This is a genomic window from Streptomyces sp. NPDC041940 (assembly GCF_055589465.1).
Genome location: NZ_JBVJBP010000002.1, coordinates 427,791 through 473,272, shown reverse-complemented (window position 1 = coordinate 473,272; position 45,482 = coordinate 427,791). Strand labels below are relative to the sequence as shown.

35 protein-coding genes and 2 pseudogenes (1 of these 37 only partly in view) are annotated in these 45,482 nt (G+C 71.7%); 20 read left to right on the top strand and 17 right to left on the bottom strand.

The genetic code is table 11. The features are described 5' to 3' along the window. Positions 1 to 136: 136 nt before the first annotated feature. On the top strand, positions 137 to 1,165 hold the full coding sequence (locus tag ACZ6I3_RS06730; RefSeq protein WP_469412494.1) for an alpha/beta hydrolase family protein: 1,029 nt from the start codon (positions 137 to 139) through the stop codon (positions 1,163 to 1,165). A 6-nt stretch (positions 1,166 to 1,171) separates the two neighbouring features. Here the strand turns inward: ACZ6I3_RS06730 and ACZ6I3_RS06725 are convergent, their stop codons facing one another. Together ACZ6I3_RS06725 and ACZ6I3_RS06720 are read right to left on the bottom strand one after the other, a co-directional pair. Then, positions 1,172 to 2,710: an alpha-L-fucosidase gene (locus ACZ6I3_RS06725; protein ID WP_469412310.1), complete on the bottom strand. Its 1,539-nt coding sequence runs from the start codon at positions 2,708 to 2,710 to the stop codon at positions 1,172 to 1,174. Between the two features lie 12 nt (positions 2,711 to 2,722). Then, positions 2,723 to 4,573, bottom strand: coding sequence for a family 20 glycosylhydrolase (locus ACZ6I3_RS06720; RefSeq protein WP_469412309.1), 1,851 nt, complete (start codon positions 4,571 to 4,573; stop codon positions 2,723 to 2,725). Between the two features lie 226 nt (positions 4,574 to 4,799). Between ACZ6I3_RS06720 and ACZ6I3_RS06715 the strand changes: the two genes are divergently transcribed. Next, the gene (locus ACZ6I3_RS06715) at positions 4,800 to 6,143 is read left to right on the top strand and encodes an amidase (protein ID WP_469412307.1); all 1,344 of its coding nucleotides are present in this window, start codon (positions 4,800 to 4,802) and stop codon (positions 6,141 to 6,143) included. Positions 6,144 to 6,351: 208 nt separating this feature from the next. Continuing rightward, the gene (locus ACZ6I3_RS06710; RefSeq protein WP_469412305.1) at positions 6,352 to 6,774 is read left to right on the top strand and encodes a VOC family protein; all 423 of its coding nucleotides are present in this window, start codon (positions 6,352 to 6,354) and stop codon (positions 6,772 to 6,774) included. 134 nt (positions 6,775 to 6,908) lie between these two features. On the opposite strand, the gene ACZ6I3_RS06705 is transcribed toward ACZ6I3_RS06710, so the two are convergent. Beyond that, positions 6,909 to 7,082, bottom strand: a complete 174-nt coding sequence (locus tag ACZ6I3_RS06705; RefSeq protein WP_189722517.1) for a hypothetical protein — start codon at positions 7,080 to 7,082, stop codon at positions 6,909 to 6,911. Between the two features lie 456 nt (positions 7,083 to 7,538). Between ACZ6I3_RS06705 and ACZ6I3_RS06700 the strand changes: the two genes are divergently transcribed. Together ACZ6I3_RS06700 and ACZ6I3_RS06695 are read left to right on the top strand one after the other, a co-directional pair. Next, the gene (locus ACZ6I3_RS06700; RefSeq protein ID WP_469412303.1) at positions 7,539 to 7,988 is read left to right on the top strand and encodes a hypothetical protein; all 450 of its coding nucleotides are present in this window, start codon (positions 7,539 to 7,541) and stop codon (positions 7,986 to 7,988) included. Positions 7,989 to 8,016: 28 nt separating this feature from the next. After that, positions 8,017 to 8,796 (top strand): SDR family oxidoreductase, encoded by a 780-nt coding sequence (locus ACZ6I3_RS06695; protein WP_469412491.1) that lies wholly within the window; start codon positions 8,017 to 8,019, stop codon positions 8,794 to 8,796. Between the two features lie 57 nt (positions 8,797 to 8,853). On the opposite strand, the gene ACZ6I3_RS06690 is transcribed toward ACZ6I3_RS06695, so the two are convergent. From ACZ6I3_RS06690 to ACZ6I3_RS06665, 6 genes are all read right to left on the bottom strand, one after another. After that, entirely contained in the window at positions 8,854 to 10,356 is a 1,503-nt protein-coding gene (locus ACZ6I3_RS06690) for an SDR family NAD(P)-dependent oxidoreductase (RefSeq protein ID WP_469412302.1), read from the bottom strand. A 105-nt stretch (positions 10,357 to 10,461) separates the two neighbouring features. After that, the gene (locus tag ACZ6I3_RS06685; RefSeq protein ID WP_469412300.1) at positions 10,462 to 11,805 is read right to left on the bottom strand and encodes a wax ester/triacylglycerol synthase family O-acyltransferase; all 1,344 of its coding nucleotides are present in this window, start codon (positions 11,803 to 11,805) and stop codon (positions 10,462 to 10,464) included. 145 nt (positions 11,806 to 11,950) lie between these two features. Further along, entirely contained in the window at positions 11,951 to 14,569 is a 2,619-nt protein-coding gene (locus tag ACZ6I3_RS06680) for a PA14 domain-containing protein (protein WP_469412298.1), read from the bottom strand. A gap of 102 nt (positions 14,570 to 14,671) precedes the next feature. Next, the gene (gene glgC, locus ACZ6I3_RS06675; protein ID WP_469412296.1) at positions 14,672 to 15,892 is read right to left on the bottom strand and encodes a glucose-1-phosphate adenylyltransferase; all 1,221 of its coding nucleotides are present in this window, start codon (positions 15,890 to 15,892) and stop codon (positions 14,672 to 14,674) included. A gap of 51 nt (positions 15,893 to 15,943) precedes the next feature. Continuing rightward, positions 15,944 to 17,095: a glycogen synthase gene (gene glgA / locus ACZ6I3_RS06670; protein WP_469412294.1), complete on the bottom strand. Its 1,152-nt coding sequence runs from the start codon at positions 17,093 to 17,095 to the stop codon at positions 15,944 to 15,946. A 39-nt stretch (positions 17,096 to 17,134) separates the two neighbouring features. Then, the gene (locus ACZ6I3_RS06665; RefSeq protein ID WP_469412293.1) at positions 17,135 to 17,893 is read right to left on the bottom strand and encodes a (2Fe-2S)-binding protein; all 759 of its coding nucleotides are present in this window, start codon (positions 17,891 to 17,893) and stop codon (positions 17,135 to 17,137) included. 210 nt (positions 17,894 to 18,103) lie between these two features. Here ACZ6I3_RS06665 and ACZ6I3_RS06660 point away from each other — a divergent pair, with 210 nt between their 5' ends. Further along, complete coding sequence (locus ACZ6I3_RS06660) at positions 18,104 to 19,750, top strand: DMT family transporter (protein ID WP_469412291.1); 1,647 nt, start codon at positions 18,104 to 18,106, stop codon at positions 19,748 to 19,750. Here ACZ6I3_RS06660 and ACZ6I3_RS06655 read toward each other — a convergent pair. Further along, positions 19,740 to 20,963, bottom strand: a complete 1,224-nt coding sequence (locus ACZ6I3_RS06655) for a transglycosylase family protein (protein WP_469412289.1) — start codon at positions 20,961 to 20,963, stop codon at positions 19,740 to 19,742. The genes ACZ6I3_RS06660 and ACZ6I3_RS06655 overlap by 11 nt on opposite strands. 349 nt (positions 20,964 to 21,312) lie before the next feature. Between ACZ6I3_RS06655 and gndA the strand changes: the two genes are divergently transcribed. Next, a complete protein-coding gene (gene gndA / locus ACZ6I3_RS06650) occupies positions 21,313 to 22,752 on the top strand; it encodes an NADP-dependent phosphogluconate dehydrogenase (protein WP_469412287.1) in 1,440 nt (479 codons plus the stop codon). A 457-nt stretch (positions 22,753 to 23,209) separates the two neighbouring features. On the opposite strand, the gene ACZ6I3_RS06645 is transcribed toward gndA, so the two are convergent. The 4 genes from ACZ6I3_RS06645 to ACZ6I3_RS06630 form a co-directional block, all read right to left on the bottom strand. Next, positions 23,210 to 23,554 (bottom strand): GNAT family N-acetyltransferase, encoded by a 345-nt coding sequence (locus ACZ6I3_RS06645; protein WP_469412286.1) that lies wholly within the window; start codon positions 23,552 to 23,554, stop codon positions 23,210 to 23,212. A gap of 31 nt (positions 23,555 to 23,585) precedes the next feature. Next, on the bottom strand, positions 23,586 to 24,005 hold the full coding sequence (gene panD / locus ACZ6I3_RS06640) for an aspartate 1-decarboxylase (protein ID WP_469412284.1): 420 nt from the start codon (positions 24,003 to 24,005) through the stop codon (positions 23,586 to 23,588). Positions 24,006 to 24,376: 371 nt separating this feature from the next. Then, a complete protein-coding gene (locus tag ACZ6I3_RS06635; RefSeq protein WP_469412282.1) occupies positions 24,377 to 25,378 on the bottom strand; it encodes a helix-turn-helix transcriptional regulator in 1,002 nt (333 codons plus the stop codon). A gap of 97 nt (positions 25,379 to 25,475) precedes the next feature. Further along, the gene (locus ACZ6I3_RS06630; protein ID WP_469412280.1) at positions 25,476 to 29,153 is read right to left on the bottom strand and encodes a S8 family serine peptidase; all 3,678 of its coding nucleotides are present in this window, start codon (positions 29,151 to 29,153) and stop codon (positions 25,476 to 25,478) included. 645 nt (positions 29,154 to 29,798) lie between these two features. Between ACZ6I3_RS06630 and ACZ6I3_RS06625 the strand changes: the two genes are divergently transcribed. The 10 genes and pseudogenes from ACZ6I3_RS06625 to ACZ6I3_RS06580 all read left to right on the top strand — a co-directional run bounded on the left by ACZ6I3_RS06625 (position 29,799) and on the right by ACZ6I3_RS06580 (position 39,962). Continuing rightward, positions 29,799 to 30,980 carry an ATP-grasp domain-containing protein gene (locus ACZ6I3_RS06625; protein WP_469412278.1) on the top strand — a complete coding sequence of 394 codons (1,182 nt, stop codon included), beginning with the start codon at positions 29,799 to 29,801 and terminating at the stop codon, positions 30,978 to 30,980. Between the two features lie 16 nt (positions 30,981 to 30,996). Further along, positions 30,997 to 32,229 carry a lysine N(6)-hydroxylase/L-ornithine N(5)-oxygenase family protein gene (locus ACZ6I3_RS06620; RefSeq protein ID WP_469412277.1) on the top strand — a complete coding sequence of 411 codons (1,233 nt, stop codon included), beginning with the start codon at positions 30,997 to 30,999 and terminating at the stop codon, positions 32,227 to 32,229. Beyond that, the gene (locus ACZ6I3_RS06615; RefSeq protein WP_469412275.1) at positions 32,226 to 32,603 is read left to right on the top strand and encodes a cupin domain-containing protein; all 378 of its coding nucleotides are present in this window, start codon (positions 32,226 to 32,228) and stop codon (positions 32,601 to 32,603) included. Before ACZ6I3_RS06620 ends, ACZ6I3_RS06615 begins: the two co-directional genes overlap by 4 nt. Then, positions 32,596 to 33,699 (top strand): NAD(P)/FAD-dependent oxidoreductase, encoded by a 1,104-nt coding sequence (locus ACZ6I3_RS06610; protein ID WP_469412273.1) that lies wholly within the window; start codon positions 32,596 to 32,598, stop codon positions 33,697 to 33,699. The genes ACZ6I3_RS06615 and ACZ6I3_RS06610 overlap by 8 nt, the downstream gene beginning before the upstream one ends. Then, the gene (locus ACZ6I3_RS06605) at positions 33,696 to 35,327 is read left to right on the top strand and encodes a class I tRNA ligase family protein (RefSeq protein ID WP_469412272.1); all 1,632 of its coding nucleotides are present in this window, start codon (positions 33,696 to 33,698) and stop codon (positions 35,325 to 35,327) included. Before ACZ6I3_RS06610 ends, ACZ6I3_RS06605 begins: the two co-directional genes overlap by 4 nt. Then, on the top strand, positions 35,324 to 36,571 hold the full coding sequence (locus ACZ6I3_RS06600; protein WP_469412271.1) for an ATP-grasp domain-containing protein: 1,248 nt from the start codon (positions 35,324 to 35,326) through the stop codon (positions 36,569 to 36,571). The genes ACZ6I3_RS06605 and ACZ6I3_RS06600 overlap by 4 nt, the downstream gene beginning before the upstream one ends. After that, complete coding sequence (locus ACZ6I3_RS06595; protein ID WP_469412270.1) at positions 36,564 to 37,844, top strand: MFS transporter; 1,281 nt, start codon at positions 36,564 to 36,566, stop codon at positions 37,842 to 37,844. The genes ACZ6I3_RS06600 and ACZ6I3_RS06595 overlap by 8 nt, the downstream gene beginning before the upstream one ends. 72 nt (positions 37,845 to 37,916) lie before the next feature. Beyond that, positions 37,917 to 39,116, top strand: a complete 1,200-nt coding sequence (locus tag ACZ6I3_RS06590; protein ID WP_469412269.1) for a threonine aldolase family protein — start codon at positions 37,917 to 37,919, stop codon at positions 39,114 to 39,116. Between the two features lie 132 nt (positions 39,117 to 39,248). After that, positions 39,249 to 39,452: pseudogene (locus ACZ6I3_RS06585) on the top strand (IS982 family transposase); the annotation flags it as partial. Between the two features lie 171 nt (positions 39,453 to 39,623). After that, positions 39,624 to 39,962, top strand: coding sequence for a hypothetical protein (locus tag ACZ6I3_RS06580; protein WP_469412267.1), 339 nt, complete (start codon positions 39,624 to 39,626; stop codon positions 39,960 to 39,962). Between the two features lie 129 nt (positions 39,963 to 40,091). Here the strand turns inward: ACZ6I3_RS06580 and ACZ6I3_RS06575 are convergent. Both ACZ6I3_RS06575 and ACZ6I3_RS06570 read right to left on the bottom strand, forming a co-directional pair. Further along, positions 40,092 to 40,550 (bottom strand): annotated as a pseudogene (locus ACZ6I3_RS06575) (nucleotidyl transferase AbiEii/AbiGii toxin family protein); the annotation flags it as partial. Positions 40,551 to 40,628: 78 nt separating this feature from the next. Further along, positions 40,629 to 41,993 (bottom strand): aminotransferase-like domain-containing protein, encoded by a 1,365-nt coding sequence (locus tag ACZ6I3_RS06570; RefSeq protein ID WP_469412265.1) that lies wholly within the window; start codon positions 41,991 to 41,993, stop codon positions 40,629 to 40,631. A gap of 84 nt (positions 41,994 to 42,077) precedes the next feature. Between ACZ6I3_RS06570 and ACZ6I3_RS06565 the strand changes: the two genes are divergently transcribed. The 3 genes from ACZ6I3_RS06565 to argB all read left to right on the top strand — a co-directional run bounded on the left by ACZ6I3_RS06565 (position 42,078) and on the right by argB (position 45,210). Then, positions 42,078 to 43,466, top strand: a complete 1,389-nt coding sequence (locus tag ACZ6I3_RS06565) for a pyridoxal phosphate-dependent decarboxylase family protein (RefSeq protein ID WP_469412264.1) — start codon at positions 42,078 to 42,080, stop codon at positions 43,464 to 43,466. Between the two features lie 121 nt (positions 43,467 to 43,587). After that, on the top strand, positions 43,588 to 44,244 hold the full coding sequence (locus tag ACZ6I3_RS06560) for an isochorismatase family protein (protein WP_469412262.1): 657 nt from the start codon (positions 43,588 to 43,590) through the stop codon (positions 44,242 to 44,244). 129 nt (positions 44,245 to 44,373) lie between these two features. Then, a complete protein-coding gene (gene argB, locus ACZ6I3_RS06555) occupies positions 44,374 to 45,210 on the top strand; it encodes an acetylglutamate kinase (protein ID WP_469412489.1) in 837 nt (278 codons plus the stop codon). Here argB and ACZ6I3_RS06550 read toward each other — a convergent pair. Further along, positions 45,197 to 45,482, bottom strand: partial view of a GNAT family N-acetyltransferase gene (locus ACZ6I3_RS06550; RefSeq protein ID WP_469412260.1) — the 3' portion only. The gene runs 233 nt beyond the window's last position; only the last 286 of its 519 coding nucleotides appear in the window; the start codon falls outside the window, past its right edge; the stop codon is at positions 45,197 to 45,199. The two genes, argB and ACZ6I3_RS06550, sit on opposite strands and share 14 nt — an antisense overlap.

Sequence of the window (45,482 nt, the reverse complement as noted above, 5' to 3'; positions counted from 1 at the left end):
TAGGGGGGGGGGGGGGGGGGGGGGGGGGGGGGGGGGGGGGGGGGGGGGGGGGGGGGGGGGGGGGTGGCGCGCCCCCCCCCCCCCCCCCCCCCCCCGGGCCGCACGGACCTGCCCTGCTGGGCCCGGCGGAGTCACAATGGACCGTATGCGAGTGCGGCGCACCGCCTGGGCCGCCGCCGGGCTGCTGCTGACCGTCGCGGTCGGCTGCACCGGCGGTGGGGACGAGAGCGCGCCCGAGACCGCTCCCGCCACGAGCGAGCAACCTCGCGGTACACCCTCCCCCACCCCCACCCCGGCCGACCCCGTCTCCCTCCCCGCCCTGATGCGGCGCGAGCACACCGGCTCCGGACTGCGTCTCGGGGCCGTGCTCGACCGGACCTCCGCCTACACCCGGTACGCCGTCACCTACGAGGCGAACGGCCTGACGATCTCGGGGATCATGAACATCCCGGAGGGTGAGGGTCCCTTCCCGGCGCTGGTGCTGGCGCACGGGTACATCGACCCGGACGCCTACTTCAGCGGCCAGGGCATGCCACGTGAGCAGGACCGCCTGGCCCGCGACGGCAATGTCGTCCTGCACACCGACTACCGCAACCACGCCCGCTCCGACAAGGACCCCGACAACGACGTGAACCTGCGGCTCGGCTACACCGAGGACGTCATCGGCGCCGCCCTGGCCCTGCGCGACTCGGGGCGTCCGGAGATCGACGGCGACCGCCTCGGCCTGTTCGGCCGGTCGATGGGCGGCGGGGTCGTGTACAACACGCTGGTCGTGGCGCCCGGTCTGTTCGACGCGGCTGTGGCGTACGCGCCGGTGAGTGCCCGCCCGCAGGAGAACATCGACCACTTCCAGCGGCCCGACGGCGACCCGCTCGTGGCCGAGATCGAGGAGAAGCACGGCACCCCCGAGGAGGACCCGGACTTCTGGCGCGGCGTCTCGCCCCTCACCTACGCCGACCGCGTGTCCGAACCCCTGCTGATCCAGCACGGCACCGCGGACGACACCTGCCCCCTCGCCTGGTCACGGGAGGTCTCCGCCACGTTCGAGGAGGCCGGCAAGGACGTCGAGCTCCGTACCGTCACCGGCGAGGGGCACACGTTCGGGCCCCGGTGGGCAGCCGAGATGGACGTCACCGAGGCCTTCTTCGCACGCCACCTGCGCTGAGCCCGTTCAGACCCGGGACCGGTACAGCCCGAACTCCGCGATCCGTACGGCCCCTCGCGCCCCGGTCACCCGCACCCGCCACCGCCGGGCCCGCACGGCGCCGGGCAGCAGCAGGATCCGGCTCGCTCCGACGACCCCCGCCCGGGCCACCTCCCTCCAGCCGCCGTCGCGGTACGCCTCCACCACGAAACTCTCCACCTGCTGGCCGTACCGGATGTCCTCCGCCAGCCGGACCCGGTCCGCCTCCCGCTCCTGGCCTAGGTCGACGGTGACCCGGCCCGGCGAGGTGCTGGTCCGGGCACCGTGCGCCAGGTCCTCGGGCAGCTCGCGGTCGATCCGGTCGCGGAACTCCCGCAGGCGCGTGACATCGGCGGCGGGCAGCAACCCGTCGGTGTCCGGCGGGATGTTGAGGAGCAGCACGGAGTTCCGGCCGACGGAGCGGAAGTAGATGTCCGTCAGCTGATCGACGCTCTTGGGCCGCTGGTCGGCGTGGTAGAACCAGCCGTCCCGGATCGACACGTCGCACTCGGCGGGCCACCACTGGAGGTAGTCGGCGACCGGCCGGGCGGCGACCAGGGCGTCCCGGCTGCCCATGTCGGGGGCGTCGTAGGAGAGGGCGTAGTCGGTCCGCCCGTAGTCCTTCTCCTGGACGGGGACGACGCTCCACTCGTCCTGCCGGGCCAGCCCGCCCTCGTTGCCGACCCAGCGGACGTCCGGCCCGGTCACGGCGACGACGGCGTCCGGGGCGAGGGAGCGCACGAGGCTGTACCAGCTGTCCCAGTCGTACTTCTCGACCTTGTCCGGCGGGATGTGCCCCTGGGCCCCGTCGAACCACACCTCGTCGACCGGGCCGTACTCGGTGAGCACCTCGTAGAGCTGGTTGAGCATATGGGCGCCGTAGTCGGTGGCGGGGAGCGTGTACGAGCGCGGCGGGGTGCGGTCGTCGCCGTCGACGAGGGTGGGGACGGTGCGGTCGGCTCGGGCGCTGCCGTTGGCGTACACGCCGTGCAGGTACTGGTTCTCGTCGGCGGGCGAGATGTAGACGCCGACCTTGAGGCCGTGGCGTCGCATGGAGTCGGCGAAGTCGCGCAGGACGTCACCCCGGCCGTCGCGCCAGCTGCTCGACGCCACTGTGTGGCCGGTGTAGCGGGAGGGGTAGAGGACGAATCCGTCGTGGTGCTTGACGGTGAGGATGGCCAGCTTGAAGCCGCCGTCGCGCAGGACGCGGGCCCACTGGTCGGTGTCGAGGCCGATGGGCCGGAAGACGTCGGGGTCCTCGTCGCCGGTGCCCCATTCCAGGCCGGTGAAGGTGTTCACGCCGAAGTGCAGGAAGGCGGTGCGCTCCAGGCGCTGCCAGGCGATCTGCCCTGGGGTGGGGCGCACTTGGGAGGCCTTGCGGACCAGGTCCTCCGGGCTGTCGTCGGGTCCGACGGGGATGCGGCCGCGACGGGGATCCGGCGGGGCCGCCGGTGCGGGTGCCGTCATGCCGGCGGTCGCGGCGAGGACTGCGGCTGATGCGACGAACACGCGTCGGGACACGGCCATGGCGACGACTCCTCAGGTCAGATGCCAGACGGCGGGGGTGCGCTGATCGGGCGGGTACTGCGCGAGCCGGCCGTCGTCCGTCACGCTCACCGTCATCCGGGTGATCGCGTTGACGAGCCGGTGGCCGCCTCCGCCGGCCGGCTCCAGTGCCCAGCGCTGGAGGGTGCCGGCGGGATCGCAGGCCTGCGGCGTCACCTCGACGCCCGGCTGGAGGGGCACGTTGAGCGTGAGTTTCCCGCCCCGCACCTCCAGGCAGCCGTCCTGGGTCCGCAGGGTGACGTAGCCGTCGGCCGTGCGCCGGACGGCGGCGGTGAACGACCGGCCGGAGGTCCGGAGGGTGTATGTCCCGTCCGGGACCGGCACCCGGGTCAGGTCCCGGAAGCCCGGCGCGTGGCCCACGGCCGTACCGCGCGCGGTGAACCCGTCGTACCTGGCGTCCGGATGCGGATCGCCCCAGGTGGCCTGCGCGATGTGCCGCAGGGCGGGCCACAGGGCGACGGCGACCTCGTTCTCGGTCTCCCCGCGGCCGTTGTCGGGCCAGAGGCTGATCTTCGCGCCGGTGATGCCTTCGCTGGAGGTGAGTTTCTCGCCCTCGAAGCCGCGCGGGTCCCAGCTCTGGTCGTACAGCGCCTCGGTGTCGGAGTGGAAGCCGCCGCGGACGAGGTAGAGCGCGTAGGCCGCGTTCATCAACGGGTAGCCCCCGGCGATGAGTTCGCTCGGCTTGACCGCGACGTTCAGCCAGTGCTCGACCGTCGTACCGGCCGCGACCGGCACGGTGTTGGCGCCGGTGAGCCCGTCGTTCCAGATGCGCAGCCGCTTGCCCTGGGAGGCCGCGTAGGCGTGGACGCGGTTGACGAAGTCGACGAACGCGTCCTGGGGTGTGGCGTCGGGGCCGTATCTCTCCCGCGCGTACGTGAGGACCTGCGGATACTTGGCGAAGTCGGAGCCGAGCATGTACTCGTCGGCGCCCATGTGCCAGTCCAGTCCGGGGAAGACCTCGGCGTACTCGTCCATCAGGCTCTTGTAGTAGGCGAAGGCCTCGGGCCGGGTGATGTCCAGCCGGGACGGCTGCCTGGCTCCGTCCGTGTCGGTGAGCTGGAGGTCGGGGCGGTTCTCTATCCACGGGTCCATATGGCCCGGGGAGTTGATCTCGGGAATGATCTCGACGTGGTACTTCTCGCCGAGCGCGACCAGCCGGCGGATCTCGTCCTTGGTGTAGTAGCCCCAGGTGTTGGCCTCGGGGTGGGCGTCGCTCTTCACCTTCAGTTCGAGGAGCAGCTGGTTGAGCTTGTGGTACGCCATCTCGCGCACCAGGTTCTCCAGCCACGGCAGCGAGACATGGACGTAGCAGGCGCATACGCCGACGCCCCGTTCCTTGTAGCGCGGCACGTCGACGGTGCGTCCGGCGGGGACCCGGTCGCCCTGGGCGAGGAGCTGGAGGAGGGTCCGGGTGCCGTAGAAGGCGCCGGTCTCGGTCGCGCCGGTCACCGACAGCCGTCGGCCCGCGTGGAGTTCGTAGCCCTCCGGGCCGAGCGGGGATCTGCCGGGCCGGATGTCGATGACGATGTCGCCGGCCCGGGCTCCGCCCCCCACGACAGGGACCGTGCCGTGACCGGCCGCCCGGAGGTCGGCGGCGAGGGTACCGGCGACCCGGCGTTCGGCTCCGGTGCCGGCGACCAGGCGCGTGTCCCGGCCGTAGGCGTAACTGCCGGGTTCCGGGGACCAGTCGGTGAGGGCGGGCACCGTGACCGGGGTCCGCGACTCCTCCGCGACCGCGGGTGCCGCGGGTGCCGCCGTGACGAGCAGCGCCAGTGCCGCCAGGACTCCGGTCCACCACGTTCGCCGTCTTCCGCGCTCAGTCATACGGCTCCCCATTCATCGGACGTCTGATCATTGAGCTGGCACCGACAGCTGTCAATGGGGCATGCAGACGTGAAAGTTGAGCCATTGATCGGATGTCCGGGGGCGCACAGGGCGTACCGAGGGGCATTGTCCGGCCGGTGACCTCGACGTGCGCCCCCTGCCGGTGCACAGTTCTCCCTACGTACTCGCCAGTACGCCCGTCCCCCTCCCCTCCGAGGAGTTCTCTGTGACCAGTTGGGCCGGCCGCACCGCCGCCGAGATATCCGCCGCCGTCCGTGAGAAGCGGGTCACCCCTCGTGAGGTGGTCGCCGAGCACCTCGCCCGGATCGAGCGGTTCGACGGCCGGGTCGGGGCGTTCCGCACGGTGCGTGCCGAGGCGGCGCTGGCCGAGGCCGAGGAGGTGGCCGCGCGCGGCGACTTCGCCGAGCTGCCCCTGGCGGGGGTGCCGGTGGCCGTCAAGGACAACCTCGCCGTGCGCGGCGAGTCCCGGCGCGTCGGCTCGGCCGCCACACCCGACACCCCCGCGGCCCAGGACCATGTGACGGTGGCCCGGCTGCGGGCGGCGGGCGCGGTGGTGGTGGGACTGACGAACGTCCCCGAACTGTGCGTCTTCGGCACGACGGACGGCGTGCTGGGCACCTCCCGCAACCCTTGGGACCCGACGCGCTCGGCGGGCGGTTCGTCGGGCGGCAGTGCCGCCGCGGTCGCCGCCGGGCTGGTGCCGATCGCCCTCGGCAACGACGGCATGGGCTCACTGCGCATACCGGCCGCCAACTGCGGCCTCGTCACCATCAAGCCGGGCCACGGAGTGGTCCCGACGGGCGTCGGGGACAGCGACTGGTTCGGCCTGTCGGAGAACGGGCCCCTCGCCACGACCGTCGAGGACGCCCGACTGATGCTCTCGGTCCTCGCCGGCACCGAGCCCGAGCCCCGGTCGAAGCCGAGCGCCCTCCGGGTCGCCGTGTCGCTGCGCAGCCCCCTGGCCGGTGTGACGATCAGCCGGCCGTACACGACGGCTGCCCGGGAGGCGGCCGAGGTGCTGATGAAGGCGGGCCATCAGGTCCGGCGCGCCGACCCGCCCTACCCGATGTCACTCGCCGTGACCTCACTGGTCCACTGGACGGCGGGCACGGCCGCGGACGCCCAGCACCTCGACCGGCGACTGCTCACCCGCCGCACCCGGGTCCACGCCACCCTCGGCCGGTCCTTCGTGGGCACGGCGCGCTCCGGGGCGGGCCGGGAACAACTGCGCCGGCGGCTGGAGCCCTTCTTCGCCGAGTACGACGTGCTGCTCACCCCGGCGCTCGCCCGCCGCTCCCCGAAGGCCGCGCCGTGGCACGAGCGGGGCTGGCTGCGCAATGTGCTGGCGAACACGAACTACTCGCCGCTGACGCCCGCGTGGAACCTGACCGGCTGGCCCGCCATGTCCGTCCCCTGCGGAACCCTCCCCTCCGGCGCCCCCTGCGCCGTACAGCTGGTGGGACGCCCCGGCACGGAGTCCCGACTCCTGTCCCTGGCCGAGCAGTTGGAGGAACGTATCCCGTGGCGGCGTACGGCGCCGGTGAACTAGAGTCGGCCGGGTGACTGCCGGGTCGGCCGTAGGCCATGCACGAGTGAGGCGCCCGGCCTCGGCATGAGCGCGGCGGGGGTGACCCCGCCCGGGCCCGTCCGAGAGCCGGTGAGGGCACGAGCCCCGCCTCTCGTCTCCGTTTCCCCGTCCCGCGCGCCGCTGCGGCGCGCTTCACCACGGATACCGAAACCCGGAGACGAACCCACTCATGTCCCACGCACAGCACACGCCGCCCGCCCTGCCGACCACCGGCGCCCACCTCAACCACATCGTGGTGTTCGCCTCGCGCCGCCAGCTGTCGGCGGATTTCCTGGCGGCCGTCCTGGACCTGGAGGTCGGTGCGCCCTTCGGGCCGTTCCTGCCGGTCGACCTGGGCAACGGCGTGACCCTCGACTACTACGAGAAGCGGGACGAGCCGATCCAGCCCCAGCACTACGCGTTCCTCGTACCCGAGGAGCGGTTCGACGCCATGATCGGCCGCCTGGAGGCGCTCGGGGTCGCCTACTACGCCGACCCGAGTCACACCGAACCCGGCCGCGTCAACGACCTCTTCGGCGGACGGGGCGCCTACTTCGACGACCCGGACGGCCACAACATGGAGATCATGACCCGCCCGTACGTCCGTCCCTGATGCGTCCGTGACGACATAGACCCGTTTCACCGGATTCATCGACAGGACCCGGGCCTCCTCCTCGGAGGTACCCGGGTCCCATGCGGCAGGTCTCGCCCGCGGCGACTATGTGGTGCGAGGGGGTGTGCCCTTGGTCAGTCGACGCTGGGCAGGATGTGGGGCTCTGCGAGGTCCTCCTCGTAGCCCGCGAGGCGGATCGGGGCCGACCGGGCCCACACGTCAAGGCTGCCGAGCTCGTCGGCCCGCCGGCCGGCGCGCTCGCCGCGTTCCTTGGGGCGCTGATCTCGATTCGTCTTCTCCGGTGTCACCGCGCACTCCTTATGTGTCGGTCACCCTCGGGACGCACGCGCCGGTCCTGCTGCGCCTGACGCCCGTATGGGTCTCATGTCAAAAGCAGTTCGGACGCGGTGGCGCCGGTCGACTCACGGGAGAGCAGGCGGTGGTGAACCGGCGTGTCCCATGACGGACCGTGGGTGTGGGTAGGACCCCGTACTGCTGTCCGTCCGGAACAGATTAACCAAATGAGCGGGCCCCCGCTCGATGGGGCTGAAAACGACCGGTAACAATCGCGCGTCATCCAGTGTTCAACTCGGGTTTAGAGGACGATTTGTTCACTTAAGGGCGATTCGAGTACCACCCGAACGGCGTACAAGGGCGTAGACGCTTTCGACACGGTTACGCAGTTCAAGTGCCGTTGGCTGAGTCGAAAGCTCGCCATGATCTGCTGCCGCACGGCAACGGCTGTCTCGCAGGAGGACTGACGCATGGAGCTGCGCAGCGTCGAGGAGCTGATGGATCTTCTGTACACCTGCCGGGGCACCAGGGACGCCCCGGACCACGACCGCCCGCCGGTCGACCTCCACGACCACGCGCTGCGGACCGCCGCGCTGCTGCGCCGCGGCCGCCCGGCCGACAAGGAACTGCAAGTGGCGGGCCTGGTGCAGCCCGTCGGCGGACTGCTGTGGCCCGGCGATCCGGCCGCGCGCGCCGACCACGCGGCCCACGCGGTGCGCGCCCTGCTCGGCGAGCGGGTCTCCCGGCTCGTACGCCGGTGCCCTCGCCGGGACGCCGTCGCCGACGACGACCTCCTCACCCTGCGCCAGGCGAGCGAGGAGGGCCGCACGGCCGGGTTCGACGCCGGGGTCCTGGAGGACTGGCGCACGGTGCTGGACCTCCTGGCGGCGCGCAACTCCCGTCTCGGGGCTGTCGACTGACGGCTCGTCATGAGACCGTACGCCGATGGTGTCGTCGTCGTACGGGCTGAAGGGCAGAGCCGCCGTGATCACGGGGGCGACGCGCGGGATCGGGCTGGCCGTCGCCCGGCACCTGGTGAACGCCGGGGCGCTGGTGTGCGTGAGCGCGCGAGACGCCGACGAGGTACGGCGCACCGCCGAGGAACTGGGCGGCATCGGGCTCGCGGGCGGTGTCGCCGACCCCGGCCATCCCCGGCGCCTGACCGAGCTGGCCCTGCGCGAGTTCGGCCGCCTCGACATCCTGGTCAACAACGCGGCGACCAACCAGCCGTACGGGCCGCTCATGGACGTCGCCCCCGAAGCCTGGAGCGAGGCCTTCGCCGTCAACGTCGAGGCACCGCTGCGGCTCGTCCAGTGCGCGTGGCGGGCGTGGATGTCGGAACACGGCGGCACGGTGGTCAACGTGTGCACGGAGGGCGCCGGACACGTCGGCCCGAACGTGGGCGCGTACGGCACGAGCAAGGCGGCCTTGCTGCATCTGACCCAGCAGCTGGCGGGTGAGCTGGGGCCCCGGGTACGGGTGAACTCCGTCTCCCCCGGCCTGGTTCGCACCGAGATGGCCCGGTTCGTATGGGAACCGGGCGAGCGTGAGGTGGCGGCCGGGCTCCCGCTGGGGCGGATCGGGGAGCCGGAGGACGTCGCCCGGGCGGTGGTGTGGCTGGCGTCGGACGCGGCGGAGTGGGTGACCGGCGCGGACCTGGTGGTGGACGGGGGTACCCGAGCAAGGGCAGCGCGCACCCCGGCCTTTCAGGGGCGCGGGGCTGTATGAATTTGCGGCTCCGCCGCGTGGGCGCGACTAGCCACACTCAACCCGCGGACACATCCCCTACCACTTCCCAGGTGCGTAATCCTTCAAGAACACCCCGTACAGATCCTCCCCCGCCTCACCCCGCACGATCGGGTCGTACACACGCGCCGCCCCGTCGACAAGGTCAAGCGGCGCATGGAACCCGGCCTCCGCAAGCCGCAGCTTGTCGTAGTGGGGCCGCTCGTCCGTGATCCACCCCGTGTCGACCGAGGTCATCAGAATCCCGTCGGCCTGGAACATCTCCTGCGCACTGGTCCGCGTCACCATGTTCATCGCGGCCTTCGCGGCGTTCGTGTTCGGATGCCCCGCACCCTTGTACCCGCGCCCGAAGACACCTTCCATCGCCGAGACGTTCACGACGTACGCCCGCCCGCTCGCCGCCTTCTTCGCGGCTTCGGCCATCGCGGGACGCAAGGCGCTGATCAGGATGAACGGTGACGTGTAGTTGCAGAGCTGGGTCTCCAGCAGCTCCACCGGGGAGATCTGGTCGATCGTCTGCACCCAGGTGTTGGAGTCGACGACGTCGGGGACCAGACCGCCCGCGTCGATCGCAGTGCCGTCGAGGTGCCGCTCGACACTGGCGTTGCCCGCGACCAGGGCGAGGTCGGCGACCTTCTGCGCGTCGAGGCCGCTGGTGCCGAGCGGCAGCGCGGCGAGGCCGTCGACCGCGCCGGAGTTGAAGGCTCCGATGACGTGGTGGGCGGGGAGTTCCCCGGCGGGCAGCGGGGCGCTCTCGCCGTCGACCAGGGCGGCGTAGGCGGCGGGCAGCCGGCGCACGGTCTGCGTCGCGTTGTTGACGAGGATGTCGAGGGGGCCGGCGTCGGCGACCTGCTCGGCGAGGGCCACGGCCTGCGCCGGGTCGCGCAGGTCGATGCCGACGACCTCCAGGCGGTGTATCCAGTCCGCGGAGTCGTCCATCGCCTTGAAGCGGCGGATGGCGTCCTTCGGGAAGCGCGTGGTGATCGTGGTGTGCGCGCCGTCGCGCAGCAGCCGGAGCGCGATGTACATGCCGATCTTGGCGCGGCCGCCGGTGAGCAGGGCGCGCTTGCCGGTGAGGTCGGCGCGGACGTCGCGCTTCTCGCGGTTCACGCGGGCGCAGTCGGGACAGAGCTGGTGGTAGAAGTAGTCGACTTCCACGTACCGGGCCTTGCAGGTGTAGCAGGAGCGCGGGCGCTGGAGTATCCCCGCGATCCTGCCCTCGTCGGTGGTCGAGGAGGGCAGCAGTCCCTCGGTCTCGTCGTCGATGCGCTGGGCGGAGCCGGTCGCCGTGGCCTCCGTGACCGCCTTGTCGTGGGCGGTCTTGGCGGCCCGGCGCTCCTGGCGGCGGCGCTGCTTGACCGTGCGGTAGACGCCCGCGGTGGCCCGGCGCACGGCGACCGCGTCCGGGTGGTCGACCTCCAGCTTGTCGAGTTCCTCGAGCACGCTGAGGCAGACGGCGAGACGCTCCGGGTCGATGCCGGGTCCGTACGAGAGCCCGCTCGCCTCGTCCATGGCCTGCGGGCCGTCCTCTGTCACCGTCATCGCCGCTGTCGTTCCCTGCTCTGCCGTCGCGGCGCGCCGGTCGCGCCCGCATTCGAAGGGCGAATTTTACGGAGCACCGGGCCGGACCGCCAAACTCGCCCCTTTTCAGGACTCGCAGGCGGTGATCAGCGTCTGCACCTCCTCGGCGATGGCGGCCGCGAACAGGTCGAGATCGGGGACGGCCTCGGCGTCGGCGACGAGCCCGTAGTGGACGCTGCCCCGGTACGTGGAGACCGCCACCGCCAGGGAGTGGCCGGGGGGCAGCGGGGCGAAGGGGAACACGGCGGTGAGCGGGTGGCCGCCGAGTTTCAGGCCGAGGCTGGGCAGGGGCACGCTGGTCACCAGGATGTCGAACCAGAGCCGTGCCGCCTGGCCGACCAGCGGGCCGCCGAGCCGGTGGGCGAGGGCGGGGACGTGGTCGGCGAGCAGGGCGACGGCGCCCGCGCCCCGGTTGGGGCCGGCGTCCTTGTTGCGGTCCATGGCGGTACGGACCGAGGCCAGGCGCGCCAGCGGGTCCGCATCGTCCACCGGAAGCCGTATCAGGTAGCCGGAGAGCCGGTTGCCCTGGGGGCAGGCGGTGCGGGGGCGGCGCTTGGAGACGGGGATCAGGGCGCGGGGCGCCACGCCCTCGCTGCCGTCGCCGCGCTCGTCGAGCCAGCGGCGCAGGGCGCCCGCGACGACGGCGATCAGCACGTCGTTGACGGTGCCGCCGACGGTCTTGCGGACGCGGTGCACGTCGTCGAGGTCGAGCATTACTCCGGCGGTGCGACGGGTCCCGCTCGGCTCGCAGGTGAGCGCGGGGGTGGAGCGCACGTCGAGGGAGGAGCGGGCGACGGAGGCGCCGATGTCCAGGGCCCGGGACACGTCGGACAGGGCGCCGCGCAGCAGTCCGGGCAGGTCGCGCACGTCCGGCAGCAGCGGGCGCGGGGCCGCGGCGGGGCGGGGCCGGGGCGCCGGCAGGTCCATCGGGTCCATGAGGCCCGCGGCGAGGGTCAGTGCCCGGAGCCCGTCGGCCAGTGCGTGGTGGAACTTGAACAGCACCGCGAAGGAGTCCCCGTCCTCGCCGGGCAGCACATGGGCCTCCCAGGGCGGCCGGCCGCGCTCCAGCGGACGCCCCATGAGCCGGCCCGCCGTCGCGTGGAAGTCGGCGGTCGGGGCGTGCAGCCGCACATGGTGCTGGGCGTCGAAGTCCGGGTCGGCTTCCCGGGCCGCGCCGCCGAAGGCGTGCGGCCGGCGCAGGGCCGAGGGCAGCGGCTGCCACACGTCGCGGATGCGCATGCGCAGTCCGGGGACGCCGGCGGCACGGGCCGCGAGCAGGTCCGCGGCGTGGGCGCCCGCGGCCGGCGAGTGGGCCGGGAAGGTCCCGAGCGCCCCGAGGTGCATCGGGTGCTCGGCGGACTCGAGGTTCCAGAACGCCAGGTCGAGAGGAGCGAGCAGGTCAGCAGTCAAGGGCTTGCCTCGCGTCGACGACGGGGTGGGTCAGCAGTCAACCGCCCCCAGCCGATTACGGTCAAGTACGATCAGTCTACGTACAGTTAACAGCAGATTAAGTCCCGCCCCGGCGAGAGGGGCGGGACTTATGGTGCATGTGATGTCAGTCCAGCACAGGTTGCGCCGCCGGGCACCCCGTGGGAGTCACCCGGGAGGCGTCACGGATCAACGCCTCGTGCGCGGCCTTGAGGCGGGCCGTGTCCGGTTTCAGTACCGCCCGGTCGTACGTCAGGAAGCCGTTCAGCTCACCCTCGACGTCCGCGATCTGGGTGTACACGGCACCGTTGCTGCCCCGGCAGACCAGGGCCCGGACCTCGTCGAGCTTGGTCAGATAGTCCTCGGTGTAGGTGGCCGGGTCGACGTCGACGTACGACTGCTGCACCGACCAGGCATGGCCGGGTACCGCCAGCCCGAGGCCGCCGTACTCGCCGCTGACCAGGGCACGCTCACCGTCCGGGCGCGGTGGCAGGGCCGGGCTGGGGTAGCCGTGCTCGTCCATGAGGTCGCCGGTGCCGCCGTCGGCGCCGAGGTTCAGCCCGGACTGGCCGTTGACCAGCCGGGTGGGGTCCCAGGCCTTGGCCTGCTCGGCGACCCGGCCCACGTCGTACTGGCCCCAGCCCTCGTTGAAGGTCACCCACATGACGACCGACGGGCTGCTGATGTGCTCGTCGATCATCTCCTTCAGCTCGCGCTCGTACCGCGCGCGGGAGGACGCGTTCGGGTTCACCCCGGCCGTCATCGCGGGCATGTCCTGCCACACCAGCAGCCCGAGCCGGTCGGCCCAGTAGAACCAGCGGTCCGGCTCGACCTTGATGTGCTTGCGGACGGAGTTGAAGCCGAGCCGCTTGTGCGCCTTCAGGTCGTAGGCCAGGGCCTCGTCGGTGGGCGCGGTATGCAGGCCGTCCGGCCAGAAGCCCTGGTCGAGGGTGGCCATCATGAAGACCGGCTCGCCGTTGAGGACCGTGCGCGGAACGCCGTTCACCTTCTCGACGGCGATGGAGCGCATCCCGAAGTAGCTGCCGACCCGGTCGGCGCCGACCCTCACCTTGAGCTTGTAGAGGAAGGGGTCGTCGGGGGACCACAGATGCGGGTCGCGCACGGTCAGGGTCAGCGGGCTGCCGGTACGGCCGCTCGCGGTGGCCACCTCGCGCTTCCCGTCGTAGGCCGTCGCGGTGATCGGTACGCCGTCCCGGACGCCCCGGGCCTGGACGGTGAGCTTCTCGCCGGCCACGTCCGGGGTGAGCTCGAGGGAGTCCGCGTGGTCGCGGGCCACCGGCTCCATCCAGACCGTCTGCCAGATGCCGGAGGACGGGGTGTACCAGATGCCGCTGGGGTCCAGGCGCTGCTTGCCGAGCGGCGGGTTCTCGCCGGACGCCGCGTCGGTGGGGTCGTAGACGCCGACGATGAGTTCCTGGGTGCGGCCGGGCTTCAGCGCGTCGGTGATGTCGGCCGTGAACTTGTCGTAGCCGCCCTCGTGCTCGGCCACCTTGGCGCCGTTGACGTACACCTCCGAGCGCCAGTCGACGCCGCCGAAGTTGAGCTTGAGCCGCTTGCCGGAGCCGATGTCCCAGTCGCGCGGGACCGTGAAGGTGCGGCGGTACCACATGCGGTCCTCGTGCCGTTCGATGCCGGAGAGCCGGGACTCCACCGGATACGGGACGAGGATGCGCTCCTTCAGGTTCTTGCCGACGGGCGGCTGCTCGCCGGCCTCGGCGGCGGCGAACTGCCAGCGGCCGTTGAGATTGCGCCAGGCGTCCCGGGTGAGCTGCGGGCGCGGGTACTCGGGGTGGGCGTTGTCCGGCCCGACCTCGTCGGCCCAGCGGGTGCTCAGCTGGTGCGTCGAGCGGTTGGGGCCGCTGCTCCAGAACTCCTTGACAACGTTGCCTTCGGTGTCGGAGAGACCGCCCTGACCGTCGTAGCGGATGTCGGCGGTGCCGCGGGCCGTGCCGGTCTTGTTGCCGACGACCGGCTCGTCGAGGGCGACCAGGAGGGACGTGGGGTCGGACGGGTCCGGTCGCGCCGCGCCCAGGGGCCACTCGGCGCCGCCGATCACCGCCTTGAGGTGGTCGGTGAAGCCGGCTGGGGGTGCGGTCAGGGGCTGGGCGAAGTCCAGCTTGAGCGTGCGGCCGGTGGCCTGGACCGTGGCCGCGAGGGCTCCGTCGTAGTCGAAGCCGTCGGGAAGGCGGAACGCCGACTGCGGGACAGGCTCCTTGCCGCCGCCGGGCCGGGTCCAGCGGAGGTGGAGGTTGGAGCCGCCGTAGTGCTCGAAGTACTCGACCTTGATGTCGTAGGCCTTGCCCGCGGTCAGGTCGACCGGCTGGGCCGTCTGTTCGCGGTCCCAGTCGTCCACCCAGTGGTCGATGACGGGCTTTCCGTCGATCCAGAGGCGGAAGCCGTTGTCGCCGATGACCGAGAACGTGTGGGCGCCGGTCTTCTCCGGGACGATCTTTCCGGTCCAGCGGACGCTGACGTCGTCCGACCGGCCGGTGGTGAAGTTCAGGCGCGGCTCCAGGTTGTCGAAGTCGAGGTCCTGGTCGAAGGTCGTCGCCTTGAGGGTGTGGAAGTCGAAGGCGCCGGGGGCGGAGTGCGTGTAGTACTCGCCCTTGAGGCCGTAGATCTCGGCGGGGTCGTCCGCCAGGGCGGGGGCCGCGGTCAGGCCGGTGAGGGCGAGGAACGCGGCGAGCAGTAACGCGAGCCGGTTTCTGAGGGGTCCGGTACGCACGGAACCTCCGTTTACAACGATGTCATGTGCGGGCGCAGGCATGACAACACGGATTCCGTTCTTCGTCCAGAGGCAGGACAAAGTCCCCGGCCCGGGTCGGGGTCAGGTGACCAACTGGTCCTTTCCCAGGGCGATCACGCCGCCCTTGGACACCGTGTACAGCTCGGCGTCCCGCTCCGGGTTGACGCCGATCGTCGCGCCCGGCGGCACCTCGACGTTCTTGTCGAGGACGGCGCCGCGCACCACCGCGCCCCGGCCGATGTGCACGTTGTCGTGCAGCACGGAGCCCTGTACGACGGCGCCCGGGTCCACCACGACACCCGGCGACAGCACGGACCGCGTGACCTGGCCACGCACGAGGCAGCCCGCGCTGATGATGGACTCGCTGGCGATGCCGCCGGCGTTGAAGCGGGCCGGCGAGAGCTGGTACGAGTGCGTGTAGATGGGCCAGCTGCGGTTGTACAGGTTGAAGGCGGGACGCTCGGCGATCAGGTCCATGTGGGCCTCGTAGTAGGCGTCCAGTGTGCCGACATCCCGCCAGTAGCCCTGGTCGCGGGTGGTCTCGCCGGGCACGTGGTTGGCGCTGAAGTCGTACAGCGCGGCCTCGCCCCGGTCGGTGAGCTGGGGCAGGATCGAGCCGCCCATGTCGTGCACGGAGGCCTCGTCCTCCGCGTCCCGCCGCAGCGCCTCGATGAGGGCCTTGGTGGTGAAGATGTAGTTGCCCATGGAGGCGAAGACCATGTCGGGGTCGTCCGGCAGGCCGGGCGGATCCGTCGGCTTCTCCAGGAAGCGCTCCACCGTCTGGCCGTCCGAGCCCGGCGTGATCACGCCGAACGACGAGGACTCGGTGCGCGGCACCCGGATCCCGGCCACCGTCACGCCCGCACCGCTGTCGATGTGCTGGGCGAGCATCTGGCGGGGGTCCATACGGTAGACGTGGTCGGCGCCGAAGACGGCGACGTACTCGGGCTGCTCGTCGTAGACGAGGTTCAGCGACTGCAGGATCGCGTCGGCGCTGCCCAGGTACCAGCGCGGGCCGAGGCGCTGCTGGGCGGGCACGGGGGTGACGTAGTTGCCGAGCAGGTTGGACATCCGCCAGGTGGTGGTGATGTGCCGGTCCAGCGAGTGCGACTTGTACTGCGTCAGGACGCAGATGCGCAGGATGTCGCCGTTGACGAGGTTGGACAGCACGAAGTCGACCAGGCGGTAGGTGCCGCCGAAGGTGACCGCTGGTTTGGCACGGTCCGCGGTGAGCGGCATCAGGCGTTTGCCCTCGCCGCCGGCCAGCACGATTCCCAGGACCGAAGGACCACCACGCCGCATGGCCGCTCCCCTCACGCCGATTTCCCGATGCCTGCCCCTGTGCGGGACGCGCTATGCCTGTTTCAGGATCTCCTCGTAGAGCCGGACCGTGCGGCGGGCCACCGCGTCCCAGCCGAACTCACCGACCGCTCGCTCCCGCCCGGCCTCGCCCATCCGCCGGGCCCTCTCCTGGTCGCCCAGGACGCTGTCCATGGCCCGGGCGAGACCCGCCTCGAAGTCGTCACCGGCCGGGACGAGCAGGCCGGTGACACCGTCGTCCACGACCTCGGGGATGCCGCCGACCGCCGAGGCCACCACGGGCGTGCCGCAGGCCATCGCCTCCAGGTTCACGATGCCGAGCGGCTCGTACACCGAGGGGCAGACGAACAGCGCGGCGTGCGTGAGGAGCTGGATCACCTCCGGGCGCGGCAGCATCCTCGGGATCCAGAACACGCCGTCGCGGACGCTGCTCAGCTCCCCGAACAGCTCGCGGAACTCCTGGTCGATCTCCGGCGTGTCCGGTGCTCCCGCGCACAGCACGACCTGCGCGGCCGGGTCGATGTCCCGCACCGCGCGCAGCAGGTGGGGCACGCCCTTCTGCCGGGTGATACGGCCGACGAACAGCACGTACGGGCGGGAGCGGTCGAGTCCGATCCGGTCCAGGGCGTCCGTGCCGTGGTCCGGCCGGTAGAGGGCGGTGTCGATGCCGTTGTGCACGACGTGGACCCGCTCCGGGTCCAGTGCGGGGTAGCAGCCGAGGATGTCCTCGCGCATGGCCCCGGACACGGCGACCACCGCGTCGGCGGCCTCGATCGCAGTGCGTTCGGCCCAGCTGGACAGCTCGTAGCCGCCGCCGAGCTGCTCGGCCTTCCAGGGGCGCAGCGGCTCCAGGGAGTGGGCGGTCATCACGTGTGGGATGCCGTACAGCAGCTTGGCGAGGTGGCCGCCGAGGTTGGCGTACCAGGTGTGGGAGTGGACCAGCTCGCGGCCCTCCAGGGCGGCGGCCATGGCGAGGTCCACGGAGAAGGTGCGCAGCGCGTCGTTGGCGCCGTCGAGCGTGGACCAGGGCCGGTGGCGCCGCACACCGTAGGCGCGGCCCTCGCCCCAGCAGTGCACGTCCAGGTCGACCAGGTCTCTGAGCTCCCGGGCGAGGAACTCCACATGGACGCCCGCACCGCCGTACACATCCGGCGGGTACTCCCGGGTCAGCAGTCCCACTCGCACCCGCAACTCCCTGCTCTCAGCGGCCGTTCCCCTTCATGGTCACCCAGATGGGGCGTGTGGGGAAGAGCGGGGCGGCGTCGTGAAGCAACAGTCGCCGCAGACGCCCCCGCCGGGCACCCGGTAGTACAGACAGCAGCTGCGGCGCCGGAAGGCGGTGCCGGTGAGGGTTCCGGTGCCGGCGAGCAGGGGGTGCGCGAGGAGTTCGGCGGCCAGGGAGCGGGCCCGGGCGGCGGTGTCCGCACGGTCGTGCCGCCGGGCCCAGCGGTCGAGTTCGCGGGCGGCGCCCGCCAGCGCGGAGGCGGCGTTCCCGCGCAGCAGGCCGGGGGCGAGGCGGTGGTGGGCGCGCAGGGCCGCGGCCAGGGGTTCGAGGTGGCCGTCGAGGACGGTGTCCGCGAGCGTCGCCGCGCCCGCCCCGGGGAGCGGCCGTACGTCCCTGAGCCACAGGTCGTCGGGGGCGCTGGCGTCGGCGTCCCAGTGCAGCAGCCGGGCGTCGAGGTCGGGGACGCTGCCGTAGAGGACGGCGCAGCCGAGCGCGACCGACCAGAGGCGGGCCGCGAGGCCGAGGTGGGCCACGGACGCGGCGACGCGCAACTCCGGGGCGTGGAGGGCTCCGGCCACCTTGCGGACGCGAAAAATCAGGGGATTTCCGTACTCGTCCGGTGACGTTTCGCGGTAGGCCTGTGCGAGAGTGGGAAGAGGCCTGGCCGCCGCTCCTTCCGTGCGCAGCACGAAGAAGCCGCCGAGCGGGCGGAGTGCGGCGAGGTCGGGGTCGAGGTCCACGAAGACCAGTAGTACCAAGGCCCCTAGGGGACGCGACCCGGTGGCCCCCGACCGTGGTCACCCGCCTTGGGGATGATGGTGCTCCCCTCGTACTCCATCGGCAGTAGGACCCAATGAGTGCTCAGGGACGACGACGGGAAGACCTGGACACGGCAGGGTGTTGGTCATGAAAGCCGACCTTTCGCCGCGCCGGGCTGAATGCCCCCGCCTCACGCAGAGGAGCAGCCGATGAGCGCCCTCGCGTTGTCCGTCCTGCTCTCCCTCGTTTCCGCCGTCGCGTACGCGGGCGGGGCGATCGTGCAGGAGCGGGTGGCGGAGTCCTCGCCGGGCGAGGAGTACGCGCCGCTGCGCCGGCCGGGCTGGTGGGCGGCGGTCGGGCTCAACGGTCTCGGCGGAGTGCTGCACGTGGTGGCGCTGGCGTACGGTCCGCTGAGCCTGGTGCAGCCGCTGGGCGCGCTGACCATCGTGGTGGCCCTGCCGATGGCGGCGCTGTTCGTCGGCCGCAAGGCGGGTGCCACGGCCTGGCGGGGCGCGATCATGGCGACGGTGGGACTGGCCGGTCTGCTGTCCCTGGTCGCCGCGTCCGACGCGCGGTCGCTGGATACGGCCCAGCGGGTGGCCGTGGCCGTCGTGACCGCCGCTGCGGTCGTGGCGCTGATGATCGCCGCCCGGGCCGCGCACCGGCACCCGGCGGTCCGCAGCATGCTGCTGGCGACGGCGTCCGGTATCGCGTTCGGAATGTCCTCGGTGTTCACCAAGACCGTGGCGGTCGACTGGACCGGCGGTGTGTCGGCGGCCGACGTGCCCTCGCTCGCCGTGATCGGCGTTCTCGCCACGGCCGGCATGCTGCTGTCGCAGGCCGCGTACCGGGGCGCCGGGCTCACGGCCCCGCTGGCCACGCTGACGGTCGTGAACCCGGTGGTGGCGGCCGCGGTCGGCATCACGATGTTCGGAGAATCCTTCCGCTACGGCACGACGGGCACGGCGCTCGCCCTGAGCTGTGGCGTGGTGGCGGCGGGCGGTCTGATCCTGCTGACGACGGAGCGGCTCGCGCAGGGCCGGCCGGAGGAGAGCGCGGCGGGGACGGGGCCGAAGGTCGCCGGTACGGGTCTGGTTCCCGTCGACACGGGCCTCGGGGCATCGGGGACGGTGCCCGAGCCCGCCCGGAGCGGACGGGGCCGGCCGGAGCCGGTGGGTGCCGGGGCCTCGTCCGGGTCCGTGTCCCAGGGGTCAGGTGATTCGGCTGTGACGGTCGACGGCCGGGCCGGAAGCGGGAGTGCGCCGCGCGAGACGGTGAGGGCGTCGCCCGTCGGTGCGGGCACCCTGAGCGGCGTCGCGCCCGGGACCGAGGGGGCGTCGCCTGCCACGGTGGGCAGCTTGGCCGGGGCCGTGAACGCCTCGCCGGAGCCCGCGAGCGCCCCGCCGGCGGCCGTTGGCGCGACGGCCACGGCCGTGAGTGTGCGGCCCGAGACGCTGGGCGTCGGGGCGGTGAACCCCTCGCCGGAGGCCCGGAGCACCGCGCCGGGGATCGGCGTCCTGCCCGAGACCGTGGGCGCGCCGCCCGTAGCCGTGGGGGTGCTGCCCGTAGCCAGGGGCGTGATCCCCGAGCCGCTCGGCGTGGGAGCGCCGAGCGCGGGGACGGGCGACCGTGGCGGGGCCGGTCGCGGCCGGTCCGGGGACGAACCGTTGCCCGTGCCCCGGCCCCTGACCGCCGAGGAGCCCGAGGCCGCCCCGGACATCCCGTACGAGAGCGGGGAATTGCCGGTGTCCTCAGGCCCCGGCGAACGCCGCAGGCTCTCCTACGTGCCCTTCTACGGCATCCCGTACGTCCCGCTGCCCACGGTCGACCGGCACCGCACACGCGTCAGATCGTGACGCCGCCGGCCCTGAGATAGGCCACCGGGTCGACGTCCGTACCGAAGCCGGGCCCCGTCCGCACCTCGAAGTGCAGATGCGGGCCCGAGCTGTTGCCGGTGGAGCCGGAGCGGCCGAGGCGCTGGCCGGCGGTCACCGTCTGCCCGTCCCGCACGGAGATCGCCGACAGGTGGGCGTACTGGCTGTAGCGGCCGTCGGCGTGCCGGACCACGACCTGATAGCCGAAGGAGCCGCCCCAGCCCGCGCTGACGACGCTGCCCGCCGCGACCGACCTGATGGACGTGCCCGTGGGCACGGGGAAGTCGACGCCGGTGTGGTAGCCCTTCGACCAGGACGAGCCCGCCTTGCGGTAGGGCGTTCCCAGGGAGCCGCTGACGGGGGCGACGAGGCCCTGCCGGGCGGTCGACCGTCCGGCGCGGTCCTTGCTCTCGTCCTTGACGCGCTCCTTGGCGTGTTCCTTCGCACGGTCCGGCTTCTTGGGTGACGGGGCCGGCTTCGCGGACGGGGCCGGCTTGGCCGCGGGGCGCGTCTTCGTGGCGCCCTCACCCTGCAGCGCGAGCCGCTGACCGGGCACGATCAGGTCGGGGTCGGCTCCTATGGCCGAGCGGTTGGCGGCGTACAGACCCCGCCAGCCGCCCCGGACCTCCTGGTCGGACGCGATACCGGAGAGGGTGTCGCCCCGGACCACGGTGTACATCTCGGCGTTGCCCGCCCGGGACTGCGGCGTGGACTGCGGCCGCACGTCCTCGATGGAGGTTCCGGGCTTCTTCCGGGCGTCCTTCTTCCCGTCCTTCTTCGCGCTCCCGGAGGCCGGCCGGATGTCGGGCTCGCCTCCGCCCCGGGTCAGTCCGGCCCGTTTCGAGCAGACCGGCCAGGCGCCCGGGCCCTGCCCGTCGAGCACCTTCTCGGCGACGGCGATCTGCTGGTCCTTGGTGGCCAGGTCCGCGCGTCCCGCGTAGGTCCGGCCGCCGTACGCCTCCCAGGTGGACTGGGTGAACTGCAGACCGCCGTAGAACCCGTTGCCGGTGTTGATGCTCCAGTTGCTGGTGGACTCGCAGGCGGCGACCTTGTTCCAGGTGTCCACGTCCGCCGCCTGGGCGGCGGACGTGCCCATGAACGGCAGTGCCATGCCCGCGCCGCCCGCCGTGACGGTGAGTGAGGCGCGGTTGATCCTGTTCGGCTGATACCGGCGGTGCCGGCCGCGTACGGCCATCGGGTGCCCCCCCTAGACATGCGTCAGGAGGGGCAAAAGTAAGCGCTGCGAACCGGCCAGAACAAGACGGCTATCAGCCGCCCGGGCGCCCAAATGGCCGGTATGAGGCCCCTGTTGCGCGACGTGCGCCACGGCGGTGCATCGCGTACGCCACCCGGTGCGCGGGTGCGACGTGCGCGGGGACGCATACATCGACTGAGCGCGACGGCGCTTTCGTGCGTATCACGCTGCGCGACGTCGTACGACCCGCGCGTGCGGACGAAGTAGCGGCACGTCAGGATGGTCGACGGGGGCATGCTGGTGGACAGCACCCGCAGCACCGATACCGAGGTCTTTAGGAGCCAACCGAATGAGCAGTACAGCGCAGATCGGCGTCACGGGTCTCGCGGTCATGGGCCGCAACCTCGCCCGCAACTTCGCCCGCAACGGCTACGCGGTGGCGGTGCACAACCGGACGCCCGCGCGCACCCGCGCCCTGGTGGAGGAGTTCGGCGGCGAGGGGGACTTCGTCGCGTGCGAGAGTGCGAAGGAGTTCGTCGCGGCGCTGGAGCGGCCGCGGCGGCTGGTCGTGATGGTGAAGGCCGGTGACCCGACGGACGCGGTGATCCAGGAGTTCGCCCCGCTGCTCGAGCCCGGCGACATGATCATCGACGGCGGCAACGCGCACTTCGCGGACACCCGGCGCCGGGAGCGCGAGCTGCGCGAGCAGGGCATCCACTTCGTCGGCATGGGCGTCTCCGGCGGCGAGGAGGGCGCGCTCAACGGGCCGAGCATCATGCCGGGCGGCCCGAAGGAGTCGTACGACTCGCTGGGCCCGATGCTGGAGAAGATCTCGGCGAAGGCGGCCGACGGTTCGCCGTGTGTCTCCCACGTCGGTCCGGACGGGGCCGGGCACTTCGTGAAGATGGTGCACAACGGCATCGAGTACGCGGACATGCAGCTCATCGGTGAGGCGTACCAGCTGCTGCGCGATGTCGCCGGTTACTCCCCCGCCCAGATCGCGGAGATCTTCCGCACCTGGAACCAGGGCCGCCTCGACTCCTACCTGATCGAGATCACGGCCGAGGTGCTGTCGCACGTCGACACGGAGACGGGCAAGCCGTTCGTGGACGTGGTGGTGGACCAGGCCGAGCAGAAGGGCACCGGCCGCTGGACGGTCCAGATCGCCCTCGACCTGGGTGTTCCGGTGTCCGGTATCGCGGAGGCCGTCTTCGCCCGCTCCCTCTCCGGCCACGCGGCGCTGCGGGAGGCCTCGCGCGGGCTGGCAGGCCCGAAGGCCAAGGCGCTCAGCGAGTCGGAGGCGCGGGCCTTCGCCGACCGGGTGGAGCAGGCGCTGTACGCGTCGAAGATCGTGTCGTACACGCAGGGCTTCCACGAGATCGACGCGGCCCGCGACGAGTACGGCTGGGACATCGACCTCGGTGCGGTCTCCGCGCTGTGGCGTGGCGGCTGCATCATCCGCGCGGCCTTCCTGGACCGGATCCGCTCCGCCTACGACACCCGGCCGGACCTGCCGAGCCTGCTGTCGGACGCGACGTTCGCGCAGGAGATCGCGGACGCCCAGGACGACTGGCGCGAGGTGCTGATCGCCGCGACCCGCGAGGGCGTGCCGACCCCCGGCTTCGCTGCGGCCCTCGCCTACTACGACGCGCTGCGCGCGGAGCGGCTGCCGGCGGCGCTGACGCAGGGGCAGCGGGACTACTTCGGTGCGCACACCTACCGGCGGGTGGACCGGGACGGTTCGTTCCACACGCTGTGGGGCGGGGACCGGTCGGAGGTCTCCGCGTAGGCGCTCGCCGCTGAGGGAACGGTGAGGGGCCGGTGGAGGGCAGCGTTGGCTGTCCACCGGCCCCTTCTCGTTCTCGTTCCGGTGCCGTTCAGGTGAGCGGCGGGCCCGGCTCGGGGCTGGGTACGGGTTCCGGGCCCGGGGGGATCGGTGACGGGTCGGGACCCGGCACGGGGTCCGGCCCCGGGGGCGGGGTCGGGGACGGGGGCGGCGGGGTCGGCTCCGGGCCAGGCGGTGGCTGCGGATCCGGCACCGGGTCGGGGCGCGGCTCCGGGTGCTGGGGATCCGGGCCCGGTGTCGGCCCCGGGTGCACGGGGTCGGGGTGCACGGGGTCGGGAAACGGATTCGTCATGAGGCCCTCCAGCCAGTCGATCGACTCCGGCTCTGGACTACTCCCCCGCCTACCCGGCACCTGCCTCGCCAGTCACTCCGGCGCGGGACGGGCAGGGGGCCAGGTGGGTCAGAAGCGGCCGGGGTGGGCGGACAGCCATTCCTTGGCCGCCGTCAGCAGGTCCTGATCGGCCGGGCGGGCCTCGTCGGGGTGGCGTTCGGCCCATCGGGTGACGTAGGGGCAGAGCGAGGCGACCGGGCTGTGCTCGCGTCCGGCGACGGCGTACAGCTCACGTGCGAGCGAACCCGCGATGCCCTGGCCCTCGTGGGCCGGTTCGACGATCGTGTGCACGGGCACGAGCGCGCGCTCGGGGCTCTCGAGGACGAAGTACTCGATGCGGCCGACGACTTCACCGCCGGTCAGCGCCTCCAGGCGGCCCGCCGCCCGGTCGTCGCGGATCTCCAGGTCCTTCATACGGACATACTCCTGTCCCGTGGTTGTCCGGTCAGGCCCCGACGGCCTGCGGGCTGCGCTGCTGGTCCGAGCCCGGCACCGGCTCGGACGGGTCGGCGCCCAGGGCCGCGATCCGGTTGTCGCGGTCCACGTGCACGACCCTGGGGGTGAGTGCCCGCGCCTCGGCGTCCGTCACCTGTGCGTAGCTGATGATGATCACGAGATCGCCGGGGTGGACCAGATGCGCGGCGGCCCCGTTGATCCCGATCACCCCGGATCCGCGCTCGCCCTCGATGACGTACGTCTCCAGCCGGGCGCCGTTGGTGACGTCCACGATGTGCACGAGCTCGCCGGGCAGCAGATCGGCGGCGTCGAGCAGGTCGGCGTCGATGGTCACCGATCCCACGTAGTGCAGGTCGGCCTGGGTGACGGTGGCTCTGTGGATCTTGGACTTGAACATGGTGCGCAGCACTTTGGACTCCTAGAAGACTGCTCCCCGCTAGCTTTCTGCAGGTCAGGGGCGTCCTTCACTGTACATCGGCATGTCTTCGACTCGAAGACTTTCCGGGACATCGTGCGCCGCAGCGCCCATGCTTCTCACCTGCGCGATCCGCGCGAAGCAAGCTCCCGCCGAGCCGCCGCCCGGGAGCATGAACGGAAGACTGCCCCGGTCCCACGCTGGTTGGATGCTGACTCACCTGATGAGTGACCAGGCAAGTTGAGGGATGGATCGTGGCGGCGCTCAGCCAGGGCAAGCGCGTCGTCACCCATGGACGCAACCTCGGTGGTGCCGACGTTCACGTCCCGGGTGATGAGGCCCCGACGCCAGGGGCTGCTGCGCCCCTACACCCAGCCGCGTTGGGAAGCCCGCATCCCCAGCTGGAACCTGCTCGCCGCACCCAGCCGCTCCTGCAGCTCGCTCACCCGCCGCCGCAGGGTCCGCAGACTCACCCCCAGATGGCGAGCCACCGCCTCGTCCTTCATTCCGGCCGCCAGCAGCCGGGTCAGCGTCCTCTCGCTCTCGGAGAGTTCGCCCTCGGCGGCCGCCTGGCCCAGCGGAGTCGCCTGTTGCCAGGCCAGCTCGAAAAGCTTCTGCAGGGCCTCGGTCACCGCCGAGTGCCACACCACGACGGCACAGTAGCCGCCGGCCACGGAGGCGGTCAGCGGCAACAGCGCCCGGCATCCGTCGACCACCAGCAGCTTGAGCGGCACGGATGGCAACACCCGTGCCTGCTCTCCGAGTTCGACCATCCTGAAGGCGCGGGAGAGCACCTTCGGATCCTCCAGGCCGGTCGCCGCGTAGATCCCGCGAGAGACGATCCCGCGGCTGAGCAGATCGGCCTGGAGATCCACCTGCGGAGCGGCCGGGGCGAGATACGGCGGCGTGTCGAAGAGGCACACCTCGCGCTCCGCGCGCGCGTACATCTCCTCCAGACGGGCCGCGATGGCGCCCTCGCCGGAGGCCACCTCGACGAGCCGGGACGGCTCTTCGCGCAGCAGCCCCGCCTCGTACGCGGTCGCCATCTCCTCGGCGGTGGCGGCGAGCAGCTCGGACTCCGTCTCGCGCCGCCGGATCAGCGCGCGGATCGCCACCCGGGGGTCGACCGCCCGTAACCCGCCCATGGAGTCCGGTGGTTGCAGCAGCCCGAGCGTGAGCAGCCGGTTGCAGGCCTCGCGGACCCGGGCCGGGGAGGCACCGGTCAGCAACGCCCAGCCCGCCGCGCCCGCGTCGGGCTGGTTGAGGACCGCCCGGTACAGCAGCTCGTCGAACGCGGAGACCCCCACCGCGGCCCAGGGGCTCGCGGCGGGGGTCTGCCCTGCCGTGTCGTATGCCGTGTCCACCATGGCTCGACACGGTAGGCGACCTTTGTTAAGGCTGTTGACAGGCCTGGGACACCGCTCGCTTCAGGCCGGTCACTTCAGGTCATCTCCTTCGTGCCGGCTACTTCAGACCGAACGCCCGCAGTACGGTCTGGTCGACCGCGTTGCCGTTCCGGTCGGCGGCCCGCACGCGCAGCGACACGAACTCGGCGCCCTTCGGGTGCTTGAGTTCCAGCTCGCCGCGTTTCACCTTCACCTCCTTCCAGGACGTGCCGTCGTCGTAGGAGACCCATGCCTTCAGGTCAGCGGCCGTGACGCTGCCCGACTGACCGCGCACGGCGAGTCCGAGCGCCGACTTGTGCTTGCGGTCGGCGCGGTTGAGGAGGTCGAGCCCGTCCACGCCGTAGTCGACCGAGATCAGTGGCAGCGCCGTCCGCTGGTCCGTGTGCGCCGAGGTGAAGGACCATTCGGTGTGGGTGCCAGTGGAGTACGCGGCCCAGCCGGCCGTGCGCCGGGCGTCGAGCACGAGGCGGTACGAGGCTTTCGCCGCCGGGACGTCGAAGGTGCCGATTCCGCCGAGTGCGGTGTCGCCGACCAGCTGTCCGTCCTTGTACAGCGTGCCCTTCGCGGTGTCCTGGACGTTGTCCACCGACCCGTAGTGCTCCGGCGCCGAGTCGCTCAACTCCGGGATCGCGAAAGTGAGTTTGTCGCCGGTGCGCTGGGAGAGGCCGTACTGCTGGCTGGTCGCCGGGCGGACGACCTGGCGCAGCCAGTCCTCGGCGGGCAGCTTGCCCGCCTTGTCGAAGGTCCGCAGGGAGTTCCACTGAGGCTTGGACGCGTTCGTGTCGGGATAGACGGCGTGCCAGATCCGGCTGTCGGAGACGTTGTAGTACTCGGTGCGCTCCGTGCCGAGCCGTACGTTGTTGGTGGTCGCGATGTCGGCGGCCTGCCAGGGACGGAACCGGTACACGGCGTCCTTGCCTACCTGGCCGGCCCGGCCCGCGTGGTAGCGAACCGTCTGCTTCACCGTGTTGGAGCTGTTCAGGTTGTATGTCTGGTTGGCCGAGACGGCGTCCGTCTGCGGGAACATCACGTTGTACACGTACGGGCTGACCGCGGTGCCCTTGAGCCTCAGGTTGACCTTCTTCCCGCTCTTGAGCAGGGCCCCGAGCTTCGCGCCGTCCTCGCCGGTGGCGGTCATCAGTGGGATGGTCGCGCTCTTCACCCAGGAGATCCAGTACCCGGGCGTGTCGTGATAGGCGAGGACGTAACCGGCCCCGGCCGCAGTGGCGTTGGCCAGTGCCTCGTCCGCCGTGGCGCCGGCGCCCACCCGGACGACCGCCACCTTGCCCTTGACGTCGAGCCCGTCGAAGTCGGCCGCGGTGCCACTGCCCGCGTCCACCGCCCGGACCGTGCGGTCACCGCTGATCTTCACCGGGAAGCCGCTGGACGTCTGTGCGTAGTCGAGGGGCAGCGCGTACTTCTCGGGGCTGGTGACGCTCGCCGTCAGCTCCTTGGCGTACAGACGGAACTTCGAGGAGAACTCGAACATGCCCTCGGTGACCTTCTTGGTGGGTGCCACGTAGATGTGGTCGGTCCACCAGCCCTGGCTGTAGGTCAGGCCCCAGGCGGTGCCCGGGCCCTCCCGGTGCCAGTTGGTGCTGAAGCCCTGGAACTCGGAGTCCTCCTTGGTCTTCGGCTTGATCTCGACCGCCGTGCGGGCGTCGAGGACGACCTCGGTGTTCTTGCCGACCTTGATCTCCGGATCGCCGACGACCGAGGTGGCGACCTCCAGTCCGGCCGCGTCCCGCTGCGAGATCCAGGACGCCATGCTGTACGTACCGGCCGGCACCTTGAACGTGTAGCCGCTGCCGATGAACCCGTACGTCTCCGGATACGCGCCGTTCAGCTCCTGAAGCATGAAGACCGACGCCGAGGTGGACGGCTTGCCGTCGCGGCCCACCAGCGACACCTTCAGGTCGTAGGTCTTCGCCAGCTTCTCGAAGCCGATGGCGGTGGTGACCTGGACGCCGTCGGCGCTCGCGGTGATATGGCCCGTGTACCGGCCCGTCGCCTCATCCGCCGGATCGACCGTGACGGCGACGGTGGCGGTGCCCTTCGGCGGCACGGTCACGGTGTCCGCGTTCAGCGCGGCCTCTGGGAGGGAGGAGGAGACCTTCAACTCCAATGCCTTGTCAGTGGTGTTGGTGTACGTGATGTCCTTGCTGTCCGCCTCGGTGTCGCTCTCCTCGTACCTGCCGAAGCTCAGGGTCGGCGTCGCGAAGACACCCTGATTGACGGCCCGTACGGCCTCGACCCGGCCGTCGCCCTGTTCGAACACGGAGTTGACGGTGTTCGTCTTCGCGGTGGTCGCCAGCGCCTGCTTGACCTGCTGGCCCGTCCAGCCGGGGTGGGCCTGGGCGACCAGCGCGGCGGCGCCGGCGACATGCGGGGTCGCCATCGACGTACCGCTCGACGTCGTGTAGTACTCGTCGACCGGCGTGCCCATGGTGGTGCCGGCCGCGCGGGCCGCAGTGATGGCCGCGCCCGGTGCGGTGATCTCCGGCTTGACCGCGGAGTCGCCGAGGCGTGGGCCCCGGCTGGAGAACGAGGCCAGCTTGTCGGACTTGTCGACGGCGCCCACCGTCAACGCCGAGTCGGCGATGCCCGGGGTGCCCACGGTCTGCTCGGACGGGCCGGAGTTGCCCGCCGCGATCACGAACAGGGTGCCGGTGGACGCTGACAGTTCGTCGACCGTCTCACTCAGCACGTCCGAGGGACCCGAAGCCGTGCCGCCCAACGACATCGACACGATCTTCGCGCCGGAGCGCGCCGCCCACTCCATGCCCGCGATGATCCAGGAGTCCTGGCCGTGACCGGTGTCGTCCAGCACCTTGCCGACCAGCAGCTCCGAGCCCGGCGCCACACCCTTGCGCTTGCCCTCCGAGGCAGCACCCGAGCCGACGATCGTGGACGCCACATGGGTGCCGTGGCCGTGACCGTCCCGCACTGCCTGGTCCGGCACGAAGCTCTTCGTCTCGCCGATCTTCCCGGCGAGATCAGGATGACCGGCGTCCACGCCCGTGTCCAGGACGGCGACCTTGACGCCCTTTCCGTCGTAACCCGACTTCCACACCTCGGGCGCGCCGATCTGCGGCACGCTGACATCGAGGGACGCCTCCACCTTGCCGTCGAGCCAGATCTTGTCGATGCCCTCGCCGAGCCGCTTCGCGGCCTTCGCCGTGGGTTCGGTGCCGAGTGCGGGCGCGATGTCGGCCCAGAAGGCGGGCGACTTCTTCGCGCTCAGCGCGGCGCCGTCGATCGTGGGCAGCGCGAGCGTCCGGCGCGCGCCGTCGGGGGTCGCGCTGCCCTTCGTGTACGTCGCGATCACCGGGGTGGTGCCGGTCTTCGCGTCCGCGTACCCCTGCCGCACGAGCTGGGTGACGTTGAACAGGGCCGGGTCGAGACGGCCCGCGTTCACCAGCGGGATCGCGTCCGCCGGCAGGACACTGACCTCGCCGTCCTTCTCGCTCGACACGAAGGTGGCGGCCGCACGCCCCTTGCCGCACTGCACGTCGACGGCGTGCTTGCCGTCCGGGCCGACACTGAGCGAGACGGTGTCGCCGGTGATGAGGGTGACGGTCTGCGTCTTCGTGGCCGCTGTCTCGGCGCTGCTCCGCACGGGCGGTGCGTCCGGTGCGGTGGCCCGCGGTCCGGAACCGGCCGCGGCGGGCGTGATCGCGCCCGTGAGTAGTCCTGCCGCTCCTGCCACTGCCCAGAGGGCGTGGAGTCTTCGCATGGGTGGCGTCCTCCCCTGAACGCTGACAACGCTTCCGGCTAGTGAGCGGAAGCCAGTGATCAGAGTGAGCGCTGCGCGGAAATCGGCTCAAGGGAATCCTGTGGCCGAGGAGTGCCAATGCCTTCTTCGGCCATGGGAGTTGGCGGTTTCCGTGGGTCCCGTCGTCGAACTTCCGTGTTCGCCCGGAGGACGAGCCCGGGCCGCGCCCCCGCACGGTCAGCCGCGCGGCTTCGGCTCAGTCGGAGCACAGGGTTTGACGGGCGTGCGGGAGACCCGCGGCAGGCCGGCGCCGGTGGAACCGGTCTGTCCGGAGCCAGAACATGGAGTCGGAGGCGTCGGGGCTGTCCAGCCGAGATGCGGCGGCTGATCGGCATCCTGCGCGACGCGGGCGGCGTAAGAACGCTGAAGAGGCTTCCGTTCCGGAAAATATGCGGCACAGGTTCGTTCTCGCAGCTAATCTTGCGGTGATGCATTGACCGGGACCAAGGCGCCCGGATAGAAAGATCACGACCAGGATCGCGATCGCGAGTCCGGTTCATACAGCTCTGCCCGGGGGATTTTGCTTTGCCGCACACAGATGCACTTCGTCCTGCCCGCGTCCTCGTGGTCGAACCCGCCTCCTCCGGAGGCGCCACCCTGATCGGCGTGGCGGCCGAGATGGGACTGCGGGTCGTCGTCGCCACCGCCGACTCCGGCGACCGCCGGCTCTCCGGCGCTGTGCGCGCGGCGGCCGACTCGGTGCTGACGGTGGAGACCAACGACCAGGCCGCCCTCGAAGCGGCCGTGCTCGAACTGCACCGGGCCGAGCCGTTCGAGGCGGTACTGCCGGGCTCCGACATCTATGTGACGGCGACCGCGCGCGTCGCCGCGGCACTGGACCTGCCCGGCCTGCCCGTGGCGACCGTCGACCGGGTGCGGGACAAGAGCGTCATGCGAGCCGCCGTGGCGGAGGCCGGGCTGCGCACTCCGCGCTTCGCCCAGGCGACCACCGACGCCGAACTGCGCGCCGCGGCCGAACAGGTCGGCTTCCCCTGCGTGCTGAAGCCGGTCGCCTGCTCCGGCAGCATCCACGTCAGCCGCGCCGACGACCTCGACCAGCTCACCGCCGCGTTCCAGCGGCTCGTGACCGACCCGGAGCCCGACATGGGCAAGCTGCACGAGCACCGGGTGCTCGTCGAAGAGTACGTCCAGGGCCCCGAGTTCAGCGCCGACGGCTATGTCCTGGAGAGCGGCGAGGTCACCGTCGTCGCCCTCAGCCGCACGCTGCTCGGCCCCGAGCCCGACTTCGTGGAGCTGGGCCACCTCACCCCGGCGCTCGTCGACGACGCCACCCTGAAGAACGTCGAGGCGTACGTCGGCGACGTCGTCCGCGCCGTCGGCATCACCAGCGGCCCCTTCCACTGCGAACTGCGCCTGACCGCCGACGGTCCGGTACTCATCGAGATCGGGGCCCGGCTGCCGGGCGACCGAATCGTGGAGCTGCTGCGGCTCGTGACCGGCGTCAGCCTGCCCAGGGTGGCCGTCGCCACCGCGCTCGGCATCGGCCTGGAGGCGGCCGGCGCCTTCGCGCGGCCGCAGGCCGAGAGCGCCGGCATCCGCTTCTTCTCCGCCGCGGGCCGCTCCTCGTACCAGGAGCTCACCGGGTGGCCGGAACTGGAGGCACTGCCGGAAGTCACCGAGACCGCCGTGTACTTCGCGCCGGGCGAGACCATCCCGGGCGTCGAGGACTGCCGCTCGCGCCTCGGCCACGCCCTGTTCACCGCCGACTCGCCGCAGGGCGCCCTGGACCGCTGGCAGGCGCTCGGTGACCTCGTCGTCCCGGCCTGACCCGCCGGTTCCCGCCATGAACGCACACATACTCGACTACGCGGCCGTCGGCATCGGCCCCGCGAACATGAGCCTCGCCGCGCTCGCGCATCCGGTCGAAGGGCTGCGCGGCGCCCATCTGGAACGCCGTGAGAGCTTCTCCTGGCACCCCGGACTGCTGCTGCCCGAGGCCACCCTCCAGGTCTCGCTGCTCAAGGACCTGGTGACGCTGGTCGATCCGACCAGTCCCTTCTCGTTCCTGTCGTTCCTCGCGAGTGAGGGCCGGCTCTACCGGTTCCTGGCCGCGGACTTCCCGGCCGTCCTGCGCGCCGAGTTCAACCAGTACCTCCAGTGGGTCGCCGGGCGACTGCCGAGCCTGATCTTCGGGGCGGACATACGCAGCGTGGACTTCCACGACGGGGCCTTCCATCTTCGCACCGGCGCAAACGAAATGACGGCACGTCATCTCGTGCTCGGCACCGGTCTCACCCCGTCCGTCCCCGAGCCGTTCCGTCCCTTGCTCGGCCCCACCGTCTTCCACTCCGGGGAGTTCCTGCTGCGGGCCCCCGAGGTGACCGGACAGCGGGTCGTCGTGGTCGGCGGCGGCCAGAGCGGCGCGGAGATCGTGCGCCACCTGGCGGCCGGCGCGGCCCCCAGGAGCATCACCTGGGTCAGCCGGCGCTCGTCGTTCCTGCCGATGGACGACTCGCCGTTCGCCAACGACCTCTACACGCCCGACTACGTGCGCCGCTTCCACGCGCTGCCCTCCGACCACAAGGCCCGGCTCCTGGAGCGGCAGAAGTTCACCAGCGACGGCATCGACCTCCAAGTCCTCCAGGACATCTACCGGTTGAGCTACCGCGACGAGTTCATCGAGAACAACCCCGGCAGGCTGCGCTTCCTGGCGGACTGCGCGGTCACCGCGATCGAGGGCGGCCCCGACGAATGGAAGCTCGTCGTCGAGTCCTCGGGCCCGGACGACGCACCCGCTGCGCTCGCGGCCGATATCGTGATCCTGAGCACCGGATACGCCTACGCGCTGCCGGACTTCATGGCTCCGCTGGACGCTCGGCTGCGGCGGGACAACGGGATGCTCGTCGTCGGCGACGACTTCTCGGTCGCATGGGACGGGCCTGCGGAGAACCGGATCTACCTCCAGAACGGCGCCCGGCACTCCTGGGGCGTCGCCGATCCCAATCTCAGCCTGCTCGCCTGGCGCAGCGCGGTCATCCTCAACAGCATCCTTGGTGAGACGAGGTATTCGGTATGACCGCTCGTCAGGTCTCGCAGTTCCAGGCCGAGGCGGTCGGCGCCCTGGTCCCCTTCGCTCCGACCGAGGTGGAACCCGACGGAGTGACCGTCGCCGAGGCGGACTTCGCCCGTTCGGTCTTCCCCCACGTGCCGTTCGAGGCGGCCCGCTTCACCGTGCCGCCGGGCGGGACCAGCTCGCCCGACCAGCACGCGGTCCAGGAGATCTGGGTGGTTCACGCTGGATCCGGCACCCTGGAGGTTGACGGCGAACGGTCACTCGTCGGGCCCGGCTCCCTGGTGGGCTTCGCCTCGCAGGCCGTCCACGAGATCTTCGCCGACCAGGGCGAGGAACTGGTGATCTACTCCTTCTGGTGGTCGGCGCCCGATGAGTGAGCGCACCATCGGGACCGGTGAGGCACCCCACTACGACCTCGCCGTCGTCGGCGCGGGCGCGGTCGGCGCCCTCGCCGCTTATTTCGCCGTGCTCCGGGACCCGGGCCGCCGCGTCGCCGTGATCACGCACGCCGGACGGGGAACGGGCGCGACCCGTTACTCGGCAGGGTTCGACACGCCCACGGGGCACAACCCGGCCCAGCGCGCCCTGGCCGCCCGCAGCACCGCGCTCTTCGACGAGCTCGCCGCCGGACTCGGCGACGCCGGACGCGCGCCGGTCGACGTCCGCTGGCTGGTGGCGCGCGAGAACACGGCCGCGCTCGACGCGACCATGGCCGACGGCGGCCGCACCCGCCCGGTCACCGGGGAGCAGCGGACCCTGCTCGACCGGACGTTCCCCGGCCTCGCCCACGACGACGACCAAGTCCTGCTGGCCACCGCTTCCATGACGGTCGGTCAGCCCCAACGGCTCACCGACCGGCTCCTCGACGAGGTCCTCCGCCGACCGGACAACACCCTCATCGAGGGCTTCCGGGTCACCGAAGTACGCCGTACGGGCGGGCGCCTCGAACTGGTCGCCGCCGACGGCAGCCGGATCACCGCCGCCAGCGCGGTCCTCGCGCCGGGCCCCTGGGTCCTCGACGGCCCGGTGGCGGCGGCGGCCCGCGAGCGCGGGGCCCGGGTCAAGAAGGTGGTGGCGTTCCACATCATGTCGCCGCCCCCGCCGGGCGCCCCGGCACTCGTCCTGGAGGACGCCGACGCCTTCCTGCTGCCCCACCGCCCCGGCGGCCACTGGATCTTCAGCATCACCTCGCCCGACTGGGACCGCGGCCCCGACGAACCGCTCGCCATCGACGCCCGCGACCGGGAACTCGCCCGGGCCCTGCTCGCCCGGCACGTACCGGGATTCCTGCCGCATCTGCTCGGCGGGCGGGTCTTCAGCGACTGCTTCACCCCCGGCCATCTGCCGGTCGTGGACACGGTCGGCGGCGACGACGTGGCCATGGCCATCGGCGGCTCCGGCTCCGGCTACCGACTCGCCCCGGCCATGGCCGAGGACGCACTGAACCTGCTCGACGGGAGAGCGCGAGCATGAGCCTGCTGACCGGGGACACGCACACCCCCCGGCACTACCTCCTGGTGCCGCCCGAGGCCACTCCCAACGGCCCCCTGCACCTCGGCCACATCGGCGGACCCTTCCTGTGGTCGGACATGATCGCGCGGCATCTGCGGGTCCGGGGCGACCTGCCGTTGGTGATCACCGGCAGCGATGTGTACGAGTCGTACGTGGCGCTGAGGGCGCACGCCGAGGGCTCCACGCCCGGCGAGGTCGCCGCGCGCTACGGACAGCGCATCCAGGACGACTTGGCCGCGCTGCGCATCGGCGTCGACGCGTTCATCGTCCCCGATCAGCAGCCCTGGCGAGAGCAGTTCGAGCAGGAGGTCGCCGCCTCGACCGAGCGGCTGACGGCCCGGGGCGCGGTGCTGACGCGCACCGAGAGCGTGCCCTACTGCCCGGCGTCGGACCGCTGGGTGGTGGGCGGCTGGCTCCAGGGCCGCTGCCCCGAGTGCGGTGCGGGCATCACCAGTTACTTCTGCGAGGAGTGCAGTGCGCACTTCCTGCCCGAGTCGGTCGTCGAGCCGCGCCCCCTGCTCGACGAGGGGCCGCTGACCTGGCGGGAGATCTCCAGCCTCTTCCTGCGGCTGCCCGACCGCGACCTCCTGGACACCACGCTCGTGGGCCTGGGCGTCGCCGACCGCTACCGGGCGACCGTGGCGCGCTTCCTGGAGCGCGACGGCCTGACCGTGCGGCTGAGCGCTCCGCAGACGTGGGGACTTCCGCTGCCCGGACCCGAGCCGGACGTGCCGCGCGCCCTCTTCCCGTACGCCGGGATCTTCATGTTCGCCCGCCTCGCCGGTGCCGTCCACGGCCGGCTCTCCGGCACCGGCGTGAACGCCTTCGATCCGGACTCCGGGGTCACCACCCTCACCACCCTGGGGATCGACAACGTGATCCCCACCCTGGTCTCGATCGTCGGCACCAGCCTGCTGCACGGCGACATGAAGCCGTACGACCGGTGCCTGATCAACAACTTCTACCGGCTGGCCGGGCGGAAGTTCTCCACCAGCGCCCGGCACGCCATCTGGGCGGCGGACATCGCCGCGTCGCCGGCCATCGGCGTGGACACCGTCCGGTACCACCTCGCCGGGGCCGATCTGGAGTCCGGGGCGGCGAGCTTCGAGACGGCGGACTTCCTCCGGACCGCGAACGTCACGCTCGCCGACGGCCTCGGCAAGCGGATCGACGCCGCCTGGAGCCGGCTGCCCGAGGGGCCTCCGCAGGTGCCCGCCCCGGCCGTCGCCGACCTCCTGGAGTCCCTGCTCGCCGAGCAGTCCGCGGCGCTCGACGCCGCCCGTGTCTCAACCCCGCGCGCGGTCGCGGCGCTCGACCGCTGGTGCGCCGACGACGCGGTCGCCCACGCGGCCGAGGACGGCGCCTACTGGTGGCTCAAGGGCCTGTCCCTCCTGGCGTTCCCGGTGATGCCGGACCTCGCCGAGCTCCTCTGGCAGCGCCTCGGCGGCACCGGAGAGCCCCGCGCGGCGGCCTTCCTCGCCAGGACCCCGGCCCACCGGGACCGGCCCGCGCCCGGCTTCGGCCGGGTGAGCGCCGCCGACCTGGACGCCTGCCTGCCCGACACCCTGCGACCGGGAGCGGACGCGTGACCGACCTGACCACACCGCTGTACATCGTCCTCAACCGCTCCGGCGACGAATTCGGCGAATACCACCGTTTCCTCGACGGCCACCCCTGCCGGACGGTGTACCTCACCACGCCCGGCGGGCTGCCCGCGCTCGACCGGGACGGGGCGACCGAGGTCCATGTGCGCGACAGCCTCGCCCACGACGACCTGCTGACCCTCGTACGGGAGATCGCGGACCGGCACGGCACGCCCGAGGTGGTCTTCGGCCAGTCCGAGTACGACATCCTGACGGCCGCCCGGCTCTCGGCCGCACTCGGCGTGCCCGGCGGCTACGGTCTCGGCCTCGTCGAGCGGTTCAAGGACAAGCCCGCCATGAAGAGCGCGGTGGGCGCGGCCGGACTGCGGGTTCCTCGGTTCCTGCGCCTCGACGACGCACCCTCGGCGGCGACGGTCGTCGACGCCCTCGGCGGTCTGCCCCTGGTCCTCAAGCCGCGCGCCGAGGCGGGCTCCCAGGGAGTCACGGTCGTCCGTAGCGCCGACGAACTGCGCGCCGCCCTCAAGGCCGTCGACCCCGCGGCGTACGAGTGCGAGGAGTACGTCGAGGGGGAGATCTTCCACGTCGACGGCGTCCGCCGCTCCGGCCGCCTCCACTTCGTCACCGCTTCCCAGTACGTCCACACCTGCCTGGACTACGCACACGGCCGCCCGCTCGGCTCGGTCCTGCTCGACCCGGGCCCCGAGCGCGACGAGCTCACCACGTTCGCCGACCGCTGTCTGGGGGCGCTCGGGCTGCGCGACGGCGCGTTCCACCTGGAGGTGATCCGGCGTCCGGGGGGCGAGCTGGTGTTCCTGGAGGTCGGGCTGCGGCCGGGCGGCGCGCAGGTGCCGTTCCTGCACGTCGACCTCTACGGCATCGACCTGTTCGCCGAGGCGTTCCGGGCGGCCCTGGGCCTGCCCCCGCTGTGGCAGCCGTCCGAACCGGTCGGGCCCCGGGCCGGCGGCTGGCTCATCTACCCCGCCCCGCGCGAGCTGCCCGGACGGGTCGTCGCCCGTACCTCACCCCGGTCAGCCGTCCCCGAGGTGTACCACGAGGAACTGCCCGCGATCGGCCAGATCATGACCGGGCCCGGCAGTTATGACGAGGGCTGCGGGATCTTCCGTTTCCGGGGGCGGAGCGCCGCCGGTGTGCGCGCCGCCGTGCACACGGCGATGGAGGTGTACGGGCTGCGGACCGAGCGGGCCGAGGGAGCTGAGCCGCATGGCTGAGGCACGCCGGTACGGCGCCGTGCTGCGCGCCTGGATCCGGGAGACCCTTCCGGCCGCCGGGAACGCGCGCAGACTCGGCGTCCTCACGCTCATCCAGTCCCTGGGCCTCGGGGTGTTCCTCACCTCCAGCGCCGTGTTCTTCACCCGCACCATCGGCATCCCCGCCCAGCGCGTGGGCCTCGCCCTGTCGGTCGCCGGGCTCTGCGGTCTGGTCTGCACCGTGCCCATCGGCCGGCTCGCGGACCGGCTCGGCGCGGGCCGGGTGCTCACCGCCAACTTCCTGCTCGCGGCCGTCGGCTTCACCGCGTACTGCCTGGTGGACGGCTTCGCCGCGTTCCTCGCGGTCGCCTGTGCCATCGCGGTCCTGGAGACCTCGGCGGGCGCGCTGCAGGCGTCGCTCACCGACGCGCTGGTGGGCGAGGCGGAGCGGGTCAGGGTGAGTGCGCAGATGCGCAGCCTGTTCAACCTGGGCTTCCTCGGCGGCGCCGCGCTGGCCGGAGCCGCCATCGCCGCCGGCACCTCGACCGCCCTCTACGCCACGGTCCTCGCCAACGCCGCCCTCCAGTTGGTCTCCGTCGCCGTGCTGCTCGGGATGCGGCTGCCCGCGGGCGCCGGGACCCGGGCCACCGCCGCCGAGGCGCCGGGCGGGGTGCTGCGCAGCGCCGCGCTGCGGGACGTGCGCTATGTGGCGGTCGCGCTGGTGTGCGGCGCTCTGGAGCTGTACCACCCGCTGCTGACGGTCGGTCTGCCGCTGTGGATCGTCACGGGCACCGACGCGCCCGCGCTGCTGGTGTCGGGACTGCTGATCCTGGACACCGTCCTGGTGCTGCTGTTCCAGGTCACGGTCAGCAAGGGCGCGCGTACGCCGGCGGGAGCGGCTCGTATGCTGCGCTGGGCCGGGTGGGCGCTGGGGGCGTCCTGCCTGGTCTTCGCGGTGAGCGGGGGGCACGGCGCGCTCATGGACAGTGCGGCCCTGCTGGGCGGCGCGCTGGTGCTCGTCCTGGGCGAGCTGTACCAGGCGTCGGCGAGCTGGGGCCTGTCCTTCGGGCTCGCCCCGGCGGGTCGCCAGGGGGAGTACCAGGCGGTGTTCTCCCTGGGGCGCGGGTTCCAGCAGTTCGCCGGGCCGTGGCTGATGACCTCCCTGGTCGTCGGCGCGGCGGGGACCGGCTGGCTGGTCCTCGCGGCGCTCTTCGCCCTGCTCGGGCTCGCCGCGCCGCCATTGGTGCGCGGCCTGGAGAAGGCCCGCGCGCGGACGGAGCCCGCGCCGGCATGAGCGGACCGGCCGGCGCCCGTCCGGACCAGATGTGTCACACCCCTACGACCGAAACAAGTAAGCGAGCGCACCATGACCCTGCAGCGACGACACGACCCGGACGAGCGCGGCTTCGCCAGCGACAACTACGCGGGTGTGCACCCCGAGATCCTTGCCGCGATCGCCCTGGCCAACGGCGGCCACCAGGTCAGCTACGGCGCCGACGTCTACACCGAGCGCCTCCAGGACGTGGTGCGCGGCCACTTCGGCCCCACCGCGCACACGTACCCGGTCTTCAACGGCACCGGCGCGAACGTCGTCGCGCTCCAGACCATGCTCGACCGCTGGGACGCCGTGGTCTGCGCCGAGTCGGCCCACATCAACGTCGACGAGGGCGGGGCGCCCGAGAAGGTCGCCGGGATCAAGCTCCTGACGGTGCCCGCATGGGACGGCAAGCTCACCCCTGAGCTGATCGACCGTCAGGCGTGGGGCTTCGAGGACGAGCACCGGGCCCGGCCCAGGGTCGTCTCGATCGCCCAGTCCACCGAGCTCGGCACCTGCTACACGCCGGACGAGATCCGTGCGATCTGCGACCACGCGCACGGCCTCGGCATGCTCGTCTACCTGGACGGCGCCCGGCTCGCCAACGCCGCCGCCACCCTCGGCGTGCCGCTTCGTGAGATGACCACCGACGCCGGCGTGGACGTCCTCTCGCTCGGCGGCACCAAGAACGGGCTGCTCTTCGGCGAGGCGGTGATCGTGCTCAACGAGGACGCGGTGCGCGGCATGGCCCACCTGCGCAAGACGAGCATGCAGCTGGGCTCCAAGATGCGTTTCATGTCGGTGCAGTTCGAGGCACTGCTCGGCGGCGACCTCTGGCTGCGCTCGGCGGCCCGCTCCAACGCGATGACCCAGCGGCTGTACGAGGCGGTGCGCCGACTGCCGGGCCTGGAGATCGCCCGCCCGGTGCAGGCCAACCAGATCTTCGCCGTCCTGCCGCCGACCGTCACCGAGCGTCTCCAGAAGCGATTCCGCTTCTACACCTGGGACGAGCAGGCCGGCGAGGTCCGCTGGATGACCTCCTTCGACACCACCGAGGACGACGTGGACGCGTTCGCGGCGGCGATCGCGGAGGAGCTGGCGGCGGAGCGAGGCCAAGGGCCGTCGGGTGCGCTGACCGTGGCCGAGCGCGAGGAACTGACGCAACTGCGCCGGAGGGTCCGCGAGATGGAAGAGACGATCGAAGCGCTGGGGAAAGAGCCTGCCTCCTCCGAGAACCGCAAGTCGAAGTAGCGGGAGGAGGAAGCCGGGGGCAGGCGAGCGCCCTCCCCCCCGGGCGGGAGAGGCTTCCACGATCGTCTGCTGACCGAGTTCGCGGCGAATCCCGGCGACGGATGGTGCCATCGTGCAGACGAATGAGTGGGTGTGACTCCTGGCCCGGACGCCCTTCTGGCGGCACCGCACGTGTCCATCGACGACCATGCGGCCCCCCGGCTCCGGATCGGGCGACCCCCGAAACTGACGGACGCCGAACTGCTGTGTCTGGCCGTTGCCGAGGTCCTGCTCGGGTTTACCTCCGCCCGCCACTGGGTCCGCTTCGCGCATGCCCGCCTCGGCCATACGTTCCGCTTGACGCAACCGCACTGACAATCGAAGGCGAGCCGGACGTCCCCGCTCCCCGCCTCCGAGGCGGCGCCGGGGCAATTTCTCCAGATTCAACTTCAGGACCGCCCCGACTGGATACCGTGTCGCTCCAGTCGGCTGGAGGGGGCTCACATGAAGTATGGAGATGCGGACTACATGGCTGCCCGAGACGCCATGGCAGCGATTCTGAAGGACTGGGCCCGAGAGGGCCGGACCAACACCTACAAGGCGCTGAGCGAGGCCCTGGCACCGGAGCACCGGGTGCACTACCACGGTCGGATGATGTCGCTTCTGCTGGCAGACGTCTGCCGCCGGGACAGCAACGGCCCCGAGCCGATGCTGTCAGCACTGGTAGTCAATGGATCCAGCCGGAAGCCTTCCGACCAGTTCTTCGAGCTGGCCGTTACCGAGTTCCACCGTCGGGACCCGGACTGGACCTGGGAGTGGGAGCGGGATGCAGTGTTCGACCGTTACCGCAGCCCGGTTTCGCCGTGAGTCCACTGCGGGGTATCGCTTGACTGCCCTGCACATTCGCCGTGCAGGGCAGCCAGCGTCATGGACGGCTCCGGGTTGAAAACCTGCCGGCTGCACCACATCCTCTCGCTGCAACGACGGTAGAGGGACGAACGCGATATCCGCGCGACGGCGGCCCAGGGACTCGAGGTCGGCGGTGGAGCGGTGGCGGGAGGCAGCCTGGACGTCGATGAGGCCGCGAACGGTGCCGCGGTCGGCGAGAGCACGGACCTTGGTGCCGATCACGTCGTCGAGGGAAAGAACGGGGCCGTAGGGGGTCTGGGCGGGCGGAGCCCAGAACGCCTCCTTGAGGACGTCGACCTCGCACTCCTCGCCGGTGGCCGAATCGGAGACGAGGAACCGGCCGCTGAGCGGATCGGTCTGGACGTGCGTGGTCCGCCATCCGCGCGCGCTGAGGCCTGCTGTGAGTGAGGCGGCGATCTCCTCCATCGGAGCGGGGTTCTCGGTGGCGACGTCGAGGTCACGGCTGAAGCGTTCGACCAGGCCGTGGGCCTGCACGGCTTATCCGCCGGTGAGGACCAGAGGGTAGGGGGAGCCGAGGTCGAGGATGTCGGCGAGGAGACGCTCGTGGAGCGGTCCCGAAAACTAGGCTCCCTGCCTGCGTTTGGGTCGAGGGCCGTCAGCGGCTCAGCCTCGGCAGGCGATGTCGAGGACCGTGGCGACCCGGTCGAGTACGTCGAGGGGTGGGGTGTAGGGAACGCGCAGGTGGTGGGTGAGGGTGGCATCGGACGCGAAGCGCGGGCCGGGGGCGAGTTCGACTCCGCTCTTGCCGGCTCGTTCGACGATCGTGTCGGCGGGTGTGGCGGTGAGGTGCAGCCACAGCGCGAGTCCGCCGGGCGGGACGGTGAAGTGCCAACGGATGTCGTCGGCGAGCAACTCGCTGAGGTGGTCGCGCTGTCGCCGGAGTCCGCCGCGCCGTCGATGGAGCACTGCGTCCAGGTCGCCCAGGAGTTCGGCGGCGATGAGCTGTTGCATGGGGGGTGCGGACAGTGGTCCGGCGAGGGGGTTGCTCTGCAGGCGGCTGACGAGTGGGGTCGTCGCCCGGATCCAGCCGATGCGCAGGCCGGCCCAGATCGCCTTGCTGGTCGAACCGATCAGCACTGCGCCGCGGATCCGGGGCGCGGGCTCCGGCCGGTCGCGCAGGTCGAGGTCGCGCATGGTCTCGTCCGCGACGATGGTCACCTGGTTCTGGGTGGCCAGGTCCGCGACGGCTCGACGGATGTGCTGAGGCATGAGCGCACCGGTGGGGTTGTGGAAGTCGGGCACCAGGTACGCGAGGTGGCCTCGGGCAGCGGTGAAGGCGGCCTCGAGCTGGTCGAGGTCCCAGCCGTCGGTGGTGACCCTCAGGCCGACCAGTCTCGTTCCCGGACCGCGCAGTACCCGCAGCGCATCGAAGAACGTGGGGATCTCGACGGCGGCCACACGGGGTTTGAAGTGCGCGATGAGCAAGGTCAGCGCGGCGCGTGCCCCGCTGGTGACGAGGATGTGCTCGGGCCGGGTGGCCAGACCCTCACGGCTGTACCGTGCCGCGATCAGGGCACGCAGCTCGGGCAGTCCAGGTCCGGGTTCGCCGTGCTCGGCCAGCAGCGGGGCCGCTCGTTCCACGGCTCGCCGGGTCGCTGCCAGATATGCCTCCCGCGGTGCGGCGGGCACGGCCCGGCGCAGGTCGGTGACGGAGCCGGTTTCCCCGGTCGCCGAGAGGGGGGCGATCCGTTCCGCGGCGGCCGGGGGCAGCTGGAGCGTGCTGGCGCTGCCGTGCCGGGTGCGGACCCATCCGGTGTCACGCAAGCGGTCCAGCGCGGCCGTCACCGTGCCGCGGCTCACCCCGAGAGCAGTGGCGAGGCGGCGTTCGGCGGGCAGCCCGCCACCAGTGCGCAGGCGGCCGTCGAGCACCGCTTCCCGCACTGCTCGGGCCAGCGCCGCACTCAGTGGCGCATCGGGCGTTCGCCAGGGCCCCAAGGCCCGCACCAGCTGCTCGTCCCCGATCCGCACTGGTCCAGTTTCCCATGATTGGACCATGCCCTCGGGCCCGCCGCCTGCCTACCGTCGTGGCCGGCCGAAACGAACGGAGACACCGTGTATCTGCAACTCGCCGCAGACCGAAACGAGCTGCCGAGGCTGCTGGAAGCCGTCCAGCAGCACGCCGCCGCCCTTCTCGCAGACGTGGACGAGCGGGACGTCGTCCCTGCGGCGTCGGTCCCGCCACCCACGCCGCTGCCCGCGCGGGGTGTGGGTCTGGAGGCGACGCTGGACGAGTTCGCCGCCCGCTGGGAGCCGACGCTGTCGGCGAGTGCCGGGCCGCGCTACCTCGGGTTCGTCACGGGAGGCGTGACGCCGGCGGCGTTGGCCGGCGACTGGTTGACCGCTACCTGGGACCAGAACGCCTTCTCCTCACTGGATGGAGCGGGACAACACCTGGAGCGCGAGTCGATCGCCTGGCTGCGCGGCCTGTTCGGGCTGTCCGACGACCATCACGCGACGTTCGTCAGCGGTGCCACCATGTCCAACACCGTCGGCCTTGCCACAGCCCGGGAATGGCTCGGCGAGCGCAGGGGTGTGTCACCTGCCGAGGACGGCGTGGGCGGCCTCGGCGCGGTACGGGTGCTGTCGGGGGCCGCGCATTCGAGCGTGTCCAAGGGGCTGTCGATTCTCGGTCTGGGGCGCACGGCCCTGGTCCCGGTGGACACTCTCCCCGGCCGGGAGGCCGTCGACACGGCCGCGCTCGAGCGTGCGTTGCAGGAGCACGAGGCGGATGGGCCATGCGTGGTCGTCGCCAACGCCGGTACCGTCAACACCGCTGATTTCGACGATCTGCGCGCCATCGGCGCGTTGCGTGAGCGTTACGGCTTCTGGCTGCACGTGGACGCCGCCTTCGGCGCCTTCGCGGCCCTGTGCCCGGGCTACTCGCACCTGGTCGACGGCCTCGACCTGGCCGACTCGATCTGCGTCGACCTGCACAAGTGGCTGAATGTGCCGTACGACAGCGCGGTGCAGTTCACCCGCCGACGTGATCTGCAGACAGCCGTCTTCCAGAACTCGGCCGCCTACCTCGGCCCTCTCGGCGACACTCCTGACACCGCCCACCTCACCCCGGAGAACTCCCACCGCCTGCGGGCGATCACGGCCTGGTTCACCCTGCGCGCGTACGGGCGCGACGGCCACCGAGAGATCGTCGAACGCTGCATCGCCTGTGCACACGCCCTGGGTGACGCCATCGAGAGCACGCCGGAGCTTCGGCTCCTGGCACCGGTCCGCCTGAACGTCGTCTGCTTCACCCTTGCGGAAGACCCCACCGCCGAACGCCTGGCCGCACTCACCGGTCAGGTCGCCGACGACGTCTTCCTCACACCGACCGTCCTGGACGGTGTGCCCGCGCTGCGGGCCGCCTTCAGCAACTGGCGCACCACCGAGAGCGACACCCGGCGGGTCTTCACCGCGCTGCGGGGCGCGCTTCGGGCACTGTGACCGTCCGCTGATCCTTGCGAACGACCGACTCCAGCCCCACGAAGCTCAATTTAGGTTAGGCTAAGCTAAATTTCTCGTGTGGGTCCGGACCGCGTCGCGTGATCGGGGGGAGAGAATCACCATGGGCTTGCCGGCCATCGGCTCCTACCCCATGCCGGAGCGCTCCGCGATCCCCCGGTCGCACGTCTCCTGGCGGATCGACCCGGCACGTGCCGCGCTCCTGGTCCACGACATGCAGAACCACTTCGTCCGGGCCTTCCCCGCCGGGCGCGCCCCCGTCGTGGAACTCGTCGACAACATCGCGGCGCTCAGGGAACTCGCCGACACCCTGGACATGCCGGTGGTGTTCAGCGCGGAGCCGGCCGGGCAGCCGCCCGCGCAGCGCGGGTTGGTCGGTGACATGTGGGGGCCGGGGATAGGGGACGAGCCGGATGCCGCGGCGATCGTCGCGCCTCTCACGCCCCGCCCCGGCGAACACCTCCTGGCGAACGTGCGCCACAACGCCTTTCTGCGCAGCCATCTCGGCAGGCTGCTGCGCTCCCAGAACCGGGACCAGTTGATCATCTGCGGGGTGCACGCGCACCTCGGCGTCCTGCTGACCGCCGCGGACGCCTTCATGAACGACATCCAGCCGTTCGTCGTCGCCGACGCGGTCGCCGACTTCTCCGCCGAGGAGCACACCTTGGCGCTCCGGTGGGCCGCGCGCACCGGAGTGGTCTGTACGACGGACCGTCTGCTGCGCGCCCTGCTCCTGCACCGGGAGCGGAGAAACGCGTGACGCCCGCGGCGCGGAGCATCGGTGCCTTCCTCGACAACACCCTCGAATTGGAGTGACTCCGTGAGCGTGACCCAGGCCGACCCGGTCGCGACCCGTTTCCCTTCCCTTCCCCAGCCGCCGGGTGAGCTCCTGGGCAGCGTGGTCGTCGTCAAGTTCGGCGGCAACGCCATGGTGGACGCGAGCCTGCACCGGGCCTTCGCCCAGGACATGGTGGAGATGTGGCACGCGGGGCTGCGCCCGGTCGTCGTGCACGGCGGCGGGCCGCAGATCAGCGCGATGCTGGACCGTCTGGGCCTGGAGACCCGTTTCGAGGCGGGCCTCAGGGTCACCACCCCGGAGACCATGGACGTGGTGCGCATGGTGCTGACGGGCCGGGTCCAGCGGGAGCTGGTCGGCCACATCAACGCCCATGGACCCTTCGCGGTGGGCCTGACCGGCGAGGACGCGCACACGATGACGGCGGTGCGGCGGCAGGCGCGGGTGGACGGCAGGACCGTGGACATCGGTCTCGTCGGCGATGTCGTGGACGTGAACCCGGCGATGGTGCGCGCCCTGCTGGAGCAGGGGCACATCCCGGTCGTCTCTCCCGTGGCACGCGGAGCGGACGGGCAGGTCTACAACGTCAACGCCGATCTGGCGGCGTCGGCCCTCGCCGTCGCCCTCGACGCCGAGCGGCTGGTGATGCTCACCGATGTCGAGGGGCTGTACGCGGACTGGCCGCGCAGCACCGAGGTGATCGGACGGCTGACGGCCGGTGCGCTGGACGGGCTGCTGCCCGGGCTGGCGAGCGGGATGCTGCCGAAGATGGAGGGCTGTCTGCGGGCCGTCCGCGGCGGTGTGCGCAAGGCGCATGTACTGGACGGGCGCGTGCCGCACGCGGTGCTGCGCGGCGTGCTCGCCGAGACCAGCCCGGGCACGACCGTGGTCCCGGACGCGGTGACCGAGTCCGTGGTCACCAAGTCCTGACCAGGACCCGGGCGTTGCGCCGCGAGTCCAGGGACTCCGCCCAGGCCCGCGGCGCCAGGTCGGCGGTCGTGGGCGTGAAGCCGTAGCGGAGGAACAGTCCGCCTCCGCCGGTGGTCGCCGTGAACAAGGCGTCGAGCGATCGCGCGCGGGCCATGGCCAGGACCGCGCGCAGCAGCCCTGCTCCCGCTCCGCTCCCCTGCTGGTGCTCCGCCACGCAGAAGTTGTAGACGACGCCTGCGGCTCCGCCGCCTTCTCCCCCGTCGGGATACGCC

Coding starts and splice junctions, on each gene's coding strand:
- ACZ6I3_RS06730 (WP_469412494.1), top strand. CDS start 137: ATGGACCGTATGCGAGTGCGGCGCACCGCCTGGGCCGCCGCCGGGCTG.
- ACZ6I3_RS06725 (WP_469412310.1), bottom strand. CDS start 2,710: ATGGCCGTGTCCCGACGCGTGTTCGTCGCATCAGCCGCAGTCCTCGCC.
- ACZ6I3_RS06720 (WP_469412309.1), bottom strand. CDS start 4,573: ATGACTGAGCGCGGAAGACGGCGAACGTGGTGGACCGGAGTCCTGGCG.
- ACZ6I3_RS06710 (WP_469412305.1), top strand. CDS start 6,352: ATGTCCCACGCACAGCACACGCCGCCCGCCCTGCCGACCACCGGCGCC.
- ACZ6I3_RS06700 (WP_469412303.1), top strand. CDS start 7,539: ATGGAGCTGCGCAGCGTCGAGGAGCTGATGGATCTTCTGTACACCTGC.
- ACZ6I3_RS06690 (WP_469412302.1), bottom strand. CDS start 10,356: ATGACGGTGACAGAGGACGGCCCGCAGGCCATGGACGAGGCGAGCGGG.
- glgC (WP_469412296.1), bottom strand. CDS start 15,892: ATGCGGCGTGGTGGTCCTTCGGTCCTGGGAATCGTGCTGGCCGGCGGC.
- ACZ6I3_RS06660 (WP_469412291.1), top strand. CDS start 18,104: ATGAGCGCCCTCGCGTTGTCCGTCCTGCTCTCCCTCGTTTCCGCCGTC.
- ACZ6I3_RS06655 (WP_469412289.1), bottom strand. CDS start 20,963: ATGGCCGTACGCGGCCGGCACCGCCGGTATCAGCCGAACAGGATCAAC.
- gndA (WP_469412287.1), top strand. CDS start 21,313: ATGAGCAGTACAGCGCAGATCGGCGTCACGGGTCTCGCGGTCATGGGC.
- ACZ6I3_RS06645 (WP_469412286.1), bottom strand. CDS start 23,554: ATGAAGGACCTGGAGATCCGCGACGACCGGGCGGCGGGCCGCCTGGAG.
- ACZ6I3_RS06635 (WP_469412282.1), bottom strand. CDS start 25,378: ATGGTGGACACGGCATACGACACGGCAGGGCAGACCCCCGCCGCGAGC.
- ACZ6I3_RS06630 (WP_469412280.1), bottom strand. CDS start 29,153: ATGCGAAGACTCCACGCCCTCTGGGCAGTGGCAGGAGCGGCAGGACTA.
- ACZ6I3_RS06620 (WP_469412277.1), top strand. CDS start 30,997: ATGAACGCACACATACTCGACTACGCGGCCGTCGGCATCGGCCCCGCG.
- ACZ6I3_RS06615 (WP_469412275.1), top strand. CDS start 32,226: ATGACCGCTCGTCAGGTCTCGCAGTTCCAGGCCGAGGCGGTCGGCGCC.
- ACZ6I3_RS06610 (WP_469412273.1), top strand. CDS start 32,596: ATGAGTGAGCGCACCATCGGGACCGGTGAGGCACCCCACTACGACCTC.
- ACZ6I3_RS06605 (WP_469412272.1), top strand. CDS start 33,696: ATGAGCCTGCTGACCGGGGACACGCACACCCCCCGGCACTACCTCCTG.
- ACZ6I3_RS06595 (WP_469412270.1), top strand. CDS start 36,564: ATGGCTGAGGCACGCCGGTACGGCGCCGTGCTGCGCGCCTGGATCCGG.
- ACZ6I3_RS06590 (WP_469412269.1), top strand. CDS start 37,917: ATGACCCTGCAGCGACGACACGACCCGGACGAGCGCGGCTTCGCCAGC.
- ACZ6I3_RS06580 (WP_469412267.1), top strand. CDS start 39,624: ATGGCTGCCCGAGACGCCATGGCAGCGATTCTGAAGGACTGGGCCCGA.
- ACZ6I3_RS06560 (WP_469412262.1), top strand. CDS start 43,588: ATGGGCTTGCCGGCCATCGGCTCCTACCCCATGCCGGAGCGCTCCGCG.